The sequence below is a fragment of the Mycobacterium sp. NGS15 genome (assembly GCF_059813245.1).
On sequence record NZ_JCALEF010000002.1, the window covers coordinates 281,995 to 336,797 of the forward strand.

Genomic DNA, 54,803 nt, shown 5'->3' on the forward strand with positions numbered 1-54,803 from the left:
AGACTTCCGGCTTTCAGCCAGGTCGGGCACGTGTCATCAGCGTCGCGGCGTTGGCGCTGGATGCCGACGGGACCATCACCGACAGCGTGGTGAGTCTGCTCAACCCGGGTGTTGATCCGGGCCCGACGCATGTGCACGGCCTCACTCCGGAGATGCTGGAGGGACAGCCCGAGTTCGCCGATGTCGTCCCCGATCTCATCGCGCTGCTGCGGGGCCGGACACTGGTTGCTCATAACGTCGGGTTCGACTACTCGTTCCTCGCGGCGGAGGCAGAACTGGCTGGCGCCGAGCTGCCTACCGAGGCGGTGATGTGCACCGTCGAGCTGACCCGGCGTCTCGACCTGGAAACACCGAATCTGCGCCTGGAAACGCTTGCCGAGCATTGGGGCGTCGAACAGCTCAAGGCTCACGACGCCTATGACGACGCCCGGGTGCTTGCCGAGGTGTTGCCGAAGGTGCTTGACCGAGCGCGGCAGCGCGGAACCTGGCTCCCCATCCGCGAGACCACGCGTAAGCGCTGGCCCAACGGCCGCGTGACACACGACGAGCTGCGCTCGCTCAAGACCGTGGCGTCGCGCCAGCCATGTCACTGGCTCAATCCCGGCCCGTTCATCGCGGGTCAGCCGCTGGTGCAGGGCATGCGGGTGGCCTTGAGTTCCGAGGTCGCTCGCACCCATGAGGAGCTGGTCGAGCAGATCATGCAGGCCGGCCTCGCTTATGCCGATACGGTCGACGAGGACACCTCAGTGGTGATCTGCAACCAGCCAAACCCTGAGCAGGGTAAGGGATTTCATGCACGATCACTCGGTGTTCCGTTGCTGGATGACCAGACCTTCATGACCGAAGTGCGGCGCGTTGCCGGCGGTACCGACATCGAGCAGTTCTCGGTTCCCAGCCGCGCCGGAGCGCAGTATTCGCTGTTCTGATGTGCCGCATCCTCTGTGTGGTACTCGCGCTGACGCTGCTCATCGGCGGGTGTGCCACGCGCTCGCGCATTACCGTCACAGATCTGGACGCTCAGACATCGGCCAGGCTCGACACCGCCATCAACGAGGTGCTGGCGAGCGCCTCCGTCCCCGGTGCGATCGTCGGTGTGTGGGGTCCCCGGGGCCAGTATGTGCGGACGTTTGGAGTCGCGAACACCGCGACCCGTGCGCCGATGCGGCCCGACTTCTATCACCGAATCGGCAGTGTGACAAAGACGTTCACGGTCACCGCAGTGTTGCAGCTTGTCGATGAGGGCAAACTGGGACTCGACGATCCGATTTCCAAGTATGTGGACAGGGTTCCGGGTGGAGACAAGATCACCCTGCGTGAGCTCGCCCGGATGCAGAGCGGACTGTTCAACTATTCGATGTCCTTGGCCTTCAACCGCGACCTGGAGGCCGATCCGAGGCGCCGCTACAGCACCCGACAACTGCTCGATTATGCCTTCACGCAGCCGCCGAATTTCCCGCCGGGGCAGGGCTATGAATACAGCAACACCAATGCTGTGCTGCTGGGGCAAGTGGTGGAGAAGGTCAGCGGACAGAAGCTGCCTGAGTTCGTACGCGAGCACATCGCCGAGCCACTGGGCTTGAGTCACACCAGTTTCCCGGACACCAACACCATTCCCGATCCGCACGCGCAGGGTTACACGCAGCTGACCCCGACAGGGCCGCTTACCGACAGCACCGACTGGAGCCCGTCGTGGGCGTCATGGGCGGGAGCGATGATCTCGACGCTCGAAGATCTCAGGATCTGGGTGCCTGCCCTGGCGACCGGCAGGCTCCTCACGCCGGCCACCCGGGAGCAGCGCCTGCAGACTGTGGCGATGCCGCCCGTCCCCGACGATATCCGTTATGGCTTGGGGATTTTCGACGCGCGGGGGTGGATCGGTCACAACGGCAGCATCCCCGGCTTTCAGACACTGGCCATCTACTCGCCGGCCGAGCAGACCACGGTGGTGGCGCTGCTTAACACCGACGTGGCCAAACAGCCAGCGCAACCCAGCACATTGTTCGGCACGGCGATCACCAAGGTGATCAGCCCGGAGCATATCTTCCTGTTGGAGAACGCGATTCCACAGCCGCGCTGACTCGGTGTCAGGCGTAGGGCAGTAGCGCCATCTCGCGCGCGTTCTTGATCGCGGTGGCGACCTGGCGCTGCTGTTGCACGGTCAGGCCGGTCACCCGTCGGGCCCGGATCTTGCCGCGCTCGGAGATGAACAGTCGCAGGGTATTGGTGTCCTTGTAGTCGACCGACGAAAGACCCAATTTGGCAAACAGGTTCGGCTTGGGCTTGGTATCGACGACCTTGACGCGACGATTGCGAGGTGTCTTGGCAGCCATCACCAGCTCGCTTTCCGGACACCGGGCAGGGACCCATCGTGCACGAGTGCACGGACCCGCACCCGAGACAGTCCGAACTTGCGCAGGTAGCCGCGGGGCCGGCCGTCTACCGCATCGCGATTGCGTAGCCGTACCGCACTGGCGTCGCGCGGCTGGCGGGCCAGCTCGGCCTGTGCGGCCAGCCGCTGCTCCTGGCTGCTCGATGGTTGACGGATGATCTCTTTGAGCTCTGCGCGCCGCTCGGCATAACGCTCGACGATGACGCGACGCTGCTCGTTCTTGGCGATCTTGGATTTCTTGGCCATCTCAGCGCTCCTCTCGGAAATCCACGTGCTTGCGCACGACGGGGTCGTACTTGCGCAGGACCATCCGGTCCGGGTCGTTACGACGGTTCTTGCGGGTCACGTATGTGTATCCGGTGCCCGCGGTGGACCGCAGTTTCACAATGGGCCGGATCTCATTGCGCGCCATCAGAACTTCCGCCCTTGGGCGCGCAGCCGTGCCACCACGGCTTCGATGCCGTCGCGGTCGATCACCTTGATGCCCTTGGCGCTCACCCGGAGTTTGATGCGCCGGTCCTCCGAGGGCAGGTAATACGTCTTGAGCTGGATATTGGGTGACCAGCGGCGACGGGTGCGGCGGTGCGAATGCGATACCGCGTTACCGAAGCCCGGTGACCGTCCGGTCACCTCGCAATGCGCGGACAACGGACCTCCATTCCTACCCACTTGGTAATGGGAATCGTTTTCGACAAGTGCTGATCTGGACTGTACCGTGAAGCTCGTAGTAATGAAAATCGTTTCCAATAGGTGGCAAGAGGAGAAGTAATGCGCACGCCGGTGCTACTCGTATCCGGACAGGCCGATACCGACGCGGTCGTGGATGTGTTGGCGCGCGACCCGGGAACAGTCGTCGTCACGCACCGTTTTGACGGGCATATCGTCAAAAGGTCTGTTATATCTGGCGGTGGATTCCGGAACCCCCAAGTGACCGTTCTGGAACTGGCCCACGGATGCGTTTCATGCACCGTCCGTGATGATCTGCTCGTACTGCTGCGCACGCTGCATCGCCGAGAAGACGTGGGACGGATCGTCCTGCATCTGGAGCCGTGGTTGGAAGCCGATCCAATCTGTTGGGCGATCAACACCGTTCCCGTTCGCATGGGGCCGGGGTACATCGATGGACCGGCGGCGCGCGATGTGGAAATTGCCGGGGTGGTGTCCTGCGTCGACACTGCGAACTGGCTGGTGCAGGCGCTCGGTGACGACGAGCTCGATGACGGCCGGACAGTGGCCCAGGTGGTGATCGGTCAGGCCGAGTTCGCCGACGTCCTGGTGGTACGCAACCCCGAACCCGAGGTGCTCTCGGTACTGCGGCGCTTGGCGCCGCGCGCACGTATCACCGCCCGCATAGGCCGAGTCGAGCAAGCCCTCGACCATCTGGAGGACGATGCGCGGTGCGGCCGGGCCGACGACCCACACGGCGCGCTACTGGCGGGTCAGCCCTCCCTGGCCGTTGACGGCCGGATCGGGCTGGTGGAGTTCAATGCGCGCAGGCCATTTCACCCGGAAAGGCTGCATGCCGCGATCGACCTACTGCTCGACGGTGTGATCCGTACCCGGGGCCGGCTGTGGCTGGCGACCCAGGATCAGCAGGCGATGTGGCTGGAGTCCGCGGGTGGCGGGCTCCGGGTGTCGGCGGCCGGGAAGTGGCTGGCAGCAATGGATTCGGCCGAGGCGCGGCACACCGATCCGGAGCGAAGGGCATTTGCCGACCTCATGTGGGACTACCGGTTTGGGGACCGGCATACCGCGATGACGGTGCTGGTATGCGGGGCCGACAGCGCCGAGGTGCTTGACGCATTGCGCGGAGCGCTGCTTACCGATGACGAAATGGCAAGCCCCGCAAGATGGGAAGAGTTCGACGATCCGTTCGGCGATTGGCACGAGGATCCGTGCGAGCACGTGTCCGAGCTTGAGGATTTCCTTTCCTACGGCGAATACAACACAGAAGGGAACCACTGATGAAACCCGGAATACACCCTGACTATCACCCCGTCGTCTTCCAGGACACCACCACCGGAAAAATGTTCCTGACCCGCTCGACGGCGACGAGCACCCGCACCGTCGAGTTCGAGGGGCAGGAGTATCCGCTGATCACCGCCGAGGTGACGGCGGACTCCCATCCGTTCTGGACGGGAGACCGCCGGATCGTCGATACCGCCGGCCAGGTCGAGAAGTTCCGCAGGCGCTACGGGACGCGCTAGGTACGAGCGGCACGGTTGACCGCCGACACCACTGCCCGCAGTGAGGCGGTGGTGATCGACGGGGCAATGCCGACACCCCATACCGTCTGTGCCTCACCGCCCTCGGGGCCGACAACCATGGCCTCCACATAGGCGGCGGCCTGTGCGTCATCGCCTGCACTCATGGCGTGCTCGGAGTAGTCCAAGACGTTGACGGCGTAGTCCACGGTGGACAGCGCGTCCACGAAGGCAGCCAGCGGGCCGTTGCCCGTACCGTTGACTTCGGTTTCCTTGCCATCGATCTTCACCACGGCGGTAATGGAATCCGTGCCGCCATCCTCTTCGGAGGCGGTCACCTTCTGGCGGATCCGCTCCAGCGGGACGATCGGTGCCAGGTACTCCTCGGCGAAGACGTCCCAAATTTCCTTGGGGTTCACCTCGCCGCCCTCGCCGTCCGTGATCCGCTGGATCGACTGTGCGAATTCGATCTGCAGGCGGCGCGGCAGCACCAGTCCATGATCGGACTTCATGATGTAGGCGACGCCGCCCTTGCCGGACTGCGAGTTGACCCGGATCACGGCTTCGTAGTTGCGGCCGACATCCTTGGGGTCGATGGGCAGGTAGGGCACCTGCCACAGGATGTCGTCGACGTCGGAATCCGCCTCGTCCGCATCGCGTTTCATCTGATCCAGGCCCTTGTTGATGGCGTCCTGATGGCTGCCGGAGAAGGCGGTGTAGACCAGGTCGCCACCGTACGGATGCCGCTCGGGGACCTTCAGCTGGTTGCAGTACTCGACCGTGTGCCGAATCTCGTCGATGTTCGAGAAGTCGATCTGGGGGTCCACGCCGCGGCTGAACAGATTCAGTCCCAGCGTCACCAGGCAGACGTTTCCGGTGCGCTCACCGTTGCCGAACAGGCAGCCCTCGATGCGGTCGGCACCGGCCTGGTAGCCCAGTTCCGCTGCGGCGACCGCTGTTCCGCGGTCGTTATGCGGGTGCAGGCTCAGGATCACCGAGTCGCGCCGAGCCAGGTTACGGCTCATCCACTCGATGGAATCGGCATACACATTCGGAGTTGTCATCTCAACTGTCGACGGCAGGTTGAAGATGATCGGGTTCTGTGGTGTCGGCTCGATGATGTCGCCGACGGCATTGCATACCTCCAGCGCGTACTGCAGCTCGGTGCCGGTATACGACTCCGGGGAATACTGGAAACGCCAATGCGTGTCAGGGTATTTGGCCGCTTCCTCAACGCACTTGCGGGCGCCATCGGTGGCAATCTTCTTGATGGTGTCCTTCTCGCCCCGGAACACCACGCGCCGCTGCAGGATCGACGTCGAGTTGTAGAAGTGCACGATCACCTTCGCTGCGCCCTCGCAGGCCAGGAATGTCCGCTCGATCAGCTCCGGGCGGCACTGTGTCAGCACCTGGACGGTCACGTCCTCGGGGATGGCGTTCTCGCTGATCAGCTCGCGGATGAAATCGAAATCGGTCTGGCTCGCCGAGGGGAACCCGACCTCGATCTCCTTGAACCCCATCCGGATCTGCATATCGAACATCCGGCGCTTGCGTGCCGGGCTCATCGGATCGATCAAGGCCTGGTTGCCATCGCGCAGGTCGACCGCTGCCCACTGCGGTGCGCGGGTGATCACCTTGTCCGGCCAGGTGCGGTTGAAGGGCGCAGTCGGTTCGCCCCCTGGAACTTCGTCAGCGAACGGGCGATACCGGTGTACCGGCATCGAGCTGTTCTTCTGGGTGTTCCACGCCGGTTGGTCGGCCGGAATGGGTCCGTTTGGGGTGATGATGCTGCGGGGGGTGTAGTTGAACTCGTCTGGGGAAAAGCTGGTCATGGGAAGGCTCCGGGAGTTTGAGGGGTATCTCGACCGGCACGCCAACAACCCGCGACAGGAAGCCGGTCTGGATCAGACCCTGTCGCGGCGTCGGAGGAGGAGCGCCCGCTGCATAGACGGGACTCTACCAGCCGCGCGAAGCCCGGCCATCTGGCACGATCGCAGAGCATGTGGGTACGGAGGGGGATGGCGGCACTGGCGATTCTGCTGGTGGGCACCGGCTGCACGCGCACCGTTACCGGGCAGGCGCGGGGAGGCGAACCCGCGCCCGCGGCCGACTCATTCTTCCAGGGCGATCAGCAGGACTACGGGCAGAAGCTCACCGCTGGGGAGAGGACGACGCTGACCTACGCGCGAGCGCTGCGGCGCGTGGACCCGTGTGGCTTTGCGGCCAACCTGAAGGCGTACGGAGACCCGGGACAGGTCGTCGGCGACTTTCAGATCTGTTACGCCAGTGTGAAGGTCACGGGTGATCCCAGCCTGACGGAGGTGTCCTATGAGTACTCGATGCAGGACAAGCGCGATACCGCCGCGGCCTTCCAGGTGGGTTCCGTCCCGGTCTACGAGACCGGGTCCGAGTGCGAGTACGAGGTCCCTCTCGGCCTTGAGCGACTACCGGGAGCGCCTTCGACTCCCGCGCTGCAGGCCATGTTGACGGTTACCGCATACCTTTATGGGTCGGACGAATACTCGGACCCGGACTGCCGGCTTGCCAAGCAGTTGGTGACCGCGATCGCTCAGCAGCTTCCCTCCGGATTGCAGCCACGTTCTGCGCTCAGTGCCTATCCGATCAAACTCGCCGAACGTGATCCCTGCGAGATCCTCGGCGAGTACCCGGGAAAGGCGCGCGAGGTATCCGTCGACTTGCTGGGCGACCCTTTCGGCTGTGACTTCTCGCTCTCTGATCCCGATATCGACTACTCCGTGGAGCTCACGAGCAGTGTCGACGAGTTTCCGGATGAATACGTCGAATCGCACCGTGATGGCGTGACGTACTTCCACAACGAGGACACGACTACGCCGACGGGATGTCACGCACTGGCGCTTGTCGGGGACCCGTTGTATCCCAAGGATGCCGGCGGCGGTGCGATGAATATCGATGATTCCGAGGCGTATGTCCCGGCGATTGTCGCGAGCGGCTTCACCCGAAACGGGCGAACGAATTGCGGGCAGATGCGGGAAATCCTGGACAAGGCGGTGCGGCTATTCGCAAACTCCATCCGGTAGCAGTGCTTCTCGTCATTGCGCTGGCCATCGCGGGATGCACGAACATTGTGTCCGGTACCGCTACCGGAAGGCTGCCCGCGCTCACCGGCGAGACCTTGTTCGCCGGTGATGTGCCCACATACGGTCAAACCTTCACCCAGAATCAGACCGCACTGCTGGCCTACCTGCGGGCGTTGCGACGGGTCGACCCCTGTGGTCTTTTGTTGATGCTCAAGGACATCGGTGCCCCGACGTACATTTCGGGGGATGTGGGCGGCTGCTTCGGTTCCATCAAGGTGACGGGTACGGCGAACCCGTCGAGTATCGGCCTGTCGCTGACGTTGGGAGATTATTCCAGGGATAGGCCCGAATTCACGATCCATGGAGCACCGGTGTTTCACACGGCGGGCACGTGCTTGTACGAATTTCCGATCGCATTGGACAAGCTCCCGAACGCTCCGAAGTTGAAGGGGCTGCTAGTGCCGGCGCTGCGCGTCGTGGTCGTCGATGGAACGCGGAGCATGCTGGCGCCGAATTGCAAAATGGCACAACCGGTTATCGCCGTCCTGGCCAGGCTGAACCCGGCGGCCATGCCTGTGCGCGAGGCATTGAGCGCGTATCCGATCAAGATCGCCGAACGCGATCCGTGTGAGATTCTCGGTGAGTATGCGGGCCGGGCCGACGACCTGAGACCCTCGCTTTTCGGCGATCCATTCTCGTGCCGATTCTCGTTGCAAGACAGCGATACTCAATTCGAACTGTCCATTAGGACCGGTGCCGATCCACCATCGAGGCTGCATGAGGAGATCCGCGACGGTATCGAGTACTTTCACGGACAGGACAGCAGCATGTGCACCAGCATGGTGCGTCTGGGCAAGCCGCTCTATGCCCGCGACGTTCCGGGCGGCGCCGTGCAGGAGAACAGCACCCCGGAGCGCATCTTCATCGAGGTGCTCAGCTTCTCGCTGAAGAACGCTGACTGTGGATCTACCCGCGCGATGATCGACAAGGCGGTACGGATCTTCCGCGGTTCGTTCGACTGACACGCGAGCCGGGACACAATGGCGGCATGGACGGCGATATGGACACCGACGAGATCTGGCAGTCGATCGACACAGAGCGCGTGACACTCGCCGATCAGTTGGCCCAGATGCCCGCCCAGGATTGGGACCGGCCGTCGTTGTGCGGAGAGTGGCGGGTCCGCGACGTAGTGGGTCATCTCCTCTTCGCGAGTGAGTTCTCGCTTCCGCGCACACTTGTGGATGTCATCCGGGCGCGCGGCGATCTGAATCGATTCATCGCCGCGACCGGCGTGCGTGAGGGGTCGGTTCCGCCGGCCGATCTCCTGGCGTCGGTGCGTGCCAGTGTGGGTTCTCGGCGAAAGCCGCCGGGCGTGCAGCCGGTAGATCGGCTGATGGATCATCTGGTGCACGGTCAGGACATTGCGATACCGCTCGGATGGCAGCGGAGCATGCCTGTGCGGGCCGCAGGGCTGGCGGCGGCGCGGGTATGGGAACGCGACCAGTTGTTCGGAGCCCGCAAGCGGTTCGCCGAACAACGCCTTGTCGCGACCGATACTGACTGGTCGGCGGGGAACGGAGCAGTGATCGAGGGGCCGGTGTCGGCGCTGTTGCTCCTGATGGCCGGCCGTGGAAGGGCTGTCCGCGATCAACTGAGCGGCGAGGGCCTTTCGCCGCTGCCCACGAACTAGCCGATCAAGCCGTTACCCCAGCGCTCGGTGAAGGCGATATCGCTGAGCGCTGGCCGCTGCCGGGGTGCGTGATCGCGTTCGACGGTCGATTCGTCGGCATCGGCGTAATCGTCGAGAACCGGCCCGATCGCAACGATGGCGATGGGTCGCACGTTCTCGGGGATATTGAACGCAGCGGGCGCCTCGTCCACCCGGAAACCCGCCATCGGATGGGTGTGCAGGCCGTGCGAGCGCGCCTCCACACCCAGCTGGGCGATCGCCAGTCCGGCATCAACTGCCGCGTACACGGCGGTGTTGTCGTCATCACCCAGGTCGGTGCTCACCAGGACGAGTGCTGCCGCAACTTTTGCGTAAGAGTTCCCCCGATTGAGCAGCCCGGTCAGCGCTTGGTAGGTGGCGTCACCGCGCAGACCCACGATGTATCTGACGGGGAAGCGCTTACCCCAACTGGCGGCCCAGCGACCCGCTTCGAGCAGGGCTGTCAGGGTCTCGGGAGCCAGGCTTGCACCGGGGTCGAAATGCCGCGGACTCCAGCGTGAGGCGATCAGCGGCTGGATCGGAACCGAGGTGATGGCGGTACGTTCGGTGGGGTTGCCCATACGGGCCAGGTTATCGAGTTGTCGTAACCCTTATCCTGATGAGTGGATCTCCCCCGACCCTGGCCGAACAGCAGGAAGGTATGCCGTGGCGCTCGTCGTCCAAAAGTACGGCGGATCGTCGGTCGCAACGGCCGAACGCATCCGCAGGGTGGCCGAACGCATCGTCGAGACGAAAAAGAACGGCAACGACGTTGTCGTGGTCGTCTCGGCCATGGGTGACACCACCGACGAGCTGCTTGACCTGGCCCAACAGGTCTGCCCGGCCCCGCCGCCGCGCGAGCTGGACATGCTGCTCACCGCGGGTGAGCGGATGTCCAACGCCCTCGTCGCGATGGCGATCCATTCGCTCGGCGCCTCGGCACGCTCGTTCACCGGCTCGCAGGCCGGCGTCATCACCACCGGTAGGCACGGCAGCGCCAAGATCATCGATGTCACCCCGGGCCGATTGCGCTCCGCCCTGGACGAGGGCCAGGTGGTGCTGGTCGCCGGCTTCCAGGGTGTGAGTCAGGACAGCAAGGATGTCACCACGCTGGGACGGGGTGGCTCCGATACCACCGCCGTCGCGCTGGCCGCGGCGCTGAAGGCCGATGTCTGCGAGATCTACACCGATGTGGACGGGGTATTCACCGCCGATCCGCGGATCGTGCCGAACGCCGCGCGGCTCGACAAGGTCAGTTTCGAGGAAATGCTGGAGATGGCGGCGGCCGGAGCCAAGGTGCTCATGCTGCGCTGCGTGGAATACGCCCGGCGATACAACGTTCCGGTTCACGTGCGCTCGTCCTACACCGACAAACCCGGCACGATCGTCAGCGGATCAATGGAGGACATTCCTGTGGAAGAAGCGATTCTCACCGGTGTCGCACACGATCGTGGTGAGGCCAAGGTCACGGTCGTCGGGATACCCGATGTTCCGGGATACGCCGCCAAGGTTTTTCGTGCCGTGGCCGATGCCGAGATCAACATCGACATGGTGCTGCAGAACATCTCGAAGGTCGAGGACGGCAAGACCGACATCACCTTCACCTGCCCCAAGGAGAACGGACCCACCGCGGTGGAGAAGCTGGACTCGCTGAAGAACGAGATCGGGTTCTCGCAGGTGCTCTACGACGATCACATCGGCAAGGTGTCGCTGGTGGGGGCGGGTATGCGCAGCCACCCGGGTGTCACTGCCAGCTTCTGCGAGGCGCTGGCCAAGGCCGGTGTCAACATCGAGCTCATCTCGACATCGGAGATCCGGATCTCGGTGCTGGTCAAGGATGACGAGCTGGATGCCGCCGTACGGGCCATCCACGACGCCTTCGACCTCGGCGGCGAAGAGGAAGCCACCGTGTACGGAGGCACCGGACGATGAGGCGAGCGCAGCGACGGGAGATTGGGACATGACCTCCATCGGTGTCATCGGCGCCACCGGGCAGGTGGGCGCCGTCATGCGAAAGCTACTGGAAGAGCGCGACTTTCCTGCTTCATCGGTGCGGTTCTTCGCGTCGGCTCGCTCCGAGGGCAAGAAGCTGACGTTCCGCGGCCAAGAGATCGAGGTCGAGAACACCGAGACGGCCGACCCGTCCGGATTGGACATCGCGCTCTTTTCTGCCGGCGCGACCATGTCGCGAGTGCAGGCGCCGCGGTTCGCCGAGGCGGGTGTCACCGTGATCGACAACTCCTCGGCCTGGCGCAAGGATCCGGATGTGCCGTTGGTGGTTTCGGAGGTCAACTTCGATCGCGATGTGCGCGGAGTGAAACTGCCGAAAGGCATTATCGCTAACCCGAATTGCACCACCATGGCCGCGATGCCGGTGCTCAAGGTGCTTCACGACGAGGCGGGCCTGCAGCGGCTGATTGTGTCGACATACCAGGCGGTCTCGGGTAGCGGCCTGGCCGGTGTGGAGGAGTTGGCCACCCAGGTGCGTGCCGGTATCGGTGGGGGTGAGCAGCTGGTGCATGACGGCTCCGCCGTGACCTTCCCAGACCCGGTGAAATACGTTGCACCCATTGCCTTCAACGTGATTCCGCTGGCGGGCGCGCTGGTCGACGACGGTTCCGGCGAAACCGACGAGGATCAGAAGCTGCGCAACGAGAGCCGCAAGATCTTGGGCATCCCAGAGCTTTTGGTGAGCGGAACCTGTGTACGGGTGCCGGTCTTCACCGGACACTCGCTCTCGATCAACGCCGAATTTGAGCGTGAGCTGACTCCGTCGCGTGCCACCGAGCTGCTCGCCGCGGCGGCGGGGGTCACGCTGGCCGATGTGCCTACGCCATTGGCTGCCGCGGGCGCCGATGACTCGCTGGTGGGCCGGATCCGGCAGGACCCGGGTGTTCCTGGCAACCGCGGTCTGGCGCTGTTCATTTCCGGAGACAACCTTCGGAAGGGTGCGGCGCTCAATACGATTCAGATCGCCGAGCTGCTCGTCGCTGGCTAACTAGCGACGAGCGCTCGCGCGAAGAGCGCGGGCAATACACAGGAACTTCACGGGTTTTCCCTGGGCAATGGTCAGCCGATTCGGCCATGCTCAGGGCATGATAACTCCAGACAATCCCGATATACCAACGAATCCGGTGTCTGTGCCGCAGGCACCCGCGCCCGCGCCGCGTTCGGCGAGTAACACCCTGCTGGTAAAGATCGCCGCCGTGGTCGGCATCGTCGCGGGTGCCTTCGTCATTCTCGGCGTCACCTTCGGCCTCGGCGTGCTGGCCGGCTCGCAGTGCGGGCATGGCGGACACGGCGGACACGGCGGGCACGACCGAAGCCGCGTGATGATGTTCGACCGTGACGACGCCCCACCGATGCGGGGCCCGATGATCATCCAGCGTGGACCCGAGATGGGGCCGCCGGACCTGCCGTCCGCCCCCGGTGAGCGGCGCCAACCGCTCCCGCCTCCGCAATCGCCGCCTCAGACCGCACCTCGTCCATAGCGATCCCACTGCGGCGTCACTGGCTACCCTATCCAGGGATGGCTGGTGGCGCCGCGGCGCCGGATAGGAGATGAGGCGTGCGGCGCATCGCGGCTCTGTTGACTGCGGCGACCTTGACGATCCTCCAATCGGCTTATGTCCCAGCCGCACTCGCCGACCCGCTACGTCCGGTTCCGCCGGCCCTCGATCCCGGTGAAGTGGTGCGGATTGGCCCCGTCGCGGGCACCGGCACCGCCACCTCTGACTACAACCTCGGCGCGACCGACCTGTGCGAGTTCATGGTCTTCACCGGCGGCATGCTGCAGGTCTGCGGCGACAGCTTCGCAGGCCAGGGCGTGGGATACGGCGGTTGGTACTCCCCGGTGGCGCTGCGCGTGGACACGGAAACGGTGCCGGACGCATCCGGTGTGCGCCACTCCGGTGTCCTGGGCACCGACCGTCCTCTCTTGGAAGATCCGACGCCGCCGGGGTTCTCCCAACTTCCCGCCGGCGTCATCGACGTCAACGGGACCAACTGGCTGTTCATTGCCGTCACCAAAAACTTGATCCCGCAGTCGACACGAATAGTGAAACCCGATCCCTTCCGTGCTGGATGGCCGACGGTGCCGGGATCGGTACGACCCGGTGACTATGCGGGCGGTCAACAGACACAGATCAGCGGCTATTACGACCCGCTGTGGATGCCGGAGTCGCCGAAGGGCTGGGTGTACATCGTGAGCGATGCCTTCGATCGCTCGCTGCCCGCGATTCTGTACCGGGCCAAACCGGACACCTTCACCGACCGTGCGACCTGGCAGGGCTGGGGCACGAATGCGCAGGGGAAGTGGGCCTGGGGTGCCACCGTGACGCCACTGTTCAACGACCATCTGGGCGAGCTGAGCATGAAGATGGTGGATGGACAAGCGGTGCTGTCGTACTTCAACCAGACCACCGGCAACGTTGAGGTGCGGGTGGCTGATAGCCCGACGCGACTCGGTGCGGTACCCGCAACCACGGTGGTGAACGCCGGGGCGTGGCCGGCGATGGCGGATGAGCTCCCCGAGTCATGGGACAACACGTTGGCCCAGCCGTACGGCGGATACATCGGGCCGGACTCCACGCTCGATCGGCTCAGCATCTACGTCAGCCAGTGGAATACCGACTCACGCGATCACGCCCCCTATCGGGTGATCGAATTCGCGGTGAACCCGCTGCGGCCCGGTGTGGGTTAACTAACACTTGGTTGTTACCAGAGTTGTCGACGGGCGTGAGATGGCTGATTAGGATGGCCAGCAATGATTGCTGGCATGACCTCGATCGACATAGCCCCCGGTGAGTGGATAACCGGCGGGGAGGCTTCGCGTACCTTCGTTTCTGTGGACGCTGAGGAGCTGGCAACTCGCGCGAGCGAGGCTCTGGCAGCCGGAGACGATAGCGAGGCGCTGCGCCTCGCCAACGATGCGCTGGAGCTGGAGCACAACAATTCATTGGCGTGGCGGATCCTGGCGTACTGCCTCGGCAGCATGGGACGGCATTTCGATGCGATTGATTGCGCGCTTTCCGCAGTGCGATATGGCAGCCGCGACGCCATTAATCACTACACCCACGCGTGGGCTCTCCATGGTGCCCGCAAACCGAATGAGGCGCTTGCGGCGATCGACGAGGCCCTCGGTATCGACGCCGAATTGGCCGATGCGCTCGCGCTGCGCGCGGTGATCCGCAACGAGCTAGGAGACCGGATCGGGGCCATCGACGATATGCGCAGGGCGCGCTCGCTCTAGCCGTCCTGCGGATTCCGCTTCAAGAATTCGTCGATGAGGGCGTTGACCTCCCGGGGCCGTTCCAGCGCGGCCAAATGCCCGGTGTTCTCCATGATCACGAACTCGGCACCGGGAATCGCGCCGGCCATGAGCTGGGTCTCCGGGACGGGAAAGGTCGGATCTTCCCGGCCCGCCACGACCAGGACGGGTGTGGTGATGCGTCCGAGTAGCTCGCGTTGGTCGGGTCGTGCCGGAACCACGCTGTTGACCGCCCAATAGACCGAGTCGACGTTGATCTCGCGCAATTCCGCACGGATCGTCTGCTCCACCTGAGGGCGCTCCCGCATGATGGTGGGCCCGACGAATGCCTTGACGGCGCGGGTGGTGAGCGGTTCGCGGAATCGACCGAGAATCCGGACTATCTCGGTGAGCAGCCGAAACTCGACCGTCTGGCGGATGTTGGCACGCGAAGCGGTGGCATTCATCAGCACGGACGCTGCCGCCCGGTGCGGATACAGAGCGGCGAAGGTTCCTCCGATCATTCCGCCCCAGGAATTGCCGACCACGTGTGCACGTTCGATGCCGAGGGAGTCGAGGATCTGTTCGATGCTGTGCGCACAGTCCTCGAAACGGAACATGCGGCGAAGGGCCTGACTATCACCGTGTCCGGGCGGGTCGACGAGGATCACGGTGTATCGGTCGGCGAAGTACTCTGCCTGGTCGGCCCACATGGACCCCGACATCAGCAGGCTGGGCCAAAAGAGGATCGCGGGCCCTTCGCCGCCGACCCGCACGTGCAGCCCGCCGAGGCAGCTTTGGATATATCGGTCTTGCAATGCGGCGCCACCCATGCGCAGCAGGCTAGCGGCTGTGGGCGGCTGACAGGGGGGAACTGCAGAATGTGGGGCATGCTCACCGCGCGCCTGTTGCCGCCACTGCTGCTCATTTGCTCCAACGTCTTCATGACCTTCGCCTGGTACGGGCATCTCAAATTCAAGGATCACCCGTTGTGGGTTGTCGTACTGGTCAGCTGGTTCATCGCGTTCTTCGAGTACTGCCTGGCAGTCCCGGCGAATCGCCTTGGTAGCGAGGTGTATTCGGGCGCCGAGCTCAAGGCCATGCAAGAGGTCATCACCTTGACGGTGTTCCTTGGTTTCGCCGTGTGGTATCTGGGTGAGAAGCTCACCCTGAATCACCTGGTCGGATTCGTGTTGATCGCTGCCGGGGCCTACTTCGTGTTCAACGGCCCTTTCGGGTAGGAAACATTTTCTTGACTCATTCCAGAATAGGCGCATACTGGTGGAGTGACCGCAGTACAGCCCCTCGCCGCGGACGGCGCATTGCGCCGAGCGGGACTGCGTGTCACGGCACCGCGGGTCGCTGTTTTGAAGGCAGTTGCCGCGCACCCGCATTCGACCGCCGACGTCATCGCGATGATGGTGCGCGCCGATCTCGGGAGGGTGTCCACGCAGGCCGTCTATGACGTGCTGAAGGCTTGTGTGAGTGCCGGGCTGGTGCGGCGCATCGAACCAGCCGGGTCCGCGGCGCTCTACGAGACGCGTACCGGCGATAACCATCACCACCTGGTTTGCCGTCGTTGCGGTGCCGTCGCGGATGTGGACTGCACCGTCGGGCATGCGCCGTGCCTGGAGCCGTCACATACCGCAGGGTTCGCGGTCGACGAGGCCGAAATCGTCTTCTGGGGTCTCTGCCCCGGATGTCAGCCCCATTAGTTCAGCCCAGTTAGTTCAGGTATCGAGGAGGTTTTATGTCCATCCGCACAACCACGAATACCGGAATCGCAGTGGAGAGCGACGACGAGTCGTTGACCGCAGGCATCCAAGGCCCGGTTCTGCTGCACGATCACTATCTGATTGAAAAGCTTGCGCAGTTCAATCGGGAACGCGTTCCCGAGCGCATCGTGCACGCCAAGGGCGCCGGTGCGTACGGAGAACTCGTCGTCACCGCAGATGTCTCGAAGTACACCAAGGCGAAGCTGTTTCAGCCGGGCGTGAAAACAGAGTCGCTGGTTCGGTTTTCGACGGTGGCAGGGGAACAGGGAAGCCCCGATACGTGGCGTGACCCGCGTGGTTTTGCCATCAAGTTCTATACCGAGGACGGCAACTACGATCTCGTCGGCAACAACACCCCCGTCTTCTTCATTCGTGACGCGATCAAGTTTCCGGACTTCATCCGCTCGCAGAAGCGGTTGCCGGGATCAGGGCTGCGGGACCACAACATGCAGTGGGATTTCTGGACACTGCGTCCCGAGACGGCGCACCAGGTCACCTGGTTGATGGGTGATCGCGGGATCCCGAAGAACTACCGCCATATGAATGGATACGGTTCACACACCTATCAGTGGATCAACGCCGAGGGTGAGCGCTTCTGGGTGAAGTACCACTTCAGGACCGATCAGGGCCAGGACTTCCTCACTCAGCAGGAGGCGGACGCGCTCGCCGGATCCGATGCCGACGCGCATCGCCGCGATCTGTGGGATGCGATCGAGGAAGGCAACTTTCCGAGCTGGACCCTCCATGTGCAGATCATGCCGGTGTCTGAGGCGGCAGGATATCGGTTCAACCCGTTCGATCTGACCAAGGTCTGGTCCAAGAAGGATTACCCACTGATCGAGGTCGGTAAGTGGACGCTCAATCGCAACCCGGGGAACTACTTCGTCGACATCGAGCAGGCCGCCTTTGAACCGTCGAATATTGTTCCGGGAATTGGCTTCTCGCCCGACAAGATGCTGCTGGGACGGGTCTTTGCGTACGCCGACGCGCATCGCTACCGGATTGGCACCAACTACGCGCAATTGCCGCCGAACTCGCCGCGGGCCGCTGAAGTGAACTCCTACTCCAAGGAGGGCGCCATGCGGTATCACTTCAACGATCGCGAGGTTCCGGTCTACGCCCCCAATTCCTTTGGCGGTCCTCATGCGGACCCGGAGGCTGCGGGCGACGGCGGTGCGTGGGATTTCGATGGCACCGCGGTGCGTGCCGGGTATATCCAGCATGCCGAGGACGACGACTTCGCTCAGGCCGGCACCTTGGTGCGCGAGGTGCTCAACGACGATCAGCGTGCGCGTCTGGCGAGCAATATCGTCGGCCATGTGCTGGGCGGCGTCAGCGAACCCGTGCTCTCCCGGGTGTTCGAGTACTGGAAGAACGTGGACCCGGACCTGGGGAAGGCCGTCGAGGAGGGTGTTCGCGCAGGCCTGGAAGCTCAGTAGGCAGATCCTTGTGATGGCGCCGGTTCTCTTCTGGGGGACCGGCGCCTTCCGTATGCTCGTCGTATGTCCAATGAAGCCCTCTACACAGCAGAAGCGACGTCGACCGGGGGAGGCCGCGACGGGCATGTCCGCTCCTCGGATGGCCGGATAGATCTGGACACCCGAATCCCAAAGTCCATGGGCGGCAACGGGGAAGGTACTAATCCGGAGCAATTGTTCGCCGCCGGGTATTCAGCGTGTTTCTTGAGCGCGCTCAATCTGGTTGCCCGGATGGCGAAGGTCCAGCTTGACCCCGCGACATCGATCAGCGCCAAGGTGGGAATCTCCAAGACCCCCGAGGGTGGCTTCGATTTGTCCGCCGAGCTGGACGGATATCTGCCGGGGTTGTCCCAGGAGGTCGCCGACGACTTGCTGGAGCAGGCCCACGAGGTGTGCCCGTACTCGAATGCCACGCGCGGCAATATCGAGGTGACGCTGAAGGCTCGCATCTGATGCGTGCCCTCGTCGTTGTGGCGGTGTCGGGGATGGCCCTGGCCTGTGCGCCGTCTGCCGCGGCTGTCGGTCCCGAGGCGTTGGACACCGTTCTACAGGATCCCGCTGCGGTGAGCAGGATCGTTGGCACCGAGCTGCAGGACTCCCGCACCCTTAACGCCCCGACAGGCGGTGTTGAGCTGAGTGAGCCGAACTGTGTGGACTTCGCCGAGGCCGGTTTGGACCAGATGTTCAATGGGAACCCGGGGACGCTCGTTGCATACCGGGGCCAGTACTCGAAGAAGTCTGCATCGGACGCGCGGTACTCCGTGCGACAGGCCGTGGGCGTGTTCAATAGCCCGACGGCTGCGGTGGATCCGGTGGTGGCGTTGCTGTTCATGTCGGACTGTTACGGGCATCCCATCAAGATCACCGATGACGAAGGGGTAACGGACTCATGGACATTCACCGAGGGAAGCTCCGGCGGTGGTGCGGCCGGCTGGTCGATGACCAATAGTGCCCACGACCGCAGCTGCTATGTCGAGATGCGGGCGCGGCAAGAGGTTCTACTCCAGGTGAAGGTGTGCTCGCCAAGAAACGCCGAAGGTGCCGCGTCGCGAATCGCCGATGCGATGGAAGCTGGTGTGTGATGGGAACGACTCGGATTGTGCCGATTTCGGTGGTGGCTGCTGCACTCGGCCTGGCACTGGCCCCTGCGGCGGACGCCCGTCCCTCCGATCCGGGGGTCGTCAATTACGCGGTGCTCGCGCGCGGATCGGTGAGCAATGTCATTGGGGCGCAGCTGGGGTCGCACAGCGAGTTCACGCAGCCGTTTCAGGCGTTCTCGGTGGATGTTCCGGAATGCAACAACTGGTCGGATATCGGGCTCGACGAGGTGTACGCCGATCCGGATCTGGCCTCGTTCCGGGGTGCGGCGACGCAAGACTCTCCCACGGATGCAACGCATTTGGTGAAGCAGTCGATCGGTGTGTTCGCCAACAGCGATGCGGCGGACCGTGCATTCCACCGGGTGGTTGACCGCACTCAAGGATGTTCTGGGCAGACCGCAACCTTGATCCTGAACGACGGCCGACGTGAGGTGTGGACATTCACCGGACCGGCGGCGGGCGCCGCCGATGCCGCGTGGATGAAGGAGGAGGCGGGCGTTGACCGCCGCTGCTTCAACCAGACCCGCAAGCGCGAGAACGTGCTGCTGCAGGCCAAGGTCTGCCAGCCGGGGAACGGCAGCCTTGCCGTGAACGTGCTGGCCAACACCATGCAAAACGGCCTGGGTCAGTAAGGGACTGACCCAGGCCGCTATCTGTTACACCGACGCAGCGGCCTCATTGAGCTCGTTGAGCGTGTTGGTGGCCTCCAGGTATTCCTGCACCCAACGCTCGATAACCGCGGCCGACTTCTCCACCTTGGTGAACTGGCCGACGACCTGGCCTATCGGGTTGAATGCGACGTCGATCGTCTGATCCGGGAACTTGTGGGTGGCAGCCACCGCCATACCGGAAACCATGTACTGCAACGGCATTCCCAGCGGCTCGGGATTGCCCTCGGTCTGCCAGGCCTCGGTCCAGTCGTTCTTGAGCATTCGACACGGCTTACCGGTGAAGGACCGGCTACGCACGGTGTCGCGGCTGGTGGCCTTGGCATAGGTGTCCTGCTGCACCGCGGTGTTCTCGGCCTCTTCGACCATGAGCCATTGCGAGCCGCTCCACGCGCCCTGCGCCCCCATGGCCAGCGCCGCGGCGATCTGGTATCCGCTGCCGATACCTCCGGCGGCCAGCACCGGTACGGGCGCGATCTCCTTGACCACCTGCGGCCACAGCACGATCGATCCGACCTCACCACAGTGGCCGCCGCCCTCACCGCCCTGCGCGATGACGATGTCCACCCCGGCGTCGGCGTGCTTTCGGGCCTGCTTCGGCGAACCACACAGTGCCGCGACCTTACGGCCGGCGTCGTGGATGTGCTTGATCATGTCGGGCGGAGGCGTGCCGAGCGCGTTGGCGATAAGTGTCATCTTGGGATGGCGCAGCGCGATCTCCACTTGCGGGGTCGCGGTGGCCTCGGTCCAGCCCAACAGCTGCAGGGCGTTGTCGTTGCCCTCCTCGACGGGCACACCGTGGTCGGCCAGCAGCTTGCGGCCGAAGTCCAGGTGTTCCTGCGGAACCATCGATTGGAGCATCTTGGTGAGATCCTCGGCCGACATGTTCGCGTCCATGCCCTCGTACTTGTTGGGGATGACGATGTCGACGCCATAGGGATGGTCACCGATGTGCTCGTCGATCCAATTCAGCTCGATCTCGAGCTGCTCGGGGGTGAATCCGACGGCGCCCAGCACGCCGAAGCCACCGGCCTTGCTCACCGCGACGACGACGTCGCGACAGTGGGTGAAGGCGAAAATCGGGAACTCGATGCCGAGCTCGTCGCAGATAGGGGTATGCATGGCCACTCCTGTGGGTGGGTGGTGGGAAAAGGATCAGTCGGGCAGGTATGAGAGGAAATCGTACGTCGGAAAACTGGAACCTGTTCTAGTTTAGAACAGGTTGGACGCGCGCGGGCGACGGCTTCCCTACACTCACGCTGACCTAATCGCACGATCCGGGAGTAGCCAGCGCATGTTTCCGCATTTGGGAGTGCCGGACGCGGCCAATACCGCCTGGGTTCTGACGAGCGCCGCGCTGGTGCTCTTGATGACCCCGGCGCTGGCCTTCTTCTACGGCGGCATGGTGCGCGCCAAGAGCGTCCTCAACATGATGATGATGTGCTTCTCGGCCGTCGCCGTGGTTTGGGTGCTCTGGGTGGCCTTCGGGTATTCGATGGCGTTCGGCACCGATGTGGGTGGCGGGTTGCTTGGCGATCCGTTGCAGTTCGCGGGTCTGCAGCACCTGTTCGAAGGCGACTACAAGGCGTCCTCGGTGCCGCTATGGGGCCCGACCAAGATTCCGGCATTGGTGTTTGTCATGTTCCAGGCCGGGTTCGCCATGGTGACGGTGGCGCTGATCGCGGGTGCGGTCGCCGACCGTATGCGCTTTCTTCCGTGGATCGCCTTCACGGCGCTGTGGGCGACGTTGGTGTACTTCCCGGTGGCGCACTGGGTGTTCGCGGTGGAGGGCACCACTGCCGACAAGGGTGGGTGGCTCGCGAACCTGGGCGTCATCGACTTCGCCGGCGGTACTGCCGTGGAGATCAATTCGGGTGCCGCGGGTTTGGCGCTGGCCGTCATTCTCGGTAAGCGGCATGGTTGGCCGCGCGAGGCGATGCGGCCGCATAACCTGCCCGCGGTGATGCTCGGCGCGGGGCTGCTGTGGTTCGGTTGGTTCGGGTTTAACGCGGGGTCGGCGTTGGCCGCCGACGGCACCGCCGCGATCGTCATCGCCAACACCCTTGGTGCGGGGGCAATGTCGATGGCGGCCTGGCTGGTGGTCGAAAAGATTCGGCACGGCAGGCCGACCTCCTTCGGTGCCGCCTCGGGTGTGGTGGCTGGGCTCGTGGCCATCACACCCTCCTGTTCGTCGGTGACGCCGATTGGCGCCCTGGCCATAGGGGCGGTAGCGGGCGCATTAAGCTCGCTGGCCATCGAGCTGAAATACCGCTGGGGATATGACGACTCGCTAGACGTCGTGGGCGTACACCTGGTCGGTGGCATCGTCGGCACGTTGATGATCGGCGTCGTCGGCAGCGCCGCCGCGCCTGCCGGCGTCAACGGGCTGCTGTATGGCGGTGGGTTGCATCAGTTCTGGCTGCAACTCGTGGCGGTGGTCGCCGTGCTCGCCTACTCGGTCGCGGTTACCGGGCTTATCGGGCTGGGCTTGCGGCATTCCATGGGCATTAGGTCGCATCCGCAGCATGAGTCCGATGGTCTCGACGACGCCGAGCATGCGGAGTCGGCCTACGAGCTGGCCACCACCCGCGGCGGTGGGTTGATCAACCCCGGGAAGTGAATCGGCCGATTCCGGGCAGGAAACGTCCGACCCGGGCTCCGTAGTCGCGGTAGGTCCTGCCGTGTGCCGCCAGGAGGTACGGCTCCTCAACCACGCGCACCTGCAGCTGGATGGATGTGGTGAGTAGCGCTAAGCCACTGACGGCCAACAGATTCGGTGTCATGAGGGCGGATCCGGAGGCGAACGTCAGCATTGCCGTGAAGATCGGATTGCGGACCCAGCTGAAAATGCCGGTGCTCACCAGTGTGGTGGTCTCCCGGGTATCGACGCCGACCCGCCAGGATTCGCCCATGGTCTGCTGCGCCCAGATCGTCGCGACGATTCCCGCGGCCGCCAATGTGGTCCCTGCGATCTGAAGAGGCCGGTTATCAAGCGCGGCAAGGGGAGTGATGATCCCCGTCAGCTGCAGGATGGGTGCGAGCAGGGCGGCGACTATCGCAGCGATGAATCCCACACCTGCGAGCCATTCGCGCGAGCCAGGGCGCCCGTGGAATCCGTGAAACCCGGTGGAACCGGTTGCGCGCCACTGTCGGTAGCTCTTCCAGCCGAGACCAGCTGCGATGAAGACCAGATACAGGACGAGCGCCGCCACGGCCATGGGCTTCCCTTCAATTAATGCATACATTCGCATAGAACAATACTTGAGGGCCGGTGTCAATATCTTGATCGGTCATCGCCGCCACTCGTCTAGGCTCCTGCGGTTATGAGGTCTGTTCTGGGGGTGGCGTCGTTTCTTTGTGCGCTGACGATGGCAGTGGCGCCCGCAGGCACCGCCTCGGCGAATCCCGACGAGCTACCCGTGCAGACAGAAGCATTGCCCAGTCTGATGCTCGAGCCAGGGGACGTGAGTCGTGTCATGGGAGCCGACATGCATGTGTCCGGAGATTGGGGCGGGCTGGTGTCGGATCGGACCGACAGACCCGAATGCGGCAGCGTGGTTTTCGCATCGACAGCGAGCTATGAATCGTCCAATTACTTGTCCGGGCGGTACCGGTCGCTGACGGACAGGCCGAGCTGGACGCGCCTGGTGGACCAGAGCATGGTGATTTTTCCCGAATGGTCGGATGCGACGGACTTCGCTCTTGGTGAGGCCGATCGCTGGCGCGCCTGCGAGAACCAGCGGGTCACCTCGCTTCTGCCGCAGCCGGACGGAAGCACGCGTCGTGAATGGGTGCAGCTGCGCAAGATCGTCCAGGTGCAGGAGGTTCTGGTGGTCGGCTACGCGTGGCCGACGGATTTCGGGGGAGTTATGTACTGCCAGCACGCGCTGGCGCCGCTCCGGAACGTGGCTATCGATGTGCGGGCGTGCGCGGAACGGGACGGTAGTCGCGCCCTTGATCTCATCCTGGGTCTGCTGCCTCGGGTGGCCCGGGCATAGATGACGGGCATAGATGAGATGAAAGACGCTGAGAGAACCCCGGTCCCGGGTAGCCGCGAGAGCGTGCGCGACAGGGACGGCCTCATCTTCTGCGGCGAAACGCTCGTTGATCTGGTCCCGGCGGCTGGCGGATTGTGGCGTCCGGTACCCGGAGGCGGCCCGTACAACACCGCGATCACCGCCGCGAAGATGGGCGTGCGGACTGCGCTTCTCACGCACGTGTCCGGCGATGCGTTCGGGCGTCAGTGCGTACGGAACCTGGCCGAGGTAGGTGTCGTTGAATCGTTGGTCATGCGCCATGACGTTCCGACGACCTTGGCCATCGCCGACGTCGACGAACACGGAGCAGCCCAGTATCAGTTCTACTGGCAGGGAACCGCCAATGATGTTGCACCCTCGGCACTTCCCGATCCGGTGCGCGCTCCGGTGGCAATCTGGGCGGGTTCGATCGCCAGCGTGCTCTGGCGTGAACGCGATGAGGTGCGTGCGTGGATCATGCGGCACTATGCGGACATTCCGCTCATCTTCGATGTGAACGTGCGTCCGACGCTCATCGGTGACCGGGAGACGTATATCGCGCGCATCGCCCCGTGGTTGTCGATCGCGGAGGTGGCGCGGGCCAGCACCGAAGATCTTGAATTCCTATACCCGGAGTTGTCGATCGAGGGCGTGGTTGGCCGCTGGTTCGATGAGCACCCGCGCATCGAGATCGCCGTGGTTACCTGCGGGCCGGCGGGGTCGCTGGCATTCCGTCGGGGTGAACCGTCGCCGCTGCACGTCCCTGCCCACGAGGTCACCGTCGTCGACACCGTCGGTGCCGGTGACACGTACACCGGCGTCTTCCTCGACGGGTTCTATCAGCGTCGGCTCGATCTGCCTGAGGCGTTGCGTCGCGCGGCGGTGGCCGCGGCGATCACCTGCACCCGGCCCGGGGCGCAGCCTCCGGATGCGGCTGAGCTGGCCAAGGAGCTGCGCCGGGTGGCGTCCTAGAGTTCAATACACAACAACCGCGGGCCATCGAAGGCCTGGTGAGGGGAACGCATGCGATCGGTGGTGGGGGCACTGATGGTGACACTGGGCGCCGTGCACCCGGCCGTCGCGCTCGCTGAGCCTTCCCCGCCTGTGCCGCCCGCGGCGATCGACCGCCTCATGCTGACTCAGCAGGAGGCCGGACGGGTCATGGGCGTGGGTCTACCCAACGTCCACCGGCAGAGTGCGACCTTCGCATCGGATACCGATCGGCCGGATTGCGGAAGTATCGTGTTGGCGTCCGTGTCGAGCTATGACCGGTCTCCGTATCTGGCGGCCCACTCGCAAGCGTTATGGGATCACCCCGGCTGGTTCACCCTGGTCGATCAAAGTGTGGCGGTGTTTAGCACGGACGAGGAGGCCCGAGACTTCGCGCGGAGCGAGGCTCAGAACTGGCGCAAGTGCGAACAGCAGACGATCAATGTCTCCGAGCAGTCGATCGACGGCACCGCTCTGACGGCGAGCGTGGACATCCGGGGCGTCACGCAGGTCGACAACGTCCTGGCTGTCGGCTACGGAAGGAACGATTCGGCCTACGCATCGTGTCAGCATGTGCTTCTCGGCGAACGCAATGTCGCTATCGATATCCGTACGTGTTCAACGGTTTCCAAGAACGATGGGGAGCGTGCATTCGAATTGATGAAGATCGTCGGTCCGCGGGTGTGGGAGGCATAGGCCATGAGAATTTCGGCCATGATGGCCATGATGGCGGTCGCGCTGGCATGCGCGGCGCCCGCTTCCGCCGAGCAGGGCGCGCCGATACCGCCCGCCGCGATCGACGATCTGATGGTGACACCGGACGAGGCGTCCTCCGTTATGGGCGCGGCTTTTCCGGTCGTCGACCGATTCAACGCGCTCTCCGGCCTTACGACGGACAGACCGGACTGCGGCAGCGTGGTCCGTCCGTCAGTGGGCACCTACGACCGCGGCCCGTATATGGCCGCGCACGAGCAGTACTTACAGGACAGCACACCGTGGAACGTTCAGGTTGTACAAAGCATCGCTGTCTTCCCCGCGGATGACGAGGCGCGCGACTTCGCCTCCACCGAGATGGACATGTGGCTGAGGTGTGCGAAGCACACCGTGCACGACTCCGCGCAGTGGCGGTATGTGATCGGCTCGTTGCACCGAGACGATGACGCGGTCGTTGGTTCCTACGTGATGATTACGAATGACGGAGCGCGAATGTCCTGCTCGCGTCTACTGGCCAGGGTCCGCAACACCGCGACCGATCTACGCGGCTGCTCGGCTGGCCCGGAAAGTTACCAACGGCTGCTCGGAATCGCGAAGATCATCGGACCGCGCTACGACGCCGCCTGAACACGCACCGCGCGCCGGGGGTTGACCGACGTCTGCAGGGCGGCCACCTCAGGGCCGGCCTGGGACGCCGCGAACCGGTAAAGGTCGGCCATGCTCGCGGTGCTCCCCGCGATAGTGCCATCGGGAAGTCGTGCCTCGCCGGAGGTCACGGTGACCGGCAGTTGGCCCAAGTGATAAGCACCGTCCGGCATTCCGGCTGCGCACATTGCGTCGGTGACGAGTGCGATCCGGTCGGGGCCCACCGTGGCCAGCACCATTCGGTAGATCGCGGGGTGGACGTGGACACCGTCTGCGATCAACTCGATGGTCACCTCTGGGCTCTCCAGGAGTGCGGGGATGGGGCCGGGTTCGCGGTGGTGGATCGGACGCATGGCGTTGAAGAGATGAGTGGCGACTGTCGCGCCAGCCGAAATGGCCTGCAATGTCTGCTCATAGGTGGCATCGGTATGTCCCACTGCGGCCACCACGCCTCGTGCGACGAGTAATTCGATGGCCTGGATCGCGCCCGGAAGCTCGGGTGCGATGGTGACCATCCGAATGTGCCCGGCTCCGGCGTCCAATAGTCGCTCCAGCTCGGCGAGATCCGGTGCGCGCAGCAGACGGGGATCGTGAGCACCGGCGTACCGCGGCGACAGCCAGGGGCCTTCGAGGTGTATCCCGGCGATGCCGTCCGCACCCGCCATCCGGGCAAGCACGCGCACGGCGCCGAGCATCTCATCGGGCGCCAGGGTCACCAGGCTGGCGAGCATATCGATGGTGCCGTGGGATCGATGCCACGCTGCGGCAATGCGATTGGCCTCGGGGTCGTCTCCGAACGACGCGCCACCACCGCCGTGCACGTGCATATCGAAAAACTCGGCAGAAGCCACGTCATGCCCTCACAGCGTTTCGGTCACCTTGGACAAGCCTCTTGGTATATCGGGGTTTTCGCCGCGCCCAATCGCCAACTGCAGCGCGAGTAGCTGCAGCGGAAGAATGGCCAACATGGGAGAAAGCTCCTCAAGTGTCGGCTCCAGGGTCACACCTAACCCGGTGGCCGCCACCGCGTCCGCCGACCCCACGCAGCACACATCCGCCCCGCGTCCGGCCAGCCGTTGCAGCACGTCGTTCATGGCGCGGCCGCCGACTCCGTCGGGCACGATCGCGATCACCGGTACCTGCGGGTCGATCATCGCCAGCGGGCCGTGTAATAGATCGGCTCCTGAGAATGCCTGAGCAGAAAGATAACTCGTTTCCATCAGCTTGAGGGCGGCCTCGCGCGCCGTCGGGTACGAGTAGCCACGGCCGGTGGTGACGAGGCGTGACGCGAAGCGGTAGCGGGTGGCCAGCTGCTGTACGACGGCACTGTGCAGGATCTCCTCGCCGCGTTCCGGAAGCAGGTTGACTGCCGTATTGTCGCGGCCCGCCACATCGGTGAGCAGTAGGTACAGCGCCAGTAGTTGCGCGGTGTACGACTTGGTGGCTGCGACAGCGAGCTCAGGTCCGGCCAACACGTCCACGTGGTATTCAGCGGCGGTCGCGAGCGCGGATTTCGGGGCGTTGGTCACCGCCACGGTGAGCGCACCCTGCTCGCGTGCCACCGACAGGGTCTGCACGAGGTCGGGGGAACCGCCCGATTGGCTCACTCCGATCACCAGCACGCCCGAAAGGTCAGGTCGTGCACCGTAGGTCGTCATCGTCGACGGCGAGGCCAATCCCGCGGGGACCTGCAGGATGATCTCGGTGAGGTACTTGCCATACAGTGCGGCGTGGTCACTGGTCCCACGCGCGACGAAGAGCACGAAGCGGGGCCTGTACTCGACGATTTTGGCTGCCACCTCCGCAATCGCGGGCCGGCCGTCAGACAGCAGCCGCCCCCATACGGTCGGCTGCTGGCGGATCTCGTCAGCCATATGCGTCCCCGCGGTCATGCCTTCTCCAATCCGTCGACGTCGGCCCCGGCAAGGGCCAACGCTCCAAACACCGGTTCACGTTGCAGCACAGCAATATCCGAAACACCTGTGGTCTGTGTGCGTTCGATGATATCGGCGACCAAGTCCGGTTGGTTGACCAGCAGGCCGCCAGCGAGGACCACAGGCAATCCGGGGCCCAATCGTATGCAGACACCCTCGATCAACGCGGCCAAGTCGATGGCTGTTTGTCTAGTGATCACCTGAGCGGCCTCGTCGCCGGCCGCCGCGAGGTCGAAAACGAGCCCCGCCATCTTGGCCCAGTACCGCCGTTCGGGGTGGGCATAGAAGTGGTCGAGCAGCTGAGCGGGCTCGGTCACACCGCACCCGGAGGTGAACTTCCGTGATAACGGGTCAGGCGGCTCACCTCTGTCAGATAGGGAGAGCGCATGCCGCACAGCAGATCTCGATACACCGTAGCCGCTGCCCTCATCTCCGAGCAGATATCCCCAGCCCCCTACCCGCGCCGTGGTGCCATCGGCGCGTTTCCCCCACGCTACCGAGCCGGTACCGGATATCACCGCGATGCCCGCCGTCAAGCCGCCCGCCGCCAAGATCAGCTGAGTGTCGTGCACCGCCGTGATGTTGGCATGGGGTGCAAACGGTCGCAGCAGCCGAATCAGGGTTTGCGCGCCTTCCTCGGTGTCCACACCGGCCGATCCGGCGCTCACGTGCGAGACATCGTCGCGGTTCAGCGTGGAAAAGATGTCGGCGAATACGGTTTTCGCCTGTTCTTCGGTCACCGACTGTAGATTCGCACTCCCCGCCAGCGCCTCGCCGATCACCTTGCCATCCGCGACGGCCAGCGCGCGGGTCTTGGATCCGCCGATGTCGATCCCGACTATCACGCCGCCTGTTACGTCTCGGGCCACTTGCCCCCGCTTTCCCAGAAGTGCCGGATCTCCTCAAGGTCGCGGCCCTTGGTCTCCGGCGCCAGCACATAGACGAACACCAGTGCTGCCACCGCGAGGGCGCCGAAGACGCCGAACGCCACCACGCCACCGAGTGCGGTCAACAATGTCAGGAAGTACATGGAGACAATGGCGTTCGCCACCAGATCCGATGTCAACATGGCGCTGGCCCCGTAGGAGCGCAGACGTGCCGGGAAGCTCTCGCCCGCGTACACCCACACCAGCGAGCCGAATCCGAAAGTGAAGCCCACCGCGATGAGCACGATGCCGAGAAATCCGAGAACGGTCAGCGCGCCGCCGAAGGATGATCCGCCGACCGCGAACACGCCCACCAGCAGCGCGTCGGCAATGATCATGATGGTGATACCGATCATGAGGATGGGCCGCCGGCCCATGCGGTCGATCGTCGACATGGATACGAACACCGCCAGTAGCGCCGCTACCTGGACGAGTGCGGGGAGCCCGAGTTTGGCGAAGTATCCCGACATGCCCATCGCCTCGAAGATGCGAGGCCCGTAGTAGACGACGGCGTTGATACCGGTGATCTGGATGAAGAAACCAAGGCCGACAACGAAAAACGTCGCTCTGTTGTAGGGCGGAGTGATCATCTCTCGCAACCGCGCCAGCACCGAGCCGCCGCCCTCGGCCCGCAGCGCCGCGGTGATCTCGTCGAGCTCGTGGTCGATATCGATATCCGGATCCACCGCGGTGAGGATCTCCCGTGCTCGTGCACGATCACCGCGCATCATGTACCAGCGGGCGGTGTCGGGGAGTTTGCGCAAGGCGATCAGCACCAACGCGGCCGGGATGGCCGCCAGGCCCAGCATCAGCCGCCAACTGCCGGTGGACGACAATGCCCAGGCAATGAGGTACCCAGCGATGATGCCCGTGACGCAGGCCAATTGGTAGAGCACCAGCATGGAGCCGCGGATCTTGGTCGGCGAGGATTCCGCGACGAACACCGGAACCACTACCACGGAAATTCCCACCGTCACCCCAAGCAGCGTTCTGGCCCCCACCAGCGTTGTCAGGTCAATGGCCAGTGCGGACAGCAGAGAGAAGATTCCAAAAGTGGCTGCCACCAACACCATTGACCGCTTGCGGCCAATTCGGTTAGATAGTGGCCCGCCGATGAGTGCGCCCACGATCTCGCCGATCACCACCGCGGTGGCGGCCACCTGCTGGTCGTGGGTGGACAGGTGCAGGTCCTCGGTGAGGAACAGCAATGCGCCCGCGATGTTGGAGGAGTCGTATCCGTAGATAACACCCACCGCTGCGGCGGTTACGGCCACCATGAGGCCCAGACGCGACGTCGCGCGGAGGTCGGTGATCAGGCTCATCTCACGTATTAGACACTGATGAGCGCTTGCGTGAAGAAGATTGGGTACTGATGAGCGCTTGCGTGAAGAAGATTAGACACTGATGAGCGCTTGCGTGACGAAGATTGGATGGCTGTGAAGATCGGTGTTGTCGCTCCTGTGGAGCTCGGGATTACCGCGGAACCAGACAAGATCCTCGAATTCGCGCGTGCCGCAGAGCGGCTGGGCTTCAGTGAGATCTCCGTGGTGGAGCACGCGGTCGTCATCGGAAACACGCAGAGCACCTATCCCTATTCGCCGACAGGACAGTCGCACCTGCCCGATGACGTAGACATCCCCGATCCGCTTGAGCTGCTGTCCTTCGTCGCGGGTGCCACCACGACCCTGGGGCTGTCCACCGGCGTGCTGGTGTTGCCGGACCACCATCCCGTGGTGCTGGCCAAACGTCTGGCCACCCTGGACCGGCTGAGCCGGGGGCGGCTGCGGATCTGCCTGGGCGTGGGGTGGATGCGCGAGGAGATCGAGGCGTGCGGCGGGGATTTCGATCGTCGGGGCCGGGCCACCGATGAAGGCATCACGGTCATGCGTGCGCTCTGGTCAACCGACGGTCCCGCCGCATACGACGGTGAGTTCTATCGGTTTCGGGACGCCTATTCATATCCTAAACCCGCACAGCCGCAGGGTATTCCGCTGTACATCGGCGGGCACAGCAAGGCCGCGGCGCGCAGAGCGGGGCGACTGGGCGACGGCTTTCAACCGCTGGGTCTGGTCGGTGAGGACCTGTCGGGCGCGGTGGGCGTCATGCGCGCGGCGGCAGCCGACCTGGGCCGAGATCCCGCCGAGATCGATCTCGTGCTCGGCCATGGTCTGCATCGCGTGGATCAGGCGGCGCTGGACCAGGCTCGCCAGACCGGGGCCGGGCGCATGCTGCTCTCGGCCTCGCGGCGCGCGCTGTCTTCCGGCACCCTCGGTGCCGTTATCGACGAGATGGCCGAATGCGCTACGCGACTCGAACTGGCCGGTCCTCGCTGAACACCACGACCGGCTCACGGCGGGTGAAGACCCAACCGGCGGGTCCGCGCTGATAGTTGTCGAGATAGCGCACGGCCATCACATTGTCATGAAACGAGTCGCGGTTTCCGTCCGTCCCGCGGAGATAGACGTGGTGCGCCATGCAGTAGACCTCGCCCGTCGCGGTATCACCGCTGACGGTCGCCGTCTGCTGGCCGATGAGGTGGTAGGTCGCATGCAGCGGTGCCAGCGCGGCGACAATCGAATCCGCGATGGCCTCCCGACCCTGCAAGGCCGCCGAATCGCCCCGCCGCAGCAGGGCAGGAGGGCGCACCAGCTCGGCGCCGGCGGAGAACAATCCGACGAGTGCATCGATGTCGCGGCGGTCTGCGGCGCTGGCGTACCGGGCGACGAGATCTTGGATGGCGAGTCGGTCATCGGTCACGAATACAAAGCCTATGGGGCCTCGATCTCCCAACCAACCAATCGGTTAGGGTGCGGCTCATGGATATCAATGGTGTGTCTGCAATCGTCACGGGTGGTGCCTCCGGTCTCGGCGCCGCAACTGCTCGCCTGCTCGCTGAGCAGGGCGCCAAGGTCGTCATCGCCGACGTTCAGGACGAAAAGGGTGAGGCTCTGGCCAAGGAACTCGGTGGGGCTTTCGTGCACACCGATGTCACCAGCGAGACCGACGGTATCGCGGCCGTCGACGCCGCCAAGGAACTCGGACCGGTGCGCGTCCTCATCAACTGCGCGGGCGTCGGCTGGCCCGGACGCACCATCGGCAAGGACGGCCAGTACGCCTCGGCCCACTCCCTGGACATCTTCTCCAAGGTTATCGGCATCAACCTGATTGGTTCGTTCAACCTGATCCGTCTCGCGGCCACCGCGATCAGCCAGGAAGAGCCGGTCGACGAGTTCGGTGAGCGCGGCGCCATCGTCAACACCGCGTCCGTCGCGGCGTTCGACGGACAGATCGGTCAGGCCGCGTACTCCGCATCCAAGGGCGGCATCGTCGGCATGACCCTCCCGATCGCGCGCGATCTGTCGGTTGTCGGCATCCGCGTCAACACCATCGCGCCGGGTCTCATCGACACCCCGATCTACGGCGAGGGCGAATCCGCGCAACAGTTCAAGGACCGCCTCGCGCCGAACGTGCTGTACCCGCAGCGCCTGGGTAACCCCGAAGAGTTCGCGTCGCTGGCCCTCGAGCTCGTCACCAACAGCTACATGAACGCCGAGACGATTCGCATCGACGGCGGGGCAAGGCTGCAGCCTAAGTAGCCCCGAACGGATTCACTTGTCGGTGGCCTATGGAACATTGGAGAGATGGCCACCACGGCGTCGGAGGCTCTCACTGGGCGACCGCTGTCCGGACACGACGAGGCTGCCGAGCACATCGCTCGGCAGGCCTTCGCCGACGCGCACGTTGGCACGGTCGGGCTGGAACTGGAATCTCATACCGTCGAGCTGGCCGCCCCGCACCGCAGGGTCAACTGGAATCGGCTGCATGAGATCGCGGATTCGGTTCCTGATCTGCCCGGGTCCAGCGCGATCACGTTTGAACCGGGCGGGGCGGTCGAACTCTCCGGCCCCCCACGTGCCGACGTGTTGTCCGCGATTTCGTCGATGCGAGCCGATCACGCGATCCTGGCCTCGGCATATCGCGACGCCGGGGTCGCGCTCGCCAGCCTGGGCACCGACCCGTTGCGTATCCCCGAACGTGTCAATCCCGCGGCGCGATACGCCGCGATGGCCGGCCATTTCGGTGCCGCTGGGTTCGGCGAGACCGCGCTACAGATGATGACCTGCACCGCGTCTTTGCAGGTCAATCTGCAGTCCGGGACACCACGCCAGTGGCGGGACAGGTTCGCGCTGGCACAACAGATCGGCCCGACGATGGTGGCGCTCTCGGCGTCCTCACCCATGCTCGCGGGTCGCCGGACAGGACGGCGAAACACCAGGCAGTGGATTTGGGACAACCTGGATCCGCGACGCTGCGCTCCGGTCAAGATCGGCTCCGACCCGACCGAATCCTGGGTCCGCTACGCGCTGCGAGCGCCCGTCATGCTGGTGCGAAACAAGGACGACGCAGAGGCGGTTGTCACCCATGTGCCGTTCCACTCCTGGGTCGACGGGACCGCGCGGCTCGCAGGGCGTGCTCCCACCACCGAAGACCTCGACTATCACCTGACCACGCTCTTTCCGCCGGTGCGACCGCGGCGCTGGCTGGAGTTGCGATACCTGGATGCCGCACCGGATTGGTGGTGGCCCGCGTTGGCGTTCACCGTTGTCGCGGCGCTGGACCATCCGCAGGTCGCCGATATTGCTGCGGACACGGTCGAACCACTTGGCGACGCCTGGGAGGTGGCGGCGCGGGACGGTCTGGCGGATCCGGCGCTGCACGCGGCCGGGCGTCGGCTGGTGTCGGCCGCATGCGCGGTGGCGCCGCCCGAATTGGCCGCGGATATGGCATTCCTTGTGGAGCGTGTCGAACAAGGGCGTTGCCCTGCAGATGATTTCATCGACAACGTCACGGAGTACGGGGTGGAGCAGGCCTTCTCCGGGGCGGCCCAATGATCCGGGAGGACCTGGCGCGGGACCTTGAAGCGGCACGCGTGCGCACGCTGACGATCACCGACCACGACGATGCCGAGCTGCATCGTCAGTACGACCCGTTGATGAGTCCTTTGGTGTGGGACCTCGCGCATATCGGCCAGCAGGAAGAGCTGTGGCTGTTGCGCGGTGGAGATCCACGCACGCCGGGGATGCTGCCCGGTGATATCGAGTCCCTCTATGACGCCTTCCGGCACACCCGGGCCAGCAGGGTGCAGCTGCCGCTGCTCTCGCCGGCACAGGCACGATCTTTCTGCCACGAGGTGCGGGGTCGGGTTTTGGACCGGCTGGATGCGCTGCCCCTGGACGGTTCTGCGCGTTCGGACGAATTCACCTACGCCATGGTGCTCAGCCATGAGCATCAACATGACGAAACCATGTTGCAGGCCTTGTCGATTCGCAGCGGGGCCGCTCTGCTCGAGCGTGTTGACCCATTGCCACCGGGACGCCCTGGTGTGGCGGGAACCTCGGTGCTGGTGCCCGGGGGGCCGTTTGTGTTGGGCGTCGATGCGATCGACGAGCCGTTCTCGCTCGATAACGAGCGGCCCGCGCATGTGGTGGTTCTCAAGAGCTTCCGGATCGGCAGGGTTCCGGTCACCAACGCCGAGTGGTCGGCATTTATCGCCGATGGCGGGTACCGGCGCCAGGAATTCTGGACCGAGGCCGGGTGGGCACACCGATGCGCGGAAGATCTGACGGCGCCCAAGTTTTGGAACAAGGGCGGAACACTCACACGGTTCGGTCGTGAGCTGGAGATTGTGCCCGACGAGCCGGTGCAGCACGTCACCTTTCACGAAGCGCAGGCCTACGCCGCCTGGGCAGGTGCGCGATTACCCACCGAGGCCGAATGGGAGAAGGCCTGTGTATGGGATCCGGAAGCCTCTGCACGACGGCGTTTTCCGTGGGGTGTGGACGCCCCGGACGGTGACCGAGCCAATCTCGGTGGAGGTGCGCTGGGCCCGGCACCGGTCGGGGCCTACCCGGTGTCGGCATCGGCTTACGGTGTCGAGCAGATGCTCGGCGATGTGTGGGAGTGGACCACATCCCCGCTGCGGCCGTGGCCGGGCTTCACGCCGATGATCTACCAGCAGTACAGCGAGCCGTTCTTCGAAGGTTCTGGGGCCGGTGACTATCGCGTGCTGCGCGGCGGATCGTGGGCGGTGGCGCAGTCGATCATGCGGCCCAGCTTCCGCAACTGGGATCATCCGATCCGGCGACAAATATTCAGCGGCGTCCGTCTGGCCTGGGACGTCTAGCATGTGCCGTCATCTGGGCTGGTTGGGCGAGCCGCGCAGCCTGGCGTCGTTGGTGCTCGATCCACCGCACAGTCTGCTGGTGCAGTCGTATGCGCCACGGCGCCAGAAACATGGGGTGGTCAATGCCGACGGATGGGGCGCCGGATTCTTCGCCGACGAAATACCAGGACCGGATGTCGTGGGCGTTGCGGCCCCGCACCGGTGGCGCAGCGCACGACCGCTGTGGGGCGATGCCTCCTTTGCTTCGGTGGCCCCGGTGCTGCGCAGCCGATGCGTGGTGGCAGCAGTCCGCTCCGCCAGTGTCGGGATGCCTATCGAGGAGTCCGCGGCCGCGCCGTTCACGGATGGAACATGGTTGTTGTCGCACAACGGGATAGTCGATCGCGGTGCGGTGGGTGAGGTCTTCGGGGCTGAATCGGTGGTGGACAGTGCGGTGCTGGCGGCGCGCATATTCGCCGCGGGGCCGGAGAACCTCGGCGAGGTAGTTCGCCAGGTCGGGGCTGCTGATCCGGGTGCTCGGCTGAACATACTGGCGGCCAACGGAAATGAATTGATCGCCACGACCTGGGGTGACACCCTGTCGATTTTGGAGGCCTCCGGCGGTGTGGTGGTGGCGAGTGAACCGTACGACGACGACCCGTCCTGGGTCGATATCCCGGACCGGCACGTGGTGCGGGTACGCGATGGGAAGGTAGAGGTAAGAGGATTATGACGGCGTCGTCCCCTATGACCCTCGAGAATCACCTAGCCTCCGGTGCCGCAGCGCAGGCGCTACGACGTGATGTCCGGCAGGGTCTGACTGCAGAAGCGAAATCGCTTCCTCCTAAATGGTTTTACGATGAGGTCGGTAGCGACCTGTTCGACGAGATCACCAGGCTGCCGGAGTACTACCCGACGCGGACCGAGGCTGGGTTGTTGCGGGCTCATGCGGCCGATATCGCGGCGGTCTCCGGCGCCGACACCCTCGTGGAGTTGGGAAGCGGCACCTCCGAGAAGACGCGAATGCTGCTCGATGCGTTGGCTCCCAGTACCTTCATTCCCTTCGATGTGGACTCCGGGGTGCTGCGCGCGGCGGGAGATGCGCTCGTCGAGGAGTATCCGGGGATGCGGGTCCGCGCGGTGTGTGGGGACTTCGAGAAGGACCTTGCGCGGATCCCGCGGGAAGGGCGGCGGTTGGTTGCTTTCCTGGGATCCACGATCGGGAATCTGACCACCGAACCGCGCGCGCGATTCTTGGCCGATGTCGCGGGCGCGCTCGATTCCGGTGAAATGTTGCTATTGGGAACTGATTTGGTCAAGGATACCGGGCGTCTGGTGCGCGCCTACGACGACAGTGCCGGTGTGACCGCTGCTTTCAACCGCAATGTGCTGGCGGTGATCAATCGTGAACTGGACGCGGATTTCTCTCTGGAGGCTTTCGAACACGTCGCGTTGTGGAACGGCGAGGAGGAGCGCATGGAGATGTGGTTGCGGTCGGTGCGCGACCAGCGGGTGAGGATCGAAGCTCTGGATCTCGCCGTCGAATTCGGGGCGGGCGAGATGATGCTGACCGAGGTGTCCTGCAAGTTCCGGCGGGAGGGCGTCGCGCGCGAGTTGGCCGCCGCGGGCCTGGATCAAACGCACTGGTGGACTGACGATTCCCATGATTTCGGACTATCGCTGGCAGTGAAGCAGTGACCCTGGGCGAGCAGTGGAAGCAGTGCAGGCCGCCGGTTCTCGGTGCGCACCTGGATTCGGCTGCCTGCTCACGGCAGAGCCTCGAGACCATTCGCGCGGTGGCTCAGCACGCCGAGCATGAGGCGCAGATCGGCGGCTACGTGGCACAGGAGGCTGCGACACCGGTCCTCGACGCCGGGCGTGCGGCCGTGCGCCACTTGACGGGGATGCCCGGGGCGCAGGTGCATTTCACCACGGGCGCGGCCGATGCGCTGCGTACCCTCCTGCAGTCGTGGCCTGCCGATGCCGGGCGGGCTATCGCTTGCCTGCCAGGAGAATTCGGCCCGAACCTGATGATCATGAACCACGTCGGATTTACGCCGGTGTGGCTGCCTGCCGACGAGGATGGCCGAGCCGACTTGGGCGGGATCGAGGCGTTCCTGCGTCGCGAGAAGGTGGACCTGGTGCATGTCACGGCCATCGGCAGCCACCGTGGCACCGTGCAGCCCGCCGATGAGGTGGTCGCATGCGCGCGAGCGGCCGGGGTGCCCGTAGTGGTTGATGCCGCTCAGGCCCTCGGCCATGTCGACTGCACCTACGGCGCGGACGCCATGTACGCACCGTCACGCAAATGGCTGACAGGACCACGCGGGGTGGGCGTGCTTGCCGTCAATCCGTCTCTCGCGCATCTGGTTCCGCAGTGGTCAGGCCACATCGAGGCGCATGTCGCGGGCTGGGTGGGGCTGTCGGTCGCGCTGGGGCAGCATCTGGCGGCCGGTCCTGCACAGGTTCAGGGTGCATTGGCCGAGCGCGGAAGATCGACACGAAAGATCTTGGGGGAACTCAAGGATTGGCGGGTTGTCGAATCCGTGGACGAGCCCAGCGCCATCACCACCCTGGAGCCCGTCGGCGACCTGGACGTCGTCGCGGTGCGGGCGCGCCTCATCGCGGAACACGCGATCGTGACGACCGCTGCCGAGACAGTGCGGGCACCGTTCGAGATGACCAGGCCGGTGCTGCGGATCAGCCCGCACGTCGACGGCACCGACGAGGAGTTGGAGCAGCTGCGGGCCGTGTTGGAGGCGGTCTAGGACACCGTCCCGTTTACAGGCAGGCTTGCCTGTCTGTGACATTCGAGCTACCGTGACCTCATGTCGGGGACGCGCGGCAGAAGACGACACTCGGACGACTATGTCCGGGTCTCCCGTGTGGAGCGGGTCGAGGCCATGCGGCTGCGGCTACTGGACGCGACGCTGTGGTGCATTGCCGACAAGGGCTACGCAGCGACTTCCACTAACGACGTGGTGCGGCGTGCCGGAGTGTCGCGTGGCGCACTGGCCCACCATTTTCCGACCAAGGCGGCGTTGGTCAACGCGGCGGCCAGCCGACTCGTAGCAAATCGTGCCGGCTACTTCCAGGAACGCCTCGCGTCGTTAACCCCTGAGGAACGCACCCCGGCCGTGGCCCTGGAAATTCTGTGGTCGCTCTATGAGGAACCGGAGTGCCGCGCTCTGACCGAGCTATCGATTGCGGCGCGGCACGATGCTGAGCTGCGTGCGTTGATGAGGTCCTGGGACGACACCTACCTCGAGGTGCTGCTGACCGCCTCGACTGAGTTCTTCCCGGAGCTAGCGGCCAGGCCGGATGCCGCGCTGTTGTTGCGATCCGTCACGGCGCTCTATGACGGTCTTGGTCTGTATGACCTGACGCGTGCGGACGCCAGGAAGAAGGCCGCCGAGGTACGCGGCTTCTTCACCGAACTATTGACGCGGATAGAACCCGCGATAGGAGAACATCCATGACTGGTATCCAGGCGCGGCGGGTTCACGCTCGCCGTATTCGTTTCAGCTATCCCGAAGGTGGCCTGCAGCGCCACTATGTCCAGGGCGATCTCGTGATGAGTCACGTCATTGCGTACCTGTCCGCTACCTTCCCGGAGGGGGAGGACTTCTTCGTCCGGTCGGTCCGCAATCACGCGGATCAGGTGGGCGATCCTGAGCTCAAGGAGCAAGTCAGGGGATTCATCGGACAGGAAGTGACACACAGCCGCGAGCATGTCGCACTCAACGAACGCTTGCAGGAGATGGGTTATCCCACGCGGTTCGCCGATCACCGCACGCGTGCGGTGCTGCGCCTGTACGAAAAAGTGTTGTCGCCGCTGACATGTCTGGCCATCACCGCAGCGCTCGAGCACTACACCGCCGTGTTGGCCGAGACCTTGCTGGGCGACGAAGACGCGCGGGCGCTACTCGGCTCCACCGAGGTGCGCAAGATGCTGTTGTGGCATGCCTATGAGGAGTCGGAACACCGTGCCGTCGCCTTCGATGTGTACCGGACCGTGGGCGGCAGCGAACGCCGCCGCATCTGGACCATGCGTCTGGTCACCCTCGCCTTCATCGGTAGCACGGTGTTGTTCACGACCTTGTCCTTGCTGCGAGACCGCGCCACGTACAACCCAATCCGGCTTGTTCGTAGCCTGCTCGCGCTGCGCCATTCACCGTTCGTGAAACGTTCTGTCCGTCAACGCCTCCGGGAGTACAACAAGCCTGGCTTCCACCCGGATGACACCGATAACACCGCGCTGCTGGAGCATTGGCATCCAGAGCTGTTCGGTGCGACCGGGCAGCTCGCCGATAACCTGGCCCGGTAGGAGTACCTGCGTCGCACGTGCGGCAGCGGCAGGCGCTCACCTTCTAGATCAGCTCCCAGGTGTGCACGGGCTCGTTGGAATGCATTTGCTCGCAGTACATCCGGAGCATCTCGGTAAGCGCGGACCTACGGTCCAACCCGCGCTCCTCCCACGCGCCGACGGTGTGTGTCTGCCAGGCCGCGCCGTTGATGCCCGACTTCGCACGCGCTTCGATGACGCCGAGATAGCGGTCACGCACCTCGGTGGCCACTCCCCAACGTTGCAACCCCTCATGGGCCATGGGCAGCAGGTGCCGGAGCGTCAATTCATCGGCGGTGATCTCACCGACGCCGGGCCAGTACATCCGTGCCTCTACGCCCCGCCGGGCACCTTCGAGGAAATTGTCATGGGCCGCAGCGAAAGTCATCTTGGTCCACACCGGGCGGTCATCCTCGGCCAGCGCTCGCAGCGCACCGTAATAGAACGCGGCGTTGGCCATCACGTCGATCACCGTCGGCCCGGCAGGCAGCACCCGATTCTCCACACGCAGATGTGGGGTGCCGTTGACGACGTCGTAGATCGGCCGGTTCCAGCGATAGATGGTGCCGTTGTGCAACCGCAGTTCCTGAAGCCGCGGTGCCCTCCCGGCCGCGAGCTCGGCCACGGGGTCCTCATCGGAGATCTCCGGCAGCAGCGACGGAAAGTAGAGGACGTTTTCTTCGAACAGGTCGAAGATCGAGGTGATCCAGCGCTCGCCGAACCACACCCTGGGGCGCACCCCCTGCACCTTGAGTTCCTGCGGACGGGTGTCGGTCGACTGTGTGAAGAGCTCGATTCGCGTCTCTGCCCACAAGGACTTGCCGAAGAAGAACGGTGAGTTAGCGGCCAGCGCCAGCTGCGGACCCGCCAGCAGCTGGGCTGCGTTCCAGTTGGCGGCGAAGTCGTCGGGTGCCACCTGCAGATGCAGCTGCATGCTGGTGCACGCGGATTCCGGGGCGATCGAGGGTGACCTGACGCTGAGCCGCTCCATGCCGGCAATGTCGATCTGCATGTCCTCACCGCGGGCGGTGAACACCGCGTCGTTCAATGCGCGATATCGGGAGGAGGGGCTCATCCACGCGCCGTTCAGATGTTCGGGCATCACCGTCGGCAGGATGCCGATCATGACGATGTGCGCGCCTTGCTCGCCGGCTCGCTGCTCGGCGGCGTTGAGACTGGCCCGCACGTCGCTCTCGAGTTCGAGGGCCGCAGAACCCGGAAGCGCGCGCGGTGGCACATTCAACTCGATGTTGTAGGCGCCCAGTTCTGTCTGAAACGCCGGATCGGCGATCGAGGCGAGGACTTCGGTGTTCGTCATCGCCGGCTGGTAGTTGCCGTCGACCAGGTTGAATTCGATCTCCATCCCGGTCAGCGGTCGTTCGAAATCGAATCGGGACTCCGACAGCATGGTTTCGAACACGTCCAGACAGTTCTGCACCTTGGTGCGATAGGCCCGGCGGTGCTCACCGGTGAACTGGGTGCGCGCGACCTCGTCGCCCATGGGTCGTATTGTTCCTCAACCAGAGGCTTGGGCCTGGTTGATTGCCCGCACGCGGTCCCGGACGATTCGGCGAAAAAAGTTGAGAAACATGGAACCAAATCAGCACCAGACCCGTCGTATCTGATCAGAGGCACAATCCGGCGACAAACCGCGCCGTCACGTGCGCGCAGGACCGGTTCCTTGGGGAGGTATCTATGAGCGACATCATGAAGGCCAACGGTGCCGAGATGTCACGGCTGGCGAGTCGCGTGGCAGGACGTGCGAAGGATGCGATTCCCGACGTCGATTTCGAGGCGGCGGCCAACGCGGTCGCCGGTACCGAGTTCGCGGAGGTGCTGCGTGCCGTCAGTGCGGCGCTCAAGCGCGCCGGGGGTGGTGCTTCCGAGCGCATCGAGAGCATCTCGAACTTCGTTCAGAGCAGCTCGGGTGCGTTGACCGGCCAGGATGCCGTGAACCGTCGCCAGGTGTCCAGGGTTGCGGAGGTCAACCTGTGAGGCCGACGATCTCGCAGCTGCGCGGATGGGACGTCGCCAACCTCGACGCGGCAGCCAAGGCCATCGAGGATGCCAGCAAGAACCTGGACCTTTCCATCGACGGTGTGGTCCGCGACCTGGACTCGGCAGAGTCGTTCTGGAAGGGCAAGTCCTTCAAGTCCGCGTTCGACCAGGCATCGAGCGAGCAGTCCTCCACCAACAGGCTCTCGTTTGCGATTGGCAACGTGGCCGAGGCGGTCCGTGGTGGGCACTCGGCGCTCAGCGCGGCGCGTGACAAGGTGATGGCGCTGGTCGACGAGGCCAATGCAAAAGGCCTGCAGGTTGCCGATGACGGCACCGTCAGGGCTCCCGAAGGCAATAGGGATCTGCAGGCGGAGGCCAGGCGGCTGACCGACGCGATTCGCCAGGCCCTGAAGTCACTGGAAGAGGCCGATCGCGCCTCATCGAACGATCTGCGTAAGGCATCGGAGACGGTGGACGCGGAGCACAACACGGCCAGTACCCAGCCCGCGGCGTTCATGCCGGCCAGCAGTGGCGGTGCGGCAAGCGGCTCGGTAAGGGCCGGTAGCGGTGGATTCGGTGGCGGCAGCGGTGGCGGCGGTTTCGGTGGCGGCAGCGGAGGAGGCCACGGCGGCGGTGGTAGCGGGGGCGGCGGGGGCCACAGCGTGCCCGACGGGAGCTATTCCAACACCGGTGCTCCGTCGCTGCGCCCCTCGGGGCCGTCGGTCTTCATGAATCTTGACGCCGGTCAGATGGACGTCGCCCGCAAGATTATCGAGGAAGGTCTGCGTCGTGGGCTTTCGCCCGAGGCGATTCAGATCGCATTGGCGACCGCACTCACCGAGTCCGGACTGCGTAGCCTCGCGAACTCCTCGGTGCCCGACTCGATGATGCTCGCCAATGACGGTGTGGGACATGACCACGACTCGGTAGGACCATTCCAGCAGCGTCAAAGCTGGGGCGCAACAGCAGATTTGATGGATCCGGCGAGGTCTGCGGGTAAGTTCTACGACCAGTTGGTGAAGGTCTCGGGCTGGCAGGATATGAGCGTTGCCCAAGCCGCACAGGCGGTTCAGCGCTCGGCCTTCCCCGACGCATATGCGAAGTATGAGGCGCAGGCCGCGCAGATTTTCCATCAGGTCAGCGGACGATAGCCACGCTTCGCATCGACTGACTGTGGTGCAATGTGGGCATGCCCACGCCGCGACGCACCCAGGAGGAACGTTCGGCGGCGATGCGGTCCCGGTTGCTCGAGGCGACTATCGACTGTCTCATCGAGTTCGGGTATTCCGGCACCACCACCTCGCGTATCGCGAGCCGTGCCGGGGCCACACGCGGTGCACTGATCCATCACTTCCAGTCCAAGTCGGAGCTGATGGCCGAATCGGTGCGCCACCTCGCCTTTATGCGGACCCAGGCGGTGCTCGAAGAGCTGATGTCCATGGATCAGTCCGCCGACCCGGTCGAGCGGTATCTGGATGTGTTGTGGCGGATCCACCAGGGGCCGCTGTTCATCGCGGTGGTGGAGCTACTCATCGCGGCACGGACCGAGCCCGATCTGCGCGTGCACCTGGACCAGTTCGAAAAGATGGTGCTGCACAATCTGTCGGCGCTTCACGTGTTCGACGACGATGATCCGGCCTCGCCCAAGGACCGCCGAGACTTCGGTCTGCTCGCCATGGACATCATCCGCGGCATCCTCGTCAGTAGTTTGACGGCCTCGCAGGAAACTCGCGATCGTCGCTGGTCCCGGGCCAAGCAGATGCTGGAGCTGCGGCTTCGCGCACCGCAGCCCGGTGCGCAGAAACAAACTGCACTGTAGGTAAATGTCACGGGCGTTCCGGGCACGCTCCACGTGCGTTCACCGAGCGCATCGTCCGACGGATCACGTGTTTGCGGGGGTGGCAATACATCTGTACTGGAGCCTTACATTCAGGATAGAACGTATGTTACGTTGACCAGGCCCCCATCGAAGTGCGCGCAAAGGAGCTTGGAACGATGCCCCCTAAGGCCCCCGAAAAGGTTTTCGTCATCGGCGTCGGGATGACGAAATTCGAGAAACCCGGACGACGTGAGGGTTGGGATTACCCGGCCATGGCCAAGGAGTCCGGCACCAATGCGCTGACGGACGCCGGTATTGACTACGGCAAGGTGGAAGCCGCCTATGTTGGGTATTGCGCCGGTGAGTCCACCTCCGGCCAGCGCGCGGTCTACGAGCTTGGCATGACCGGCATCCCGGTCACCAACGTCAACAACAACTGTTCGACCGGATCGACCGCCTTGTTCAATGCGGCGCAGGCCATCCGCGGCGGGCTCGCCGATATCACGCTGGCGCTGGGATTCGAGAAGATGCAGCCCGGTTCGTTGGGCGCGGCCTTCACCGATCGTGAGCAGCCGATGCAGCGGCACATCGAAGCCCTCGCCGGATTGTTCGATTTCGCCTTCCCGCCTGCACCCTGGATGTTCGGCGCCGCCGGTCGTGAGCACATGCAGAAGTACGGCACCACCGCCGAGCACTTCGCCAAGATCGGTTACAAGAACCACAAGCATTCGGTGAACAATCCCTATGCGCAGTTCCAAGAGGAATACACGCTGCAGGACATCTTGGATGCCAAGGAGATCTACGCACCGCTGACCAAGCTGCAGTGCTCACCGACCTCCGACGGATCGGGCGCGGCCATCCTCGCCTCGGAGCGGTTTGTCGAGGCGAACGGGCTCGGCGACCGTGCCGTGGAGATCGTCGGCCAGGCGATGACCACCGATACCCCGGGGACCCTGGAATCCAAGTCGGCGATCACACTCGTCGGGTTTGACATGGCCAAGCTCGCGGCGCAGAAAGTGTATGAGCAGGCCCAGATTTCGGCCGATGACGTGGACGTCATCGAACTGCACGACTGCTTCTCGGCCAACGAGCTGATCACCTACGAGGCGCTGGGGCTGTGCGCCGAGGGTGAGGGCGGAAAGCTGATCGACAACGGCGACACCACCTACGGTGGCCGCTGGGTGGTCAACCCGTCGGGCGGCCTGATTTCCAAGGGGCATCCACTCGGTGCCACCGGCCTGGCGCAGTGCGCCGAGCTCACCTGGCAGCTGCGCGGCGATGCCGACAAGCGTCAGGTGGCATCTGCATCGCAGAAGACCGGTGTCGCGCTGCAGCACAACCTCGGCCTCGGCGGCGCCTGCGTCATCACCGCCTACAAGCCGGCCAACCGCTGAAAGGGGTTGGGAAGCAATGGCTGACACCAAGTATCCGTTCAACAACGACGGCCTGGATCAGTGGGGCGCGGCAGAGACCATCGAGGTCGATAAGGACCGTCTGATCGCCTACGCCGAGGCCACCAACGATCCGATCGAGGAGCATCGAAAGGGAGAGGTGGCTCCGCCGGTTTTCGCGGTGGTGCCCATCTTCCAGTCGCTCGTCGGAACCACGATGAGTGTTGTTCCGTACCAGCTGATTCCACGCGTGGTACACGGCGAGCAGTTCTTCAGGTTTCACCGGCCCATCAAGCCTGGCGATACGCTGGTCGCCAAGTCGAAGATGACCGGTTATGAGGGGCTGGAGAACGGCACTCGCGGCACGGTGTACGCCGAAACGCGGGATGCTTCCGGAGATCTGGTCAACGAGCAGTACGTAACGTTCTTCTTCCGCAAGTACGACGTGGGTGAGACGCGCGGTGTTCTCGGCCCGACCATCGTGCTGGATGAGGCGATCAAGGCCAACGGGCCGGCGGCCTCTCTGGTGCAGCATGTCGATGACGATCAGACGTTCCGGTACAGCCCGGCATCGGGTGATCCGATGCCGATCCACCTGGACAACGATGCCGCGGTGGCCGCCGGGCTACCGGGAATCATCGCGCATGGGTTGTGCACCATGGCATTTACGTCATGGGCGGCCCTGACCGAGCTCGCCGACTCGCGCACCGAGCGGCTCAAGGAGCTCGCGGTGCGGTTCGCCAAGCCGGTGCTGCCCGGGCAGGACATCACCACGAATTTCTGGAAGAACGGTGCCGCCGGCACCTATTCGTACGAGACCAACGTCGGCGAGGACCTCGTCATCAAAAACGGCCATGCCGTTATCGCCTAAGCAGGAAGGGAAACAACATGGGACAACTTGACGGACGGGTCGCGGTTATCACCGGCGCCGGACGTGGCATCGGCCGTGAGCACGCGCTGCTCTTCGCCAGGGAAGGCGCATCGGTGGTCGTCAACGACCTCGGTGGCGCCAATGACGGCTCCGGGTCAGATGCCGGGCCCGCGCAGGAAGTGGTCGACGAGATCACCGCGGCCGGCGGGAAGGCCGTCGCCAATACCGACAACATCTCCACCTGGGCCGGCGCCTCGAATCTGGTGAACCAGGCCGTCGAGACCTTCGGCCAGCTGGATGCCGTGGTGAACAACGCGGGCATCCTGCGGGACGGCTTTATTGCCGGTCTTGAGGAGGACCAGTGGGATTCGGTCATCCAGGTGCACCTCAAGGGGCACTTCGCGGTGTTGCGTCACGCGGCCGAGTATTGGAAGGCGCAATCGAAGGCCGGGGCCGATGTCAAAGCCACCGTGGTAAACACCGCATCGGATTCCGGTGTGACACTGCCGAACCCGGGCCAGGGCAACTACGGTGCGGCCAAGGCCGGTATCGCCGCGCTGTCCTGTGTGGCGGCCGCCGAGCTGGAGAGGTACGGCGTCAAGGTGAACGCGATCGCGCCGGTGGCGCGCACGCGGCTCACGCTGGCCACCCCGGGCATGGGTGCGATCTTCGCGGCCCCGGTGGACGAGGGACAGTTCGACATGTTCAGCCCGGCCAACATCTCTCCGTTGGTGGCGTACCTGAGCACCGAGAAGAACCCGTGGACCGGCCAGGTGTTCAAGGTGACGGGTGGATCGATTCAGCGGCTCAAGGGTTGGTCGGTGACCGATACTGCAGAGACTGACGGGCCGTGGAGCATCGACCTGGTGCGCGACCAGGTCGAGCCCTGGAAGTAGGAAGCTCCTCACACGAACGGTCCTCCGAAAACGGGGGACCGTTCGGCGTTTTCAGGTGTGCCCGTGGCAAACCACCCCTAGATTCGGTGTTATGAGGCACACGGGTCAACTCGCCGCGGAGTTCGTCGGCACGCTGATCTTGATTCTGTTCGGCGTGGGTGTTGTCGCGCAGGTGGCGACGGCCGGGAACGAGGACTATGGCAATCACAACTCCATCGCCTGGGCCTGGGGTATGGGCGTCACCTTCGGCATCTTCGCCGCGGGGCGGATATCCGGCGCGCATCTCAACCCGGCGGTCACGCTGGCGTTGGCAGTCTTTCGTGGATTCCCATGGAAACAGGTGCTTCCGTTCATCGTGGCGCAGATCGCCGGTGCTTTCGTGGCGGCGCTGCTGGTTCGGTGGAACTACGGCAGCGTGCTGTCCGCCGTCGATCCCGGGCACACCATTGCGACACAAGGGGTCTTCTCGACACTCCCGGGTAACGGCGCGCTCGACGTCAGTCTGTGGGGCGGCCTGCGTGACCAGATCATGGGTACCGCGATTCTGTTATTCCTGATCTTCGCCATCTCGGACCGGCGCAATATCCGCATGCCCGAGAGCCTCTCGCCATTCGCGATCGGTGCGGTGGTCGTCGGTCTGGGCATGGCGTGGGGGTCCATCGCGGGGTATGCGATCAACCCGGCCCGCGACTTCGGGCCCCGGCTGGCGTCCTATCTCACCGGTTTCGATACGGCTTTCCTGGACCAGCACGGTGCACAGTACTGGTGGGTGCCGATCATCGGACCACTCGTCGGGGGCCTGCTGGGGGCTGCGCTGTACCGCTACCTCGTGGAAGCATTCCTGTACGCAGACGATCTTGAAACCCAATCGCCGTCGCACACCGAGGAGTTCGCCAATGGCTGATTTCGTGGCATCGATCGACCAGGGCACGACCAGCACGCGTGCCATGATCTTCAACCACCGGGGCGAGGAGGTCGGCCGCCACCAGCTGGAGCATCAGCAGCTCTTGCCACGGGCAGGCTGGGTGGAGCACAACCCGGTGGAGATATGGGAGCGCACCTGGTCGGTGCTGGCCACCTCGCTCAACGTGACCGGGCTGTCGGCGGGGGACCTTGCTGCCGTGGGGGTGACCAACCAGCGCGAGACCACCCTGGTGTGGAACCGTCACACCGGCAGGCCGTATTGCAATGCCATCGTGTGGCAGGACACCCGCACCGATAAGATTGCGACGGCGCTGGACCGGGACGGGCGCGGTGACGTTATTCGCGAGAAAGCCGGATTACCGCCTGCCACATACTTTTCCGGCGGCAAGCTGCAGTGGATTCTGGAGAACATAGATGGTGTGCGCCGCGATGCGGAGAACGGCGACGCGCTCTTCGGTACCCCCGACAGCTGGGTGATCTGGAACCTCACCGGTGGCATTCGCAGCGGGGTGCACGTTACCGATGTGACCAATGCCAGCCGCACCATGTTGATGAACCTGGAAACCCTGGACTGGGACGACGAGCTGCTGTCGTTCTTTTCCATTCCGCGCCAAATGCTTCCGCCGATCAAGGCGTCCTCGCCGGTTGAGCCCTTTGGTTTTACTACCCAGATGGGGCCGCTTGGCGGTGAGGTGCCCATTGCCGGCGACCTGGGAGATCAGCAGGCGGCGATGGTGGGGCAGGTTTGCCTGAGTCCCGGCGAGGCCAAGAACACCTACGGCACCGGGAACTTCTTGCTGCTCAATACCGGCGAAGAACTTGTCCGCTCGCGCAACGGGTTGCTGACCACCGTGTGTTACCAATTCGGGAACAACAAGCCGGTGTACGCGCTGGAGGGTTCCATCGCGGTAACCGGATCGGCGGTGCAGTGGTTGCGCGACCAGCTCGGCATCATCAGCGGTGCCGCACAAAGCGAGGATCTGGCTCGCCAGGTCGAGGACAACGGCGGCGTTTATTTTGTACCGGCATTTTCGGGTCTATTCGCGCCATACTGGCGTTCGGACGCCCGCGGTGCGATCGTGGGCCTTTCCCGGTTCAACACCAACGCGCATTTGGCGCGCGCGACGCTTGAGGCGATCTGCTATCAGAGCCGCGAGGTGGTTGAGGCCATGGAGGCGGACTCGGGTGTCCATCTGGAGGTGCTCAAGGTGGATGGCGGCATCACCGCCAACAAGCTCTGCATGCAGATCCAGGCCGACACGCTGGGTGTCGATGTCGTCAAACCCGTTGTCGCCGAGACGACCGCGCTCGGCGCGGCGTATGCGGCGGGATTGGCTGTCGGTTTCTGGAAGGATCCCGACGACCTTCGGCGGAACTGGCAGGAAGACGAGCGATGGAGCTCGTCGATCAACGAACAGCAGCGGGCCGACGGATTCGCCGGCTGGAAGAAGGCCGTGCAGCGCACCTTGGACTGGGTCGATGTGAGCTAGGCCCCCCGCCTGTAATAGCGGGGGGCCTAGGGTCATTCAGTCTGTCTCACCCAAGATGCCGTAGATCTGCTTGCGGGCAGAATTCACGATCTCGACGATCCGCTGTTGCTGCTCGGCCGAGGCAGCGTGGGCCGACTGCGCGACCGCACCCATCAGCTGACCGAGTGCTGAGCGAAGATCGAGCACCGACGGATCGGCATCTTCGTTGATCTTGTCCCAGGGAGGGGTGTCGAGTTTCTCGGCCGCCTCGCGCCCCTCGGGGGTCAGGTCGAACTGCTTGCGACTGCCGCCGCCCTCGGCCTCGACGATGAGTCCCTCGTCGACGAGCAGTTGCAGTGTCGGATATACCGAACCGGGGCTCGGCCGCCAGATGTTGTTACTACGTTCGGCGATCTCGCGGATCATCTCGTAGCCGTGCATCGACCGTTCGGCGAGCAGCGCCAAGATGGCGGCCCGGACGTCGCCGCGCTGGCCACGTCCCCGTCCGCGTCCACGTGGCTGGTCACCGAGACCGAATCCGAAAGGACCAAAGCCGGGACCGAATCCACGTCCGAACCCGGGTCCGAACCCGCGTTCCATGAACGCGCCGGGTCCGCGACGACCGGCCCAGGCCTGCTCCTGGAACTCGCCGCGCGGATCGCAGCCGTGCTGACGACCGCCGTGGCGCCGACCTGGTCCGCGACGGGTGGGGTCGAAACCGAATCCAAATCCAAATGGTGTGTCGGGCCGGAACTGATCGGCCCTTTCCTCATGGGAAGTCATGTGTTGCTCCTTAGTGCTTGGGGGGAGGCGGTATCGCCTCTCGATAGATAACGATATATCGGAATCGATCGTGATGCAACGAAAACTTTCGGCGGCGATTTCCAGAGCTGCTGCCAGCTACGCGCCGTAGGGTGACCGCCATGACGGTGAAGTGGCTGGAACAACCCGAGGACCATGACTACGCAGCTGCCGTGGACTACCTGACGCTCGTCGGTGAGACCGACGTGGTGAAGCGGACCGTGAAGGCGCTACGCAATGCGACGCTGGAGTACCGCAAGGCCAAGGACATCCTGCGAGCTGCTCACCTGGACATGCTGCCCAAGACCAACGCCCATGTGGCCCGCGATCTAGCGAAGATCGCCAAGGACAAGGCGCTGTCCCCCATCTTGCTGGTGCGGGGGGATGCGCGTGCCGGGGCGCGGCTCGAGATCGCGGACGGTTATCACCGGGTCTGCGCGAGCTACATATCCGACGAAAACACCGACATCCCCTGCCATCTGGTCTCTTGGCAGTAATTCCATGAATGGCTTCGGTTTCCCGGCCCTGGCGATTGTCGTCATCGTCGGCATGGTGGGGCCGCTGTTAGCGCTCGATACGCGGCTCCGGATACCCGTGGTCATCGGCGAATTGCTTGCCGGAATCGTCATCGGCCGCACCGGATTCGGCTGGATAGATGCCTTCGACCCCACGTTCAAGATGTTCGCCGACGTCGGTTTCGCGTTGGTCATGTTCGTGGCGGGCACACATGTGCCGATACGCGATAAGACCATGGTGGCGGCACTGCCCAGGGCCGCGGCGCGCGCCGTCGTAGTAGGCGTGGTCGGCGCGGTGCTGGGTGTGCTGCTGGCCAACGCGTTCCACACGGGGCATGCGCCGCTGTACGCGGTGCTCATCGCCTCCTCATCGGCGGCGCTGGTACTGCCGATCATCGACTCGCTGAGCCTTGAAGGCCCCAAGGTACTGAGCACGACCGCGCAGGTAGCCATCGCCGATACCGCCTCGATTGTCTTGCTGCCCTTGGTTATCGATCTCAAGCACGCTCCCAGGGCGGCGGTAGGCGCGGTGGCGGTGGCGGCGTGCGCGGGAATCCTCTTCGTTATCCTGCGCGCACTCGATCGAGCCGGAACGCTCGATCGGTTCCACCACTATTCGAAGCAGCGCCGGGTGGCGATGGAGCTGCGGATCAGCCTGGCCATCGTCTTCGGACTGGCCGCTCTGGCGGTGGAGACCCACGTGTCGATCATGCTGGCCGGATTCGCCCTGGGCCTCGTCGTCGCGGGCATCGGGGAGCCGCGCCGCCTTGCCAAGCAGCTCTTCGGATTCACCGAAGGCTTCTTCTCGCCGCTGTTCTTCGTCTGGCTGGGGGCATCGCTGCATGTGCGTGAGCTCGGTGAGAACCCCAAGCTCATGCTGCTGGGGCTGGGCCTGGGGGGCGCCGCGGTGCTGGCACATGGGGTTGGCCGAGTGTTTGGACAGCCGTTATCGCTGGGTGCGTTGGCCGCCGCACAGCTCGGCGTGCCCATCGCCGCGGCCGCGATCGGTGAGCAGCAGCAATCATTGATGCACGGTGAGGCCGCGGCGCTCATCCTGGGAGCGCTTGTCACGATTGTCGCGGCGACCCTGGGCGGCTCGCTCTTTGCCAAGACATCCGCTCGACATCAGCCAGGTGTGGCGAAACCCGAAGGCCCCTTGGGGGACTCGGAGGGCGCCGATGGTGCCGCGGGCGGCGAGGCGGGCGGTCCGGCCCAGTCCACCGGCGGTACCGGCAACGGCGCCGGGGCATAGGCAGGCTGCATCTGGTCCAGGGCGCGGAGGTGTCGCTCGGCCAGTACCGCGGCGAGCATGAACTGCGGGGGAGTGCCCGGCGGCGGGGGCGGTTCGATGCTGGCGAGCACATCGGTGGAGATCTGGTAGAGCATCTGATCCCGGGTCTGCGGCGCCAATTGCCCTGCGCGGTTGAGGAATTGACGGGCTAAGTTGGCCTGATCCGCGGTGAGCCCGGATAGTTGCAGGGTCTGCGCCCACGCCGCCAGCTGTGGTGGCATGACCGGTGGAGGCGGGAGTTTGGGCCCCCGTTCGCTGATCACCATCGTGCCCGCGAAGATGTCGCCGAGGCGCTTACCTTTGGACGACACCAAGCTGGTGATCACGGCCGGTGCGCCCATGAACATGTAGATTTCCACCACGGCCGCGAGCGCGCGGATGACAGCCTGCCGCAGCCGTTCTGGGCCGCCATCATCGGACACCACACGCAATCCCATGGCCATCTTGCCCAGGGAACGTCCCCGGGTGGACATCTCCCAGATGACCGGATAGCCCACCAGTGCTAGCACGGAATAGGCGATGCTGAGCGCCCCCACGAGCGCCTCGTCGAACTGCGAGAGTGAGAACGCGACGACGAAGATGCCGGCATACAACACGATCACTTGGACGAAGATGTCGATGAACGCGGACACGACCCGCACCGGAAGCTGGGCAACCTTGACGTCCAAGACAACCGCGTCGCCCGTCACCAACTCCGACATCACTCGAGACTACTAGTATTTGCCAGATGGACGTCGACGCATTCGTCGCCACACATCGGGGGACATGGGACCGGCTGGAGTTGCTGCTCAAGCGCGGACGGAGCTTGAGCGGGCTCGAGATCGATCAGCTGGTCGAGCTGTACCAGACGGTGTCGACTCATCTGTCGACCGTGCGGTCGTCATCGGGGGATCCGGCCTTGGTGGGACGGTTGTCCACCTTGGTTGCCCGGGCGCGTTCGGCCGTCACGGGAGAGCACGCCCCGCTGTGGCGTCACTTCATTCGTTTTTGGACGGTGTCCTTTCCGGTGGTCGCCTACCGTGGCTGGCGTTGGTGGCTGGGAGCGACGGTCGCCTCGATGCTGGTGGCGCTCGCCGTTGGCATCTGGGTGATGCATTCACCTGAGCTGCAATCGGTGATCGGGACACCCGATGAGATCGCGCATCTTGTGAACGAGGACTTCGAAAACTACTACAGCGAGCATCCCGCTGCGGCCTTCGCGCTGCACGTGTGGATCAACAACTCGTGGGTGGCGGCGCAGTGCATCATCTTCGCAGTGCTGCTGGGTATCCCCATCCCATATGTGTTGTTCATGAACGCGGCGAATGTGGGGCTGGCCGGTGGGTTGATGATCGCGGCGGGTCGTGGAGACGTGTTCTTCGGCCTGATCCTTCCGCACGGTCTCTTGGAGCTGACGGCGGTGTTCCTGGCCGCGGGCGCGGGAATGCGTCTGGGATGGAAGGTGATTGACCCCGGTGACCGGCCTCGTGGACAAGTGCTCGCCGAACAGGGGCGTGCCGTCATGTCGGTGGCCGGCGGGCTGGTCGGGGTACTGCTGGTGAGCGGTCTCATCGAGGCACTGGTCACCCCGTCGCCGCTACCGACATTCGCCCGCATCGGAATTGGGGTGATCGCCGAGGCGGTGTTCCTGGCCTATGTGGTGATCCTGGGGCGGCGCGGGGTGGCTGCCGACGAATCCGGGGACATCGAAAACGCTCCCGACTACGCCCCGGCCTCCTGAGAGCTACAGGCGTCCGGACGCCTTCAACGACAGATACCGGTCGGCCAGCGCCGGAGCGATCTCATCGGGCGGGGCGTCGACAACCTCGACACCCTGGCGGCGCAGCGATGTGACGATGCGGCGGCGCTCTCCTCGGGTACGTTCGGCCGCGGCAGCGTCGTAAACCTGCTCGACATCGAGTGACCTGACATTTCCCGGCGCCGTGGAACCCTTGGGCAGCACCATGTCCTCGACCCGCGGGTCGCTGACCGCGGCCACCAACAGGTGGTGATGGCTGGTCAGTTGAGGAAGTAGCGGCAGCAGGCCCTCCTCCAGCGCCGCCGGGTTCAGGTCGGTGAGGAGCACGATGAAGGAGCGATGACGGGATCTGCGGCGGATGGTGGCGACGAGATCGCGGGCATCGGACTCGACAAGCGCGGGCTCCAGGGGTGCCATCGCGTTGACCACCAGCGGAAGCAGCTCATTGCGTGAGGCTCCCGATACCTGCGAGCGCACCGCGCGGTCGTGGGCCAGGAAGTCAACGCGGTCGCCCGCGCGAGATGCCAACGCCACCAACAGCAATGCGGCATCCATTGCCCAATCCAACCGGGGCCAGCCAGAGGGATCCCCCGATGTCGGGTCGACGCCGATGCGCCCCGCCGAGGTACGGCCGGTGTCCAGGACGACGAGGATGCGGCGGTCTCGCTCCGGCCGCCAGGTGCGCACCACCACGTCATTGCGCCGCGCGGAGGCGCGCCAGTCGATGGACCGGACATCGTCGCCTACCACATATTCACGTAGAGAGTCGAATTCGGTGCCTTGGCCCCGGATCAGGACCGGGATGGCCCCCTCAAGCTCGCGCAACCTGGCCAGCCGGGACGGCAGGTGTTTACGGCTCAGGAAGGGGGGCAGCACCCGCAGCTGCCACAGTACATCGTGTCGCCCTTGTCGCCCGGCCAGTCCGAGCGGCCCCACCGTGCGCACGGTCACGGTCGCCGGTGTGTGATCGCCACGACGTAAGGGGCGCAAGGAGGTCGTGACCTGGGTGCGTTCGCCGGTACGCAGATTAAGCCGGTGCGCTCGTGGTGTGGCGCGCATGCTCGGTGCCCAACTGTCGCGGACCCATCCGCGCGCCCGCCGGCCCGGATTCTGGATCTGCAGCACGACATCCGCGGATTCGCCAAGTCGGATGGAGTCGGGCCCTGACCGGACAAAGGTAAGTCGGCGTGGGCCGGCGGCGGCGGCGATGTCTACGAAAATCAGCGCCGTGAGCACCAGGAGCAGCAGCCAGAACAGCCGAACCGGCCATGGCGACAGGAGAATCAGCAGCGCGCCGAGCAGCGCCACCAATCCCGCGCGTCCGGTGAGAATCACTAGCGTGGCACCGGAACCGTGACGAGGATGCCGTCCAGAACCCGGTCCGAGGTCGCGCCCTCCAGCTCGGCCTCGGGGCGCAGGCCGATGCGGTGGCGCAAGGTCGGGCGTGCCATGGCTTTGACGTCGTCGGGGGTGACGTAGTTGCGGCCAGAAAGCCACGCCCACGCGCGTGATGTCGCCAGCAGGGCGGTCGCCGCGCGCGGGGAGGCGCCGAACTGCAGCGAGGGTGATTGACGGGTGGCCCGGATGACGTCAACCACATAGGCGAGTACCTCGGGAGCCACCAACACCCGGCTCACCGCGGCGCGGCCCGCTTCCAGGTCGGCGGCAGAGGCCACCGGAGTCACATGCGACAGGTTGCGGGGGTCGAAGCCTTGCGCGTGCCGCTCC

The 54,803-nt window shown here is 64.5% G+C and carries 61 protein-coding genes and 1 pseudogene (2 of these 62 only partly in view); 43 read left to right on the forward strand and 19 right to left on the reverse strand.

The features are described from left to right. Together AC5Y5C_RS05620 and AC5Y5C_RS05625 are read left to right on the forward strand one after the other, a co-directional pair. Positions 1 to 926, forward strand: partial view of a DEDDh family exonuclease gene (locus AC5Y5C_RS05620; protein ID WP_499969871.1) — the 3' portion only. The gene continues 58 nt to the left of window position 1, outside the view; 926 of the gene's 984 nt are visible here — the last part of the coding sequence; its start codon lies beyond the left edge, outside the window; the stop codon is at positions 924 to 926. After that, entirely contained in the window at positions 926 to 2,077 is a 1,152-nt protein-coding gene (locus AC5Y5C_RS05625; RefSeq protein ID WP_499969874.1) for a serine hydrolase domain-containing protein, read from the forward strand. Before AC5Y5C_RS05620 ends, AC5Y5C_RS05625 begins: the two co-directional genes overlap by 1 nt. 7 nt (positions 2,078 to 2,084) lie before the next feature. Here AC5Y5C_RS05625 and rpsR read toward each other — a convergent pair whose 3' ends face one another. Genes rpsR through rpmB form a run of 4 tightly spaced genes read right to left on the reverse strand, consistent with a single transcriptional unit; the run spans position 2,085 to position 3,037 of the window. Next, positions 2,085 to 2,330 carry a 30S ribosomal protein S18 gene (gene rpsR, locus AC5Y5C_RS05630; protein ID WP_499969878.1) on the reverse strand — a complete coding sequence of 82 codons (246 nt, stop codon included), beginning with the start codon at positions 2,328 to 2,330 and terminating at the stop codon, positions 2,085 to 2,087. Beyond that, on the reverse strand, positions 2,330 to 2,635 hold the full coding sequence (gene rpsN, locus AC5Y5C_RS05635) for a 30S ribosomal protein S14 (RefSeq protein WP_078290060.1): 306 nt from the start codon (positions 2,633 to 2,635) through the stop codon (positions 2,330 to 2,332). Before rpsN ends, rpsR begins: the two co-directional genes overlap by 1 nt. Position 2,636: 1 nt before the next feature. Further along, entirely contained in the window at positions 2,637 to 2,801 is a 165-nt protein-coding gene (rpmG, locus tag AC5Y5C_RS05640; protein ID WP_005063154.1) for a 50S ribosomal protein L33, read from the reverse strand. Next, positions 2,801 to 3,037, reverse strand: a complete 237-nt coding sequence (gene rpmB, locus AC5Y5C_RS05645; protein WP_005063156.1) for a 50S ribosomal protein L28 — start codon at positions 3,035 to 3,037, stop codon at positions 2,801 to 2,803. The genes rpmG and rpmB overlap by 1 nt, the downstream gene beginning before the upstream one ends. Before the next feature lie 120 nt (positions 3,038 to 3,157). Between rpmB and mrf the strand changes: the two genes are divergently transcribed. Together mrf and AC5Y5C_RS05655 are read left to right on the forward strand one after the other, a co-directional pair. Next, positions 3,158 to 4,354, forward strand: a complete 1,197-nt coding sequence (gene mrf, locus AC5Y5C_RS05650; protein ID WP_499969883.1) for a ribosome hibernation factor-recruiting GTPase MRF — start codon at positions 3,158 to 3,160, stop codon at positions 4,352 to 4,354. After that, positions 4,354 to 4,596, forward strand: coding sequence for a type B 50S ribosomal protein L31 (locus AC5Y5C_RS05655; RefSeq protein ID WP_078290063.1), 243 nt, complete (start codon positions 4,354 to 4,356; stop codon positions 4,594 to 4,596). Before mrf ends, AC5Y5C_RS05655 begins: the two co-directional genes overlap by 1 nt. Here the strand turns inward: AC5Y5C_RS05655 and leuA are convergent. Continuing rightward, positions 4,593 to 6,425 carry a 2-isopropylmalate synthase gene (gene leuA, locus AC5Y5C_RS05660; protein ID WP_499969887.1) on the reverse strand — a complete coding sequence of 611 codons (1,833 nt, stop codon included), beginning with the start codon at positions 6,423 to 6,425 and terminating at the stop codon, positions 4,593 to 4,595. The genes AC5Y5C_RS05655 and leuA overlap by 4 nt on opposite strands. 186 nt (positions 6,426 to 6,611) lie before the next feature. On the opposite strand from leuA, the gene AC5Y5C_RS05665 reads away from it, so the two are divergent. The 3 genes from AC5Y5C_RS05665 (at position 6,612) to AC5Y5C_RS05675 (ending at position 9,342) form a co-directional block, all read left to right on the forward strand. Next, positions 6,612 to 7,652: a hypothetical protein gene (locus AC5Y5C_RS05665; protein WP_499970610.1), complete on the forward strand. Its 1,041-nt coding sequence runs from the start codon at positions 6,612 to 6,614 to the stop codon at positions 7,650 to 7,652. A gap of 110 nt (positions 7,653 to 7,762) precedes the next feature. After that, entirely contained in the window at positions 7,763 to 8,674 is a 912-nt protein-coding gene (locus AC5Y5C_RS05670; protein ID WP_499970612.1) for a hypothetical protein, read from the forward strand. 26 nt (positions 8,675 to 8,700) lie between these two features. Then, positions 8,701 to 9,342, forward strand: a complete 642-nt coding sequence (locus AC5Y5C_RS05675) for a maleylpyruvate isomerase family mycothiol-dependent enzyme (protein WP_499969890.1) — start codon at positions 8,701 to 8,703, stop codon at positions 9,340 to 9,342. Here AC5Y5C_RS05675 and AC5Y5C_RS05680 read toward each other — a convergent pair. Further along, positions 9,339 to 9,941: a nitroreductase family protein gene (locus tag AC5Y5C_RS05680; protein WP_499969892.1), complete on the reverse strand. Its 603-nt coding sequence runs from the start codon at positions 9,939 to 9,941 to the stop codon at positions 9,339 to 9,341. The two genes, AC5Y5C_RS05675 and AC5Y5C_RS05680, sit on opposite strands and share 4 nt — an antisense overlap. 85 nt (positions 9,942 to 10,026) lie before the next feature. On the opposite strand from AC5Y5C_RS05680, the gene AC5Y5C_RS05685 reads away from it, so the two are divergent. The 5 genes from AC5Y5C_RS05685 (at position 10,027) to AC5Y5C_RS05705 (ending at position 14,611) form a co-directional block, all read left to right on the forward strand. Continuing rightward, positions 10,027 to 11,292 (forward strand): aspartate kinase, encoded by a 1,266-nt coding sequence (locus AC5Y5C_RS05685; protein WP_499969894.1) that lies wholly within the window; start codon positions 10,027 to 10,029, stop codon positions 11,290 to 11,292. Between the two features lie 28 nt (positions 11,293 to 11,320). Next, a complete protein-coding gene (locus AC5Y5C_RS05690) occupies positions 11,321 to 12,358 on the forward strand; it encodes an aspartate-semialdehyde dehydrogenase (protein WP_499969896.1) in 1,038 nt (345 codons plus the stop codon). A gap of 136 nt (positions 12,359 to 12,494) precedes the next feature. Then, positions 12,495 to 12,851 (forward strand): hypothetical protein, encoded by a 357-nt coding sequence (locus tag AC5Y5C_RS05695; RefSeq protein WP_499969898.1) that lies wholly within the window; start codon positions 12,495 to 12,497, stop codon positions 12,849 to 12,851. A 77-nt stretch (positions 12,852 to 12,928) separates the two neighbouring features. Further along, positions 12,929 to 14,062: a DUF4185 domain-containing protein gene (locus AC5Y5C_RS05700; RefSeq protein ID WP_499969900.1), complete on the forward strand. Its 1,134-nt coding sequence runs from the start codon at positions 12,929 to 12,931 to the stop codon at positions 14,060 to 14,062. 75 nt (positions 14,063 to 14,137) lie between these two features. Further along, positions 14,138 to 14,611, forward strand: a complete 474-nt coding sequence (locus AC5Y5C_RS05705; RefSeq protein ID WP_499969902.1) for a hypothetical protein — start codon at positions 14,138 to 14,140, stop codon at positions 14,609 to 14,611. Here the strand turns inward: AC5Y5C_RS05705 and AC5Y5C_RS05710 are convergent. Then, positions 14,608 to 15,441, reverse strand: a complete 834-nt coding sequence (locus AC5Y5C_RS05710) for an alpha/beta fold hydrolase (RefSeq protein WP_499969904.1) — start codon at positions 15,439 to 15,441, stop codon at positions 14,608 to 14,610. The genes AC5Y5C_RS05705 and AC5Y5C_RS05710 overlap by 4 nt on opposite strands. Before the next feature lie 57 nt (positions 15,442 to 15,498). On the opposite strand from AC5Y5C_RS05710, the gene AC5Y5C_RS05715 reads away from it, so the two are divergent. The 6 genes from AC5Y5C_RS05715 (at position 15,499) to AC5Y5C_RS05740 (ending at position 19,593) form a co-directional block, all read left to right on the forward strand. Next, the gene (locus AC5Y5C_RS05715; RefSeq protein ID WP_499969906.1) at positions 15,499 to 15,849 is read left to right on the forward strand and encodes a DMT family protein; all 351 of its coding nucleotides are present in this window, start codon (positions 15,499 to 15,501) and stop codon (positions 15,847 to 15,849) included. A gap of 45 nt (positions 15,850 to 15,894) precedes the next feature. Beyond that, positions 15,895 to 16,323 carry a Fur family transcriptional regulator gene (locus tag AC5Y5C_RS05720; protein WP_499969908.1) on the forward strand — a complete coding sequence of 143 codons (429 nt, stop codon included), beginning with the start codon at positions 15,895 to 15,897 and terminating at the stop codon, positions 16,321 to 16,323. A gap of 35 nt (positions 16,324 to 16,358) precedes the next feature. Then, positions 16,359 to 17,822 (forward strand): catalase, encoded by a 1,464-nt coding sequence (locus AC5Y5C_RS05725; RefSeq protein ID WP_499969912.1) that lies wholly within the window; start codon positions 16,359 to 16,361, stop codon positions 17,820 to 17,822. A gap of 63 nt (positions 17,823 to 17,885) precedes the next feature. Beyond that, on the forward strand, positions 17,886 to 18,314 hold the full coding sequence (locus tag AC5Y5C_RS05730; RefSeq protein ID WP_499969915.1) for an organic hydroperoxide resistance protein: 429 nt from the start codon (positions 17,886 to 17,888) through the stop codon (positions 18,312 to 18,314). Next, complete coding sequence (locus AC5Y5C_RS05735; protein WP_499969918.1) at positions 18,314 to 18,943, forward strand: sensor domain-containing protein; 630 nt, start codon at positions 18,314 to 18,316, stop codon at positions 18,941 to 18,943. The genes AC5Y5C_RS05730 and AC5Y5C_RS05735 overlap by 1 nt, the downstream gene beginning before the upstream one ends. Next, complete coding sequence (locus AC5Y5C_RS05740; protein ID WP_499970614.1) at positions 18,943 to 19,593, forward strand: sensor domain-containing protein; 651 nt, start codon at positions 18,943 to 18,945, stop codon at positions 19,591 to 19,593. The genes AC5Y5C_RS05735 and AC5Y5C_RS05740 overlap by 1 nt, the downstream gene beginning before the upstream one ends. Before the next feature lie 24 nt (positions 19,594 to 19,617). On the opposite strand, the gene AC5Y5C_RS05745 is transcribed toward AC5Y5C_RS05740, so the two are convergent. Beyond that, complete coding sequence (locus AC5Y5C_RS05745; RefSeq protein ID WP_499969921.1) at positions 19,618 to 20,751, reverse strand: nitronate monooxygenase; 1,134 nt, start codon at positions 20,749 to 20,751, stop codon at positions 19,618 to 19,620. Between the two features lie 172 nt (positions 20,752 to 20,923). Here AC5Y5C_RS05745 and AC5Y5C_RS05750 point away from each other — a divergent pair, with 172 nt between their 5' ends. After that, entirely contained in the window at positions 20,924 to 22,249 is a 1,326-nt protein-coding gene (locus AC5Y5C_RS05750; protein WP_499969923.1) for an ammonium transporter, read from the forward strand. Here the strand turns inward: AC5Y5C_RS05750 and AC5Y5C_RS05755 are convergent. Further along, positions 22,233 to 22,847, reverse strand: a complete 615-nt coding sequence (locus tag AC5Y5C_RS05755) for a methyltransferase family protein (RefSeq protein WP_499969925.1) — start codon at positions 22,845 to 22,847, stop codon at positions 22,233 to 22,235. The two genes, AC5Y5C_RS05750 and AC5Y5C_RS05755, sit on opposite strands and share 17 nt — an antisense overlap. A 123-nt stretch (positions 22,848 to 22,970) precedes the next feature. Between AC5Y5C_RS05755 and AC5Y5C_RS05760 the strand changes: the two genes are divergently transcribed. From AC5Y5C_RS05760 to AC5Y5C_RS05775, 4 genes are all read left to right on the forward strand, one after another. Then, positions 22,971 to 23,627, forward strand: a complete 657-nt coding sequence (locus AC5Y5C_RS05760; protein ID WP_499970616.1) for a sensor domain-containing protein — start codon at positions 22,971 to 22,973, stop codon at positions 23,625 to 23,627. Positions 23,628 to 23,690: 63 nt separating this feature from the next. After that, entirely contained in the window at positions 23,691 to 24,617 is a 927-nt protein-coding gene (locus AC5Y5C_RS05765) for a PfkB family carbohydrate kinase (protein ID WP_499969929.1), read from the forward strand. 51 nt (positions 24,618 to 24,668) lie between these two features. Continuing rightward, positions 24,669 to 25,331, forward strand: coding sequence for a sensor domain-containing protein (locus AC5Y5C_RS05770; protein WP_499969931.1), 663 nt, complete (start codon positions 24,669 to 24,671; stop codon positions 25,329 to 25,331). Positions 25,332 to 25,334: 3 nt separating this feature from the next. Next, positions 25,335 to 25,976 (forward strand): sensor domain-containing protein, encoded by a 642-nt coding sequence (locus AC5Y5C_RS05775; protein WP_499969933.1) that lies wholly within the window; start codon positions 25,335 to 25,337, stop codon positions 25,974 to 25,976. Here AC5Y5C_RS05775 and AC5Y5C_RS05780 read toward each other — a convergent pair. Genes AC5Y5C_RS05780 through AC5Y5C_RS05795 form a run of 4 tightly spaced genes read right to left on the reverse strand, consistent with a single transcriptional unit; the run spans position 25,961 to position 30,176 of the window. Then, positions 25,961 to 26,821 (reverse strand): N-acetylglucosamine-6-phosphate deacetylase, encoded by an 861-nt coding sequence (locus AC5Y5C_RS05780; protein ID WP_499970618.1) that lies wholly within the window; start codon positions 26,819 to 26,821, stop codon positions 25,961 to 25,963. The genes AC5Y5C_RS05775 and AC5Y5C_RS05780 overlap by 16 nt on opposite strands. A gap of 33 nt (positions 26,822 to 26,854) precedes the next feature. After that, positions 26,855 to 27,868, reverse strand: a complete 1,014-nt coding sequence (locus tag AC5Y5C_RS05785; protein WP_499970620.1) for an SIS domain-containing protein — start codon at positions 27,866 to 27,868, stop codon at positions 26,855 to 26,857. 14 nt (positions 27,869 to 27,882) lie between these two features. Then, complete coding sequence (locus AC5Y5C_RS05790) at positions 27,883 to 28,797, reverse strand: N-acetylglucosamine kinase (protein WP_499969935.1); 915 nt, start codon at positions 28,795 to 28,797, stop codon at positions 27,883 to 27,885. Further along, a complete protein-coding gene (locus tag AC5Y5C_RS05795) occupies positions 28,782 to 30,176 on the reverse strand; it encodes a sugar porter family MFS transporter (RefSeq protein WP_499969937.1) in 1,395 nt (464 codons plus the stop codon). Before AC5Y5C_RS05795 ends, AC5Y5C_RS05790 begins: the two co-directional genes overlap by 16 nt. A gap of 114 nt (positions 30,177 to 30,290) precedes the next feature. Between AC5Y5C_RS05795 and AC5Y5C_RS05800 the strand changes: the two genes are divergently transcribed. Further along, entirely contained in the window at positions 30,291 to 31,187 is an 897-nt protein-coding gene (locus AC5Y5C_RS05800; protein WP_499970622.1) for an LLM class F420-dependent oxidoreductase, read from the forward strand. Here the strand turns inward: AC5Y5C_RS05800 and AC5Y5C_RS05805 are convergent. Further along, the gene (locus AC5Y5C_RS05805) at positions 31,156 to 31,611 is read right to left on the reverse strand and encodes a nuclear transport factor 2 family protein (RefSeq protein WP_499969939.1); all 456 of its coding nucleotides are present in this window, start codon (positions 31,609 to 31,611) and stop codon (positions 31,156 to 31,158) included. The two genes, AC5Y5C_RS05800 and AC5Y5C_RS05805, sit on opposite strands and share 32 nt — an antisense overlap. Before the next feature lie 59 nt (positions 31,612 to 31,670). On the opposite strand from AC5Y5C_RS05805, the gene AC5Y5C_RS05810 reads away from it, so the two are divergent. The 8 genes from AC5Y5C_RS05810 to AC5Y5C_RS05845 are packed head-to-tail and all read left to right on the forward strand — an operon-like array spanning position 31,671 to position 39,344. Beyond that, positions 31,671 to 32,450 (forward strand): SDR family NAD(P)-dependent oxidoreductase, encoded by a 780-nt coding sequence (locus AC5Y5C_RS05810; protein WP_499969941.1) that lies wholly within the window; start codon positions 31,671 to 31,673, stop codon positions 32,448 to 32,450. 45 nt (positions 32,451 to 32,495) lie between these two features. Continuing rightward, complete coding sequence (gene egtA / locus AC5Y5C_RS05815; RefSeq protein ID WP_499969943.1) at positions 32,496 to 33,746, forward strand: ergothioneine biosynthesis glutamate--cysteine ligase EgtA; 1,251 nt, start codon at positions 32,496 to 32,498, stop codon at positions 33,744 to 33,746. After that, a complete protein-coding gene (gene egtB / locus AC5Y5C_RS05820) occupies positions 33,743 to 35,038 on the forward strand; it encodes an ergothioneine biosynthesis protein EgtB (protein ID WP_499969946.1) in 1,296 nt (431 codons plus the stop codon). Before egtA ends, egtB begins: the two co-directional genes overlap by 4 nt. Before the next feature lies 1 nt (position 35,039). After that, the gene (egtC, locus tag AC5Y5C_RS05825; RefSeq protein ID WP_499969951.1) at positions 35,040 to 35,750 is read left to right on the forward strand and encodes an ergothioneine biosynthesis protein EgtC; all 711 of its coding nucleotides are present in this window, start codon (positions 35,040 to 35,042) and stop codon (positions 35,748 to 35,750) included. A 14-nt stretch (positions 35,751 to 35,764) separates the two neighbouring features. After that, positions 35,765 to 36,715, forward strand: coding sequence for an L-histidine N(alpha)-methyltransferase (gene egtD, locus AC5Y5C_RS05830; protein ID WP_499969955.1), 951 nt, complete (start codon positions 35,765 to 35,767; stop codon positions 36,713 to 36,715). Next, the gene (egtE, locus tag AC5Y5C_RS05835; RefSeq protein ID WP_499969960.1) at positions 36,712 to 37,785 is read left to right on the forward strand and encodes an ergothioneine biosynthesis PLP-dependent enzyme EgtE; all 1,074 of its coding nucleotides are present in this window, start codon (positions 36,712 to 36,714) and stop codon (positions 37,783 to 37,785) included. The genes egtD and egtE overlap by 4 nt, the downstream gene beginning before the upstream one ends. A gap of 60 nt (positions 37,786 to 37,845) precedes the next feature. Then, positions 37,846 to 38,496 (forward strand): TetR/AcrR family transcriptional regulator, encoded by a 651-nt coding sequence (locus AC5Y5C_RS05840; protein ID WP_499969962.1) that lies wholly within the window; start codon positions 37,846 to 37,848, stop codon positions 38,494 to 38,496. Continuing rightward, a complete protein-coding gene (locus AC5Y5C_RS05845) occupies positions 38,493 to 39,344 on the forward strand; it encodes a metal-dependent hydrolase (RefSeq protein ID WP_499969964.1) in 852 nt (283 codons plus the stop codon). Before AC5Y5C_RS05840 ends, AC5Y5C_RS05845 begins: the two co-directional genes overlap by 4 nt. Before the next feature lie 43 nt (positions 39,345 to 39,387). Here AC5Y5C_RS05845 and AC5Y5C_RS05850 read toward each other — a convergent pair whose 3' ends face one another. Beyond that, a complete protein-coding gene (locus AC5Y5C_RS05850; protein WP_499969967.1) occupies positions 39,388 to 40,863 on the reverse strand; it encodes a glutamate-cysteine ligase family protein in 1,476 nt (491 codons plus the stop codon). Between the two features lie 194 nt (positions 40,864 to 41,057). Here AC5Y5C_RS05850 and AC5Y5C_RS05855 point away from each other — a divergent pair, with 194 nt between their 5' ends. The 8 genes from AC5Y5C_RS05855 (at position 41,058) to glpK (ending at position 48,751) form a co-directional block, all read left to right on the forward strand. After that, a complete protein-coding gene (locus AC5Y5C_RS05855) occupies positions 41,058 to 41,357 on the forward strand; it encodes a hypothetical protein (RefSeq protein WP_499969969.1) in 300 nt (99 codons plus the stop codon). Then, a complete protein-coding gene (locus AC5Y5C_RS05860) occupies positions 41,354 to 42,511 on the forward strand; it encodes a hypothetical protein (protein ID WP_499969970.1) in 1,158 nt (385 codons plus the stop codon). The genes AC5Y5C_RS05855 and AC5Y5C_RS05860 overlap by 4 nt, the downstream gene beginning before the upstream one ends. A 38-nt stretch (positions 42,512 to 42,549) precedes the next feature. Continuing rightward, positions 42,550 to 43,179, forward strand: a complete 630-nt coding sequence (locus tag AC5Y5C_RS05865) for a TetR/AcrR family transcriptional regulator (RefSeq protein WP_499969972.1) — start codon at positions 42,550 to 42,552, stop codon at positions 43,177 to 43,179. A gap of 176 nt (positions 43,180 to 43,355) precedes the next feature. Continuing rightward, positions 43,356 to 44,573, forward strand: a complete 1,218-nt coding sequence (locus AC5Y5C_RS05870; RefSeq protein WP_499969974.1) for a lipid-transfer protein — start codon at positions 43,356 to 43,358, stop codon at positions 44,571 to 44,573. Positions 44,574 to 44,589: 16 nt separating this feature from the next. Further along, the gene (locus AC5Y5C_RS05875; protein ID WP_499969976.1) at positions 44,590 to 45,441 is read left to right on the forward strand and encodes a MaoC/PaaZ C-terminal domain-containing protein; all 852 of its coding nucleotides are present in this window, start codon (positions 44,590 to 44,592) and stop codon (positions 45,439 to 45,441) included. A gap of 17 nt (positions 45,442 to 45,458) precedes the next feature. Continuing rightward, positions 45,459 to 46,337: an SDR family oxidoreductase gene (locus tag AC5Y5C_RS05880; protein ID WP_499969977.1), complete on the forward strand. Its 879-nt coding sequence runs from the start codon at positions 45,459 to 45,461 to the stop codon at positions 46,335 to 46,337. A gap of 91 nt (positions 46,338 to 46,428) precedes the next feature. Then, positions 46,429 to 47,241, forward strand: coding sequence for an MIP/aquaporin family protein (locus AC5Y5C_RS05885; protein ID WP_499969978.1), 813 nt, complete (start codon positions 46,429 to 46,431; stop codon positions 47,239 to 47,241). Further along, positions 47,234 to 48,751, forward strand: coding sequence for a glycerol kinase GlpK (gene glpK, locus AC5Y5C_RS05890; RefSeq protein WP_499969980.1), 1,518 nt, complete (start codon positions 47,234 to 47,236; stop codon positions 48,749 to 48,751). The genes AC5Y5C_RS05885 and glpK overlap by 8 nt, the downstream gene beginning before the upstream one ends. Before the next feature lie 36 nt (positions 48,752 to 48,787). Here glpK and AC5Y5C_RS05895 read toward each other — a convergent pair whose 3' ends face one another. Beyond that, on the reverse strand, positions 48,788 to 49,513 hold the full coding sequence (locus AC5Y5C_RS05895; protein WP_499969982.1) for a PadR family transcriptional regulator: 726 nt from the start codon (positions 49,511 to 49,513) through the stop codon (positions 48,788 to 48,790). Between the two features lie 140 nt (positions 49,514 to 49,653). Between AC5Y5C_RS05895 and AC5Y5C_RS05900 the strand changes: the two genes are divergently transcribed. Then, positions 49,654 to 50,028, forward strand: a complete 375-nt coding sequence (locus tag AC5Y5C_RS05900; RefSeq protein WP_499969984.1) for a hypothetical protein — start codon at positions 49,654 to 49,656, stop codon at positions 50,026 to 50,028. 4 nt (positions 50,029 to 50,032) lie between these two features. Next, positions 50,033 to 51,298 (forward strand): cation:proton antiporter, encoded by a 1,266-nt coding sequence (locus AC5Y5C_RS05905; RefSeq protein ID WP_499969986.1) that lies wholly within the window; start codon positions 50,033 to 50,035, stop codon positions 51,296 to 51,298. Positions 51,299 to 51,666: 368 nt separating this feature from the next. Here AC5Y5C_RS05905 and AC5Y5C_RS05910 read toward each other — a convergent pair. Further along, positions 51,667 to 51,978: pseudogene (locus tag AC5Y5C_RS05910) on the reverse strand (RDD family protein); the annotation flags it as partial. A gap of 86 nt (positions 51,979 to 52,064) precedes the next feature. Between AC5Y5C_RS05910 and AC5Y5C_RS05915 the strand changes: the two are divergent. After that, a complete protein-coding gene (locus AC5Y5C_RS05915; protein ID WP_499969988.1) occupies positions 52,065 to 53,057 on the forward strand; it encodes a stage II sporulation protein M in 993 nt (330 codons plus the stop codon). Between the two features lie 3 nt (positions 53,058 to 53,060). Here the strand turns inward: AC5Y5C_RS05915 and AC5Y5C_RS05920 are convergent, their stop codons facing one another. Next, positions 53,061 to 54,410 carry a DUF58 domain-containing protein gene (locus AC5Y5C_RS05920; protein ID WP_499969990.1) on the reverse strand — a complete coding sequence of 450 codons (1,350 nt, stop codon included), beginning with the start codon at positions 54,408 to 54,410 and terminating at the stop codon, positions 53,061 to 53,063. After that, positions 54,410 to 54,803, reverse strand: partial view of an AAA family ATPase gene (locus AC5Y5C_RS05925; protein ID WP_499969992.1) — the 3' portion only. 572 nt of this gene lie beyond the right edge of the window; only the last 394 of its 966 coding nucleotides appear in the window; its start codon lies beyond the right edge, outside the window — the gene reads right to left on this strand; its stop codon occupies positions 54,410 to 54,412. The genes AC5Y5C_RS05920 and AC5Y5C_RS05925 overlap by 1 nt, the downstream gene beginning before the upstream one ends.

Coding starts and splice junctions, on each gene's coding strand:
- AC5Y5C_RS05625 (WP_499969874.1), top strand. CDS start 926: ATGTGCCGCATCCTCTGTGTGGTACTCGCGCTGACGCTGCTCATCGGC.
- rpsR (WP_499969878.1), bottom strand. CDS start 2,330: ATGGCTGCCAAGACACCTCGCAATCGTCGCGTCAAGGTCGTCGATACC.
- rpsN (WP_078290060.1), bottom strand. CDS start 2,635: ATGGCCAAGAAATCCAAGATCGCCAAGAACGAGCAGCGTCGCGTCATC.
- rpmG (WP_005063154.1), bottom strand. CDS start 2,801: ATGGCGCGCAATGAGATCCGGCCCATTGTGAAACTGCGGTCCACCGCG.
- mrf (WP_499969883.1), top strand. CDS start 3,158: ATGCGCACGCCGGTGCTACTCGTATCCGGACAGGCCGATACCGACGCG.
- AC5Y5C_RS05655 (WP_078290063.1), top strand. CDS start 4,354: ATGAAACCCGGAATACACCCTGACTATCACCCCGTCGTCTTCCAGGAC.
- leuA (WP_499969887.1), bottom strand. CDS start 6,425: ATGACCAGCTTTTCCCCAGACGAGTTCAACTACACCCCCCGCAGCATC.
- AC5Y5C_RS05665 (WP_499970610.1), top strand. CDS start 6,612: ATGGCGGCACTGGCGATTCTGCTGGTGGGCACCGGCTGCACGCGCACC.
- AC5Y5C_RS05675 (WP_499969890.1), top strand. CDS start 8,701: ATGGACGGCGATATGGACACCGACGAGATCTGGCAGTCGATCGACACA.
- AC5Y5C_RS05680 (WP_499969892.1), bottom strand. CDS start 9,941: ATGGGCAACCCCACCGAACGTACCGCCATCACCTCGGTTCCGATCCAG.
- AC5Y5C_RS05690 (WP_499969896.1), top strand. CDS start 11,321: ATGACCTCCATCGGTGTCATCGGCGCCACCGGGCAGGTGGGCGCCGTC.
- AC5Y5C_RS05705 (WP_499969902.1), top strand. CDS start 14,138: ATGACCTCGATCGACATAGCCCCCGGTGAGTGGATAACCGGCGGGGAG.
- AC5Y5C_RS05710 (WP_499969904.1), bottom strand. CDS start 15,441: ATGGGTGGCGCCGCATTGCAAGACCGATATATCCAAAGCTGCCTCGGC.
- AC5Y5C_RS05715 (WP_499969906.1), top strand. CDS start 15,499: ATGCTCACCGCGCGCCTGTTGCCGCCACTGCTGCTCATTTGCTCCAAC.
- AC5Y5C_RS05725 (WP_499969912.1), top strand. CDS start 16,359: ATGTCCATCCGCACAACCACGAATACCGGAATCGCAGTGGAGAGCGAC.
- AC5Y5C_RS05730 (WP_499969915.1), top strand. CDS start 17,886: ATGTCCAATGAAGCCCTCTACACAGCAGAAGCGACGTCGACCGGGGGA.
- AC5Y5C_RS05735 (WP_499969918.1), top strand. CDS start 18,314: ATGCGTGCCCTCGTCGTTGTGGCGGTGTCGGGGATGGCCCTGGCCTGT.
- AC5Y5C_RS05740 (WP_499970614.1), top strand. CDS start 18,943: ATGGGAACGACTCGGATTGTGCCGATTTCGGTGGTGGCTGCTGCACTC.
- AC5Y5C_RS05745 (WP_499969921.1), bottom strand. CDS start 20,751: ATGCATACCCCTATCTGCGACGAGCTCGGCATCGAGTTCCCGATTTTC.
- AC5Y5C_RS05750 (WP_499969923.1), top strand. CDS start 20,924: ATGTTTCCGCATTTGGGAGTGCCGGACGCGGCCAATACCGCCTGGGTT.
- AC5Y5C_RS05755 (WP_499969925.1), bottom strand. CDS start 22,847: ATGGCCGTGGCGGCGCTCGTCCTGTATCTGGTCTTCATCGCAGCTGGT.
- AC5Y5C_RS05770 (WP_499969931.1), top strand. CDS start 24,669: ATGCGATCGGTGGTGGGGGCACTGATGGTGACACTGGGCGCCGTGCAC.
- AC5Y5C_RS05775 (WP_499969933.1), top strand. CDS start 25,335: ATGAGAATTTCGGCCATGATGGCCATGATGGCGGTCGCGCTGGCATGC.
- AC5Y5C_RS05780 (WP_499970618.1), bottom strand. CDS start 26,821: ATGCACGTGCACGGCGGTGGTGGCGCGTCGTTCGGAGACGACCCCGAG.
- AC5Y5C_RS05785 (WP_499970620.1), bottom strand. CDS start 27,868: ATGGCTGACGAGATCCGCCAGCAGCCGACCGTATGGGGGCGGCTGCTG.
- AC5Y5C_RS05795 (WP_499969937.1), bottom strand. CDS start 30,176: ATGAGCCTGATCACCGACCTCCGCGCGACGTCGCGTCTGGGCCTCATG.
- AC5Y5C_RS05810 (WP_499969941.1), top strand. CDS start 31,671: ATGGATATCAATGGTGTGTCTGCAATCGTCACGGGTGGTGCCTCCGGT.
- egtA (WP_499969943.1), top strand. CDS start 32,496: ATGGCCACCACGGCGTCGGAGGCTCTCACTGGGCGACCGCTGTCCGGA.
- egtB (WP_499969946.1), top strand. CDS start 33,743: ATGATCCGGGAGGACCTGGCGCGGGACCTTGAAGCGGCACGCGTGCGC.
- egtC (WP_499969951.1), top strand. CDS start 35,040: ATGTGCCGTCATCTGGGCTGGTTGGGCGAGCCGCGCAGCCTGGCGTCG.
- egtD (WP_499969955.1), top strand. CDS start 35,765: ATGACCCTCGAGAATCACCTAGCCTCCGGTGCCGCAGCGCAGGCGCTA.
- AC5Y5C_RS05840 (WP_499969962.1), top strand. CDS start 37,846: ATGTCGGGGACGCGCGGCAGAAGACGACACTCGGACGACTATGTCCGG.
- AC5Y5C_RS05845 (WP_499969964.1), top strand. CDS start 38,493: ATGACTGGTATCCAGGCGCGGCGGGTTCACGCTCGCCGTATTCGTTTC.
- AC5Y5C_RS05850 (WP_499969967.1), bottom strand. CDS start 40,863: ATGGGCGACGAGGTCGCGCGCACCCAGTTCACCGGTGAGCACCGCCGG.
- AC5Y5C_RS05855 (WP_499969969.1), top strand. CDS start 41,058: ATGAGCGACATCATGAAGGCCAACGGTGCCGAGATGTCACGGCTGGCG.
- AC5Y5C_RS05865 (WP_499969972.1), top strand. CDS start 42,550: ATGCCCACGCCGCGACGCACCCAGGAGGAACGTTCGGCGGCGATGCGG.
- AC5Y5C_RS05870 (WP_499969974.1), top strand. CDS start 43,356: ATGCCCCCTAAGGCCCCCGAAAAGGTTTTCGTCATCGGCGTCGGGATG.
- AC5Y5C_RS05875 (WP_499969976.1), top strand. CDS start 44,590: ATGGCTGACACCAAGTATCCGTTCAACAACGACGGCCTGGATCAGTGG.
- AC5Y5C_RS05880 (WP_499969977.1), top strand. CDS start 45,459: ATGGGACAACTTGACGGACGGGTCGCGGTTATCACCGGCGCCGGACGT.
- AC5Y5C_RS05885 (WP_499969978.1), top strand. CDS start 46,429: ATGAGGCACACGGGTCAACTCGCCGCGGAGTTCGTCGGCACGCTGATC.
- glpK (WP_499969980.1), top strand. CDS start 47,234: ATGGCTGATTTCGTGGCATCGATCGACCAGGGCACGACCAGCACGCGT.
- AC5Y5C_RS05895 (WP_499969982.1), bottom strand. CDS start 49,513: ATGACTTCCCATGAGGAAAGGGCCGATCAGTTCCGGCCCGACACACCA.
- AC5Y5C_RS05900 (WP_499969984.1), top strand. CDS start 49,654: ATGACGGTGAAGTGGCTGGAACAACCCGAGGACCATGACTACGCAGCT.
- AC5Y5C_RS05905 (WP_499969986.1), top strand. CDS start 50,033: ATGAATGGCTTCGGTTTCCCGGCCCTGGCGATTGTCGTCATCGTCGGC.
- AC5Y5C_RS05915 (WP_499969988.1), top strand. CDS start 52,065: ATGGACGTCGACGCATTCGTCGCCACACATCGGGGGACATGGGACCGG.